This is a genomic window from Nakamurella lactea DSM 19367, from assembly GCF_000426645.1.
Taxonomy (GTDB): Bacteria; Actinomycetota; Actinomycetes; order Mycobacteriales; family Nakamurellaceae; genus Nakamurella; species Nakamurella lactea.
In genome coordinates this window covers 1-57671 of sequence record NZ_AUFT01000007.1, presented here as the reverse complement: position 1 = coordinate 57671, position 57671 = coordinate 1, and the positions used below count along the sequence as shown (strand labels likewise).

General features: G+C 68.0%; 54 protein-coding genes (1 of these 54 running past the window's edge). 34 read left to right on the top strand and 20 right to left on the bottom strand.

The features are described from left to right. The 4 genes from K340_RS0108195 to K340_RS0108175 form a co-directional block, all read left to right on the top strand. On the top strand, positions 1 to 272 hold the 3' portion of the coding sequence (locus K340_RS0108195) for a VWA domain-containing protein (RefSeq protein ID WP_029136363.1). The gene continues 820 nt to the left of window position 1, outside the view; only the last 272 of its 1092 coding nucleotides appear in the window; the start codon falls outside the window, past its left edge; its stop codon occupies positions 270 to 272. A gap of 82 nt (positions 273 to 354) precedes the next feature. Continuing rightward, entirely contained in the window at positions 355 to 2454 is a 2100-nt protein-coding gene (locus K340_RS0108190) for an MDR family MFS transporter (protein WP_051265685.1), read from the top strand. 66 nt (positions 2455 to 2520) lie between these two features. Next, the gene (locus K340_RS0108185; protein ID WP_029136361.1) at positions 2521 to 3717 is read left to right on the top strand and encodes a winged helix DNA-binding domain-containing protein; all 1197 of its coding nucleotides are present in this window, start codon (positions 2521 to 2523) and stop codon (positions 3715 to 3717) included. Between the two features lie 486 nt (positions 3718 to 4203). Continuing rightward, positions 4204 to 4932, top strand: a complete 729-nt coding sequence (locus K340_RS0108175; RefSeq protein ID WP_029136360.1) for a DUF1028 domain-containing protein — start codon at positions 4204 to 4206, stop codon at positions 4930 to 4932. A 41-nt stretch (positions 4933 to 4973) separates the two neighbouring features. Here the strand turns inward: K340_RS0108175 and K340_RS28360 are convergent, their stop codons facing one another. Together K340_RS28360 and K340_RS0108165 are read right to left on the bottom strand one after the other, a co-directional pair. Next, entirely contained in the window at positions 4974 to 6125 is a 1152-nt protein-coding gene (locus K340_RS28360; protein WP_051265470.1) for an alpha/beta hydrolase, read from the bottom strand. Then, positions 6122 to 7357, bottom strand: coding sequence for an amidohydrolase family protein (locus K340_RS0108165; protein WP_029136359.1), 1236 nt, complete (start codon positions 7355 to 7357; stop codon positions 6122 to 6124). The genes K340_RS28360 and K340_RS0108165 overlap by 4 nt, the downstream gene beginning before the upstream one ends. A gap of 80 nt (positions 7358 to 7437) precedes the next feature. Between K340_RS0108165 and K340_RS0108160 the strand changes: the two genes are divergently transcribed. The 12 genes from K340_RS0108160 (at position 7438) to K340_RS0108105 (ending at position 19579) form a co-directional block, all read left to right on the top strand. Continuing rightward, positions 7438 to 8208 (top strand): maleylpyruvate isomerase N-terminal domain-containing protein, encoded by a 771-nt coding sequence (locus K340_RS0108160; RefSeq protein WP_161632075.1) that lies wholly within the window; start codon positions 7438 to 7440, stop codon positions 8206 to 8208. Then, positions 8208 to 9848, top strand: coding sequence for a DUF885 domain-containing protein (locus K340_RS0108155; RefSeq protein ID WP_029136357.1), 1641 nt, complete (start codon positions 8208 to 8210; stop codon positions 9846 to 9848). Before K340_RS0108160 ends, K340_RS0108155 begins: the two co-directional genes overlap by 1 nt. 86 nt (positions 9849 to 9934) lie before the next feature. Next, positions 9935 to 11566, top strand: a complete 1632-nt coding sequence (locus K340_RS28355; protein WP_051265468.1) for an ABC transporter substrate-binding protein — start codon at positions 9935 to 9937, stop codon at positions 11564 to 11566. After that, positions 11563 to 12681, top strand: coding sequence for an ABC transporter permease (locus K340_RS0108145; RefSeq protein WP_211229328.1), 1119 nt, complete (start codon positions 11563 to 11565; stop codon positions 12679 to 12681). Before K340_RS28355 ends, K340_RS0108145 begins: the two co-directional genes overlap by 4 nt. Next, positions 12678 to 13604, top strand: a complete 927-nt coding sequence (locus K340_RS28350) for an ABC transporter permease (RefSeq protein ID WP_084614179.1) — start codon at positions 12678 to 12680, stop codon at positions 13602 to 13604. Before K340_RS0108145 ends, K340_RS28350 begins: the two co-directional genes overlap by 4 nt. Next, positions 13601 to 14599, top strand: a complete 999-nt coding sequence (locus K340_RS0108135) for an ABC transporter ATP-binding protein (protein WP_029136355.1) — start codon at positions 13601 to 13603, stop codon at positions 14597 to 14599. The genes K340_RS28350 and K340_RS0108135 overlap by 4 nt, the downstream gene beginning before the upstream one ends. Continuing rightward, on the top strand, positions 14596 to 15624 hold the full coding sequence (locus K340_RS28345) for an ABC transporter ATP-binding protein (RefSeq protein WP_084614178.1): 1029 nt from the start codon (positions 14596 to 14598) through the stop codon (positions 15622 to 15624). The genes K340_RS0108135 and K340_RS28345 overlap by 4 nt, the downstream gene beginning before the upstream one ends. Further along, positions 15621 to 16019: a hypothetical protein gene (locus K340_RS0108125; RefSeq protein ID WP_029136354.1), complete on the top strand. Its 399-nt coding sequence runs from the start codon at positions 15621 to 15623 to the stop codon at positions 16017 to 16019. The genes K340_RS28345 and K340_RS0108125 overlap by 4 nt, the downstream gene beginning before the upstream one ends. Positions 16020 to 16037: 18 nt before the next feature. Continuing rightward, positions 16038 to 16574 (top strand): helix-turn-helix domain-containing protein, encoded by a 537-nt coding sequence (locus tag K340_RS0108120; protein ID WP_029136353.1) that lies wholly within the window; start codon positions 16038 to 16040, stop codon positions 16572 to 16574. Continuing rightward, positions 16571 to 17614: an LLM class flavin-dependent oxidoreductase gene (locus K340_RS0108115; RefSeq protein WP_029136352.1), complete on the top strand. Its 1044-nt coding sequence runs from the start codon at positions 16571 to 16573 to the stop codon at positions 17612 to 17614. Before K340_RS0108120 ends, K340_RS0108115 begins: the two co-directional genes overlap by 4 nt. Then, positions 17611 to 19251 (top strand): DUF885 domain-containing protein, encoded by a 1641-nt coding sequence (locus K340_RS0108110; protein ID WP_029136351.1) that lies wholly within the window; start codon positions 17611 to 17613, stop codon positions 19249 to 19251. The genes K340_RS0108115 and K340_RS0108110 overlap by 4 nt, the downstream gene beginning before the upstream one ends. Continuing rightward, complete coding sequence (locus K340_RS0108105; protein ID WP_029136350.1) at positions 19244 to 19579, top strand: TIGR04076 family protein; 336 nt, start codon at positions 19244 to 19246, stop codon at positions 19577 to 19579. Before K340_RS0108110 ends, K340_RS0108105 begins: the two co-directional genes overlap by 8 nt. Before the next feature lie 45 nt (positions 19580 to 19624). Here K340_RS0108105 and K340_RS0108100 read toward each other — a convergent pair whose 3' ends face one another. Beyond that, entirely contained in the window at positions 19625 to 20305 is a 681-nt protein-coding gene (locus K340_RS0108100) for a hypothetical protein (RefSeq protein WP_029136349.1), read from the bottom strand. A gap of 180 nt (positions 20306 to 20485) precedes the next feature. Between K340_RS0108100 and K340_RS0108095 the strand changes: the two genes are divergently transcribed. Together K340_RS0108095 and K340_RS28340 are read left to right on the top strand one after the other, a co-directional pair. Beyond that, positions 20486 to 21709, top strand: coding sequence for a HupE/UreJ family protein (locus tag K340_RS0108095; protein WP_051265466.1), 1224 nt, complete (start codon positions 20486 to 20488; stop codon positions 21707 to 21709). A 136-nt stretch (positions 21710 to 21845) separates the two neighbouring features. Beyond that, on the top strand, positions 21846 to 23390 hold the full coding sequence (locus K340_RS28340) for a purple acid phosphatase family protein (protein WP_084614177.1): 1545 nt from the start codon (positions 21846 to 21848) through the stop codon (positions 23388 to 23390). 186 nt (positions 23391 to 23576) lie between these two features. On the opposite strand, the gene K340_RS37485 is transcribed toward K340_RS28340, so the two are convergent. After that, positions 23577 to 23681, bottom strand: coding sequence for a neutral zinc metallopeptidase (locus tag K340_RS37485; RefSeq protein WP_154674142.1), 105 nt, complete (start codon positions 23679 to 23681; stop codon positions 23577 to 23579). Positions 23682 to 23708: 27 nt separating this feature from the next. On the opposite strand from K340_RS37485, the gene K340_RS0108085 reads away from it, so the two are divergent. Then, positions 23709 to 24473 carry a nucleotidyltransferase domain-containing protein gene (locus tag K340_RS0108085; protein ID WP_029136347.1) on the top strand — a complete coding sequence of 255 codons (765 nt, stop codon included), beginning with the start codon at positions 23709 to 23711 and terminating at the stop codon, positions 24471 to 24473. A gap of 158 nt (positions 24474 to 24631) precedes the next feature. On the opposite strand, the gene K340_RS0108075 is transcribed toward K340_RS0108085, so the two are convergent. Together K340_RS0108075 and K340_RS0108070 are read right to left on the bottom strand one after the other, a co-directional pair. Then, positions 24632 to 25504 carry an SDR family oxidoreductase gene (locus tag K340_RS0108075; protein WP_029136346.1) on the bottom strand — a complete coding sequence of 291 codons (873 nt, stop codon included), beginning with the start codon at positions 25502 to 25504 and terminating at the stop codon, positions 24632 to 24634. Further along, entirely contained in the window at positions 25501 to 25899 is a 399-nt protein-coding gene (locus K340_RS0108070; protein ID WP_211229327.1) for a nuclear transport factor 2 family protein, read from the bottom strand. Before K340_RS0108070 ends, K340_RS0108075 begins: the two co-directional genes overlap by 4 nt. A 150-nt stretch (positions 25900 to 26049) precedes the next feature. Between K340_RS0108070 and K340_RS28335 the strand changes: the two genes are divergently transcribed. From K340_RS28335 to K340_RS0108050, 4 genes are read left to right on the top strand one after another with little or no spacing between them, the layout of a single operon-like run. Next, on the top strand, positions 26050 to 26721 hold the full coding sequence (locus K340_RS28335; protein WP_051265461.1) for a TetR/AcrR family transcriptional regulator: 672 nt from the start codon (positions 26050 to 26052) through the stop codon (positions 26719 to 26721). A 26-nt stretch (positions 26722 to 26747) separates the two neighbouring features. Continuing rightward, on the top strand, positions 26748 to 27443 hold the full coding sequence (locus K340_RS28330; RefSeq protein WP_211229326.1) for a histidine phosphatase family protein: 696 nt from the start codon (positions 26748 to 26750) through the stop codon (positions 27441 to 27443). 27 nt (positions 27444 to 27470) lie between these two features. Further along, positions 27471 to 29657, top strand: a complete 2187-nt coding sequence (locus K340_RS28325; RefSeq protein WP_051265457.1) for an alpha-galactosidase — start codon at positions 27471 to 27473, stop codon at positions 29655 to 29657. Next, on the top strand, positions 29654 to 30436 hold the full coding sequence (locus tag K340_RS0108050) for an SDR family NAD(P)-dependent oxidoreductase (protein ID WP_029136344.1): 783 nt from the start codon (positions 29654 to 29656) through the stop codon (positions 30434 to 30436). The genes K340_RS28325 and K340_RS0108050 overlap by 4 nt, the downstream gene beginning before the upstream one ends. A 29-nt stretch (positions 30437 to 30465) precedes the next feature. On the opposite strand, the gene K340_RS0108045 is transcribed toward K340_RS0108050, so the two are convergent. Further along, the gene (locus tag K340_RS0108045) at positions 30466 to 31272 is read right to left on the bottom strand and encodes an LLM class flavin-dependent oxidoreductase (protein WP_029136343.1); all 807 of its coding nucleotides are present in this window, start codon (positions 31270 to 31272) and stop codon (positions 30466 to 30468) included. Positions 31273 to 31637: 365 nt separating this feature from the next. Between K340_RS0108045 and K340_RS0108040 the strand changes: the two genes are divergently transcribed. Then, positions 31638 to 32570: a patatin-like phospholipase family protein gene (locus K340_RS0108040; RefSeq protein WP_029136342.1), complete on the top strand. Its 933-nt coding sequence runs from the start codon at positions 31638 to 31640 to the stop codon at positions 32568 to 32570. Positions 32571 to 32602: 32 nt separating this feature from the next. Here the strand turns inward: K340_RS0108040 and K340_RS0108035 are convergent, their stop codons facing one another. From K340_RS0108035 to K340_RS28320, 5 genes are all read right to left on the bottom strand, one after another. Next, positions 32603 to 33139, bottom strand: a complete 537-nt coding sequence (locus K340_RS0108035; RefSeq protein WP_051265455.1) for a flavodoxin — start codon at positions 33137 to 33139, stop codon at positions 32603 to 32605. A gap of 146 nt (positions 33140 to 33285) precedes the next feature. Next, positions 33286 to 34308, bottom strand: coding sequence for an aldo/keto reductase (locus tag K340_RS0108030; protein ID WP_029136340.1), 1023 nt, complete (start codon positions 34306 to 34308; stop codon positions 33286 to 33288). Positions 34309 to 34382: 74 nt separating this feature from the next. Continuing rightward, positions 34383 to 35432, bottom strand: a complete 1050-nt coding sequence (locus K340_RS0108025; RefSeq protein WP_029136339.1) for an alcohol dehydrogenase catalytic domain-containing protein — start codon at positions 35430 to 35432, stop codon at positions 34383 to 34385. Between the two features lie 40 nt (positions 35433 to 35472). Continuing rightward, entirely contained in the window at positions 35473 to 36243 is a 771-nt protein-coding gene (locus K340_RS0108020) for a carboxymuconolactone decarboxylase family protein (protein ID WP_029136338.1), read from the bottom strand. 3 nt (positions 36244 to 36246) lie between these two features. Continuing rightward, entirely contained in the window at positions 36247 to 36660 is a 414-nt protein-coding gene (locus tag K340_RS28320; RefSeq protein ID WP_037363528.1) for a (R)-mandelonitrile lyase, read from the bottom strand. A gap of 146 nt (positions 36661 to 36806) precedes the next feature. Between K340_RS28320 and K340_RS28315 the strand changes: the two genes are divergently transcribed. From K340_RS28315 to K340_RS0107995, 3 genes are all read left to right on the top strand, one after another. Next, positions 36807 to 37724 carry a helix-turn-helix transcriptional regulator gene (locus K340_RS28315; RefSeq protein ID WP_051265453.1) on the top strand — a complete coding sequence of 306 codons (918 nt, stop codon included), beginning with the start codon at positions 36807 to 36809 and terminating at the stop codon, positions 37722 to 37724. Continuing rightward, positions 37721 to 38092 carry a DUF2255 family protein gene (locus K340_RS0108000; protein WP_029136337.1) on the top strand — a complete coding sequence of 124 codons (372 nt, stop codon included), beginning with the start codon at positions 37721 to 37723 and terminating at the stop codon, positions 38090 to 38092. The genes K340_RS28315 and K340_RS0108000 overlap by 4 nt, the downstream gene beginning before the upstream one ends. Before the next feature lie 74 nt (positions 38093 to 38166). Next, entirely contained in the window at positions 38167 to 39054 is an 888-nt protein-coding gene (locus K340_RS0107995; RefSeq protein WP_029136336.1) for an aldo/keto reductase, read from the top strand. Positions 39055 to 39107: 53 nt separating this feature from the next. Here K340_RS0107995 and K340_RS28310 read toward each other — a convergent pair whose 3' ends face one another. Then, complete coding sequence (locus K340_RS28310) at positions 39108 to 39671, bottom strand: TetR/AcrR family transcriptional regulator (RefSeq protein ID WP_161632073.1); 564 nt, start codon at positions 39669 to 39671, stop codon at positions 39108 to 39110. A 32-nt stretch (positions 39672 to 39703) separates the two neighbouring features. On the opposite strand from K340_RS28310, the gene K340_RS0107985 reads away from it, so the two are divergent. The 3 genes from K340_RS0107985 to K340_RS0107975 all read left to right on the top strand — a co-directional run bounded on the left by K340_RS0107985 (position 39704) and on the right by K340_RS0107975 (position 44143). Beyond that, on the top strand, positions 39704 to 40183 hold the full coding sequence (locus tag K340_RS0107985; protein WP_211229325.1) for a DoxX family protein: 480 nt from the start codon (positions 39704 to 39706) through the stop codon (positions 40181 to 40183). A 379-nt stretch (positions 40184 to 40562) separates the two neighbouring features. After that, positions 40563 to 40865 (top strand): MGMT family protein, encoded by a 303-nt coding sequence (locus tag K340_RS0107980; RefSeq protein ID WP_029136334.1) that lies wholly within the window; start codon positions 40563 to 40565, stop codon positions 40863 to 40865. Between the two features lie 233 nt (positions 40866 to 41098). Then, positions 41099 to 44143: a right-handed parallel beta-helix repeat-containing protein gene (locus tag K340_RS0107975; RefSeq protein ID WP_029136333.1), complete on the top strand. Its 3045-nt coding sequence runs from the start codon at positions 41099 to 41101 to the stop codon at positions 44141 to 44143. Here the strand turns inward: K340_RS0107975 and K340_RS28305 are convergent. From K340_RS28305 to K340_RS35025, 3 genes are all read right to left on the bottom strand, one after another. After that, positions 44078 to 45283, bottom strand: coding sequence for a DmpA family aminopeptidase (locus K340_RS28305; RefSeq protein ID WP_084614171.1), 1206 nt, complete (start codon positions 45281 to 45283; stop codon positions 44078 to 44080). The two genes, K340_RS0107975 and K340_RS28305, sit on opposite strands and share 66 nt — an antisense overlap. 76 nt (positions 45284 to 45359) lie before the next feature. Continuing rightward, on the bottom strand, positions 45360 to 46256 hold the full coding sequence (ppk2, locus tag K340_RS0107965) for a polyphosphate kinase 2 (RefSeq protein ID WP_029136332.1): 897 nt from the start codon (positions 46254 to 46256) through the stop codon (positions 45360 to 45362). Positions 46257 to 46342: 86 nt separating this feature from the next. Further along, the gene (locus tag K340_RS35025) at positions 46343 to 47173 is read right to left on the bottom strand and encodes a neutral zinc metallopeptidase (protein ID WP_161632072.1); all 831 of its coding nucleotides are present in this window, start codon (positions 47171 to 47173) and stop codon (positions 46343 to 46345) included. A gap of 588 nt (positions 47174 to 47761) precedes the next feature. On the opposite strand from K340_RS35025, the gene K340_RS35765 reads away from it, so the two are divergent. After that, positions 47762 to 47938 (top strand): hypothetical protein, encoded by a 177-nt coding sequence (locus K340_RS35765; RefSeq protein ID WP_154674141.1) that lies wholly within the window; start codon positions 47762 to 47764, stop codon positions 47936 to 47938. Between the two features lie 88 nt (positions 47939 to 48026). Here the strand turns inward: K340_RS35765 and K340_RS0107950 are convergent, their stop codons facing one another. The 3 genes from K340_RS0107950 to K340_RS0107935 all read right to left on the bottom strand — a co-directional run bounded on the left by K340_RS0107950 (position 48027) and on the right by K340_RS0107935 (position 54994). Then, entirely contained in the window at positions 48027 to 48440 is a 414-nt protein-coding gene (locus tag K340_RS0107950) for a DUF2695 domain-containing protein (RefSeq protein WP_029136331.1), read from the bottom strand. 112 nt (positions 48441 to 48552) lie between these two features. Beyond that, positions 48553 to 52365, bottom strand: coding sequence for a hypothetical protein (locus K340_RS0107945; protein ID WP_029136330.1), 3813 nt, complete (start codon positions 52363 to 52365; stop codon positions 48553 to 48555). Between the two features lie 628 nt (positions 52366 to 52993). Continuing rightward, positions 52994 to 54994, bottom strand: coding sequence for a peptide-N4-asparagine amidase (locus tag K340_RS0107935; RefSeq protein ID WP_281170710.1), 2001 nt, complete (start codon positions 54992 to 54994; stop codon positions 52994 to 52996). Between K340_RS0107935 and K340_RS36210 the strand changes: the two genes are divergently transcribed. Then, positions 54972 to 55175, top strand: a complete 204-nt coding sequence (locus K340_RS36210; protein WP_161632070.1) for a hypothetical protein — start codon at positions 54972 to 54974, stop codon at positions 55173 to 55175. The two genes, K340_RS0107935 and K340_RS36210, sit on opposite strands and share 23 nt — an antisense overlap. 191 nt (positions 55176 to 55366) lie before the next feature. Continuing rightward, entirely contained in the window at positions 55367 to 56560 is a 1194-nt protein-coding gene (locus tag K340_RS0107930; RefSeq protein WP_211229324.1) for an ROK family transcriptional regulator, read from the top strand. A gap of 553 nt (positions 56561 to 57113) precedes the next feature. Here the strand turns inward: K340_RS0107930 and K340_RS0107925 are convergent. Continuing rightward, the gene (locus tag K340_RS0107925) at positions 57114 to 57437 is read right to left on the bottom strand and encodes a hypothetical protein (protein WP_211229323.1); all 324 of its coding nucleotides are present in this window, start codon (positions 57435 to 57437) and stop codon (positions 57114 to 57116) included. On the opposite strand from K340_RS0107925, the gene K340_RS36585 reads away from it, so the two are divergent. After that, positions 57436 to 57671: transposase (locus K340_RS36585; protein ID WP_029136326.1), on the top strand; the 236-nt coding region annotated here is incomplete at its 3' end. The two genes, K340_RS0107925 and K340_RS36585, sit on opposite strands and share 2 nt — an antisense overlap.

The window sequence follows — 57671 nt, the reverse complement described above, 5'->3', positions numbered from 1 at the left end:
GCGGCGGCCGCGGCAACCCGTTGGTGATCGACGAGCCCGCGCTGCAGCAGATCGCCGAAACCACCGGCGGTCAGTACTACCGGGCCGAGAACGCCGACCAGCTGCAGACCGCGCTGGCCGACCTGCCCAACCACGTCACCCTGATCACCGAGAAGGCCGACCTGGCGGCCTGGTTCGCCGCCGCCGGCGGCCTGCTGATCGCACTCGCGGTCGGACTGTCGTTGTGGTGGAACCGGATCAGGGTGCCGCGCCGCGAGCCGTCGATCCGCTGAACCCCGCCCGCTCGGCGCGCGGATCGACGATCCCGGGCTTACGCTCCGTTGGCCCGTCGCCAGACGGGTGCGGGAGATGCCGATGACTCACGAACTGGCCGTGCGGCCCGAGGCGGCCGGACCGGAGACGACCCCGGCACTGTCGCGTGCCCAGATGAACATCATCTTCGCCACGATCATGCTCGGCATGCTGCTGTCCGCCCTGGACCAGACCATCGTCTCGACCGCCCTGCCGACCATCGTCGGCGACCTCGGCGGCGCCGGCCACATGAGCTGGGTGGTCACCTCATACATGCTGGCGGAGACCATTTCCACCGTGCTGGCGGGCAAGTTCGGCGACCTGTACGGCCGGAAGATGCTCTTCCAGATCAGTGTTGTGGTCTTCATCGTCGGCTCACTGTTCTGCGGGCTGTCGCAGAACATGTCGATGATGATCGCCTTCCGGGCGATCCAGGGCATCGGCGCCGGCGGGCTGATGGTCACCGCGACCGCGCTGATCGGCGAGGTCATCCCGCTGCGGGAGCGGGGCAAGTACCAGGGCGCGTTGGGCGCGGTGTTCGGCGTCACCACGGTCCTCGGGCCGCTGCTGGGCGGCCTGTTCACCGATCATCTTTCCTGGCGGTGGGCGTTCTACGTCAACGTGCCGATCGCGATCATCGTCATTCTGATGGCCGCCCGGACGATCCCGGGCATTCGGACCGGCAGCAAGCCGAAGATCGACTATCTCGGCGTGCTGTTCGTCGCCCTGGGATCGACCGGCCTGATCCTGGCCACCTCCTGGGGCGGGACGCAGTACGCCTGGGGATCGGCCACCATCATCGGGCTGTTCGCCGGGTCGCTGATCGCGCTGGCGATCTTCGTGCAGGTCGAGCTCCGCGCGGAGGAACCGATCCTGCCGATGCGATTGTTCCGGGGCCGGGTGTTCACCATGGCCTCGCTGCTGAGCTTCATCGTCGGATTCGGGATGATGGGCTCAATCACCTTCCTGCCCACCTTCATGCAGTTCGTCGGCGGGGCCACGGCAACCAGCTCGGGATTGCGGATGCTGCCGATGGTGATCGGGCTGCTGCTGACCGCCATCGCCAGTGGCGCGTACGTCGGCCGGACCGGGAAGTACCGAGTGTTCCCCATCGTCGGATCAGCCGTGATGGCCGTCGGGTTGTTCCTGCTGTCCCGGCTGAACCAGGACACCAGCGTCATCGTCGAGACGCTGTACCTGTTCATCCTCGGCGCCGGCATCGGCCTGATGATGCAGATCCTGACGATCATCGTGCAGAACACCGCCGACTACGCCGATCTCGGCACCGCAACGTCCGGCGTCACTTTCTTCCGCACCCTCGGCGGTGCGTTCGGCGCCGCCGTGCTCGGCACCATCTATTCCAACGGAATCGCCGACTCGCTGCCGGCTGCGATCGTCGCCTCCGGGATGTCGCCGGAGGTCGCCACCAACCCGATCGCGCTGAATGCCCTGCCGGACACGGTTGCCGCGCCGGTGGTTGCGGCCTACGCGGACGCCCTGCACAACGTCTTCCTGTGGGCCATTCCCGTTGCGCTGCTTGCTTTCGTCGCGGCGCTCTTCCTGCCGCAGGTCGCCTTGCGGGACGGCATCCGGCCGGCCGCCACCGGGGAGGGCTTCGCCGTTCCGGAACCCCCGGACGCCGAGGCCCAGCTGGAGAAGATCGTCGGCGAAGTGTTGCGGCGTCATGGCCGGGCGGCCGCAGCCTCGGTACTCGCCGCGTCCGGCACCGCCATGGACATCCCGACGATCTGGGGAGTCCTCGGCGTCTACCTGCGGGAAGAGATCACCAGTGCGCCAAGAGTTGTCGACATCGAGCGGCGGGTCGGCATCCCTGCCGGCGTGCTGGATTCCTTCTACCGGGACATCGTGGCGGCAGGCTATCTGCGTCGCGACGGTGAGGTGCTCCGGCTCACCGATACCGGTAGGGCCGAAGTGGACCTGATCATTCAGGCGGTCCGGACCTGGGTACGGGAGCAGTTGGCGGATTGGTTGCCCGCCAAGGCCGGCGACGTCGGTGGGGCCGGCGACGTCGGTGGGGCCGGCGACGTCGGTGACGTCGGTGGGGTGAAGGACGCGCAGATCGACGCCGCCCTCGACCGCATCGTGGTGCGCATCGTCCGGGAGGACGCCCTGCGCGACCTGACGGCCCTGGTCTCGGCATAGCGCCCGTCGAGCTCTCGGGTCATCGATCGCGGTCGGAGTGTCCGTGCCCACCCGCACAATGGTCGGATGCGGCAGATCAGCGACGAGCAACGAAGGATCCGGCTGGCCCGACGGCAGGCACTGGCCACCGACTGCCGGGTCGACTCGGTGGAGGCCGCCGCCAGGGCGACGGTCTGCCTGCATGCAACCGAACCGTCGAGCGTGCATCTGGCGGCCTGGGCGCGCAGCGGAGCCAGTCGGGCGGACGTCGACCGATCGCTGTACGCCGATCGGTCGATCGTCAAGCAACTCGCCATGCGCCGCACCGTGTTCGCCTTCCCCCGCGACCTGCTGCCGGCGGTCTGGGGCAGCGCGTCCGCCCGGGTCGCCAGCACCGAACGGGAGCGGCTGGCCCGTGACGTGGAGAAGTCCGGGATCGCCCGCGACGGCCGGCGCTGGGTGACCAGGACCACCATGGCGGTGCACGAGCTGATCGCCGAACGCGGTCCGCTGACCACCACCGAACTACGGGCGGCGATACCCGCCCTGGACAAGCGATTCCGGACCGGCCGGACGGACAGCAAATGGGGTGGCGAGTTCCCGATCGCGCCGCGGGTGCTGACCGCCCTGGCGGCGTCCGGCCGGATCGTTCGCGGCGACAACGCCGGCGGTTGGAAGGCGTCGCGGCCTCGCTGGACCCTGACCGGCGACTGGCTGCCGGACGGGCCGAGCCCGAGCACCGGGCCAGGACCGGTCACGCCGGACCTGGGATACACCGAGCTGGTGCGGCGCTGGCTGGAGCGCTTCGGACCGGGCACCGAGGCCGACATCGTCTGGTGGCTCGGCGCCACCAAAACCGCGGTCCGCCGGGCTCTTACCGACCTCGACGCCGTCGAGGTGGCGTTGGCGGACGGGGTCGGCTGGGTGCTGCCCGACGACCTCGACCCGGAGCCCGAAGTGTCGGACTGGGCAGCGTTGCTGCCGGCCCTCGACCCGACCACCATGGGTTGGAAGCACCGCGAGTTCTATCTCGGACCTCACCGGGACAAACTGTTCGACTCCGCGGGCAACGGTGGCCCCAGCGCCTGGTGGAACGGCCGGATCGTCGGTGGCTGGACCCAACATCCGGACAGCGGCGACGTGATCGTGGTGCCGGCCGAACCGCTCGACCCGGCGGCACGTCGCGCTCTGGACGACCGAGCGGCGCGGCTCACCGAATGGTTGGACGGCGAGCGGGTCAACTCGATCTATCTGTCACCGTTGGGCAGATCCTTCGCACCCTGAAAGGTGCGGGAGCGCGAGGTCGCACTCGGACAGCCCATCCAATTTCCAGACCAGCGCTTCGCGCACCCGGCGCAGATGGTCGTGCAGGTGAGCTTCGCGAAGTCATCGATCAGGGTTGAGCTGGCTGCCGCGGCAGCTGAGGAGTCGGCGGAAACGTCTTGATTGACGATCGGCCCGGGATACATATTGCTCTCACGGCGCTGGCCAGGCTGAATGGGCTTCGTGGCTGGCACAGTGTTCCTTGGCCGCGGAGGCACACCCGACGATGAACGGGACGTGTGGCATGAGGCCTACTCGGGGGTCGAGCGCGTTCTGTACCGGCCCTTCGCCCTTACGGGGTAAGCATCGTTGTGCGATCAGGGATGGTTGCGGTTAAACGTGTTCAGGGCGGCGAACGCTCTGGCGGCGACAGTCATCTCGATGAGGTTAATCCGGGACCCCTGGCTATCTACCGCGCAACAGGTTGCCCGCGGATAGGATCCGGCGATGACATGGTCCATCGTCGCCCGCGATCCGGAGACCGGGTCGTTCGGCGCCGCCGTCGCCACCAGGTTCGTCGCCGCCGCCGGCCTATGTCTGAATGTGACGCCAGGGACCGGCGCCGTCTGCACCCAGGCGATGATCAATCCAACCTACGGTCCCAACGGCCTGCAGCTGCTCGGCGGCGGCGCCGCCGCGTCGGACGCCATCGCGCAACTGCTCGCCGCTGACGCGGGGCGCGATCATCGTCAGGTACATGCGGTGGACCGCAACGGCACCGTCGGTGCCGCCACCGGGTCGGCGTGCCACGACTGGTCGGGACACCGCACCGGGGTCGGGGTGAGCGTTGCCGGCAACCTGCTGGCCGGACCAGCGGTCGTGCGGGAAACGTTGGCACGCTACGAATCCGCCGCCGACCTGCCGTTCGCGGAACGCCTACTGGCGGCGATGGAGGCGGGGCAGCAGGCCGGTGGCGACCAGCGTGGTCAGCAGTCCGCCGGGATCCTCATCCACGGCGCCGAGGCCTACCCCGACCTGTCCCTCCGAGTCGACGAGCACCCGACGCCGCTGGCCGAACTGCGCCGCATCTATCAACTCTGGCTGCTCGACTTCGCCGCCGCCCGCAAGTACATGGCGACCCACGACGATCCCGCCGGTGTCTACGACGAAGCGGTGATCGAGGCAGAACTACAGCGGCGCCTCGCAGACCCGGCGGCGCGGACCTTCCCGGTCTGAGCACCGCCGGCCAGGTCCGGCCGGGCCCAGCCGTCAGCAGCTCAGTTGGCCAGGGCCACCGCGATCGTGTCGGCGGTCTGCTTCCAGATCGGACTGGCCGGATCGATCACGGTGAAGTGATTACCCTTGTCCTCCAGCAATTCCACCTGGTCGCCGGCGGACCGTCCGGCGCGGACGTAGCGCCGACTCATCTCCCGCAGGTCGGCACCGTCATCCCTACCGACCACCACCAGCTGACGAACCCCGATCGGCGCCCGCGACAGCGGCGAGGCCGCTGCGTAGGCCGCGGGTAGGTCCTGCGGCGTACCGCCGAGAGCGGTCGGCACCGCACCGTTGCCCAGGTCGCGCCGGTGTGTCTCGACCAGGTCGACCAGACCGGCCAGCTGCACCACCAACCTCGGACGCACGGGCACGGGCGCATCGAGTGCCGCCGAGCGCGCTTCGTCGTTCAGGTCGGCGGCCAGTTGCACCGCCAGCTGCCCGCCCGCCGAGTGCCCGACCAACGCCAGCCTGCCAGGATCGATCGGCAGCTCGGCGGCCAGCCGGTTCAGGTGGGCGACGCCGGCCCGGACGTCGGCGACGGTGGCGTCCCAGCCGTGCCGATCCGGCGATCGGTATTCGACGTTCCAGCTGGCGATGCCGCGCTCGGCGAGGTCGACGGCCAGAGCGTCCATCAGGTCCAGTTGCCAGCGGGCCCGCCAGAAACCACCGTGCAACAGGGCGACGACCGGCTGCCGCTCGCCGCTACCGCCCGGTGCCGCCAGGCGCAGCGCGCCGTACTGCGCTGGATCATTCCCGTAGGCGGACAACCGCTCCGGCCACCGGCTGCCGTGGTGGAGAGTGCGGAGCGCCCAGAGCACCCCCTCGATGCCGCGACCCTGGATGTGCCGGTGCAGGCCAGGACTCGGATCGGTGTCCCGCAGGTGCAGATCCACCCGGACGATCTTCGAGCCGCCGAGCCGGAGGTCGACCAGGTCGGGCGCGTCCGGCGCGGGGACCAGCACTACCGGTCGGTCGGAGTCCGCCGCCGCGTCCAGCCCATCGAGAGCCGTTGCCAGGTCATCGATCCAGCACAGCTGCGCCGAACTGCCCAGCTCGACGCACTCCTGCTCGATGAGCTCGGTGAACAGCTCCTCGTCGACCGGTTGCCGCTGCACCACGAGGCGGACCGCTACCGGCGACGGGCCGCTCACGCGTGCAATCCGATGCTGTCGTCGCGGACCACGTCGCCGCCCTTCATCACCCAGCGCAGCGAACGCAGCGCCGACACGTCCTGGGTCGGGTCGCCGTCCATCGCGATCAGGTCCGCATACTTGCCCGGTTCGACGGTGCCGATATCGGCGTCAGCACCGAGCCATCGGGCCGGCCCGATGGTGGCCGCCCGGAGGGCGGCGGGGGGCGTCAGCCCGAAGGCGGCCATGTGCTCGAGTTCCCGCACGGTTGCCGTGGTCCCGCCGGTCTCCTGGTAGGGCGGCATGTCGCTGCCGAGCAGCATCTCGACCCCGGCCGCCAGCGCCAGCTGGTAGCTCTCGACATGCCGCGGCCCGGCGTCCAGCGACCGCCGTTGCATCCACTGCGGAACACCGAGGGTGTCGAAGAAATCGCCGCATCGGGTGACGATCAGGGTGGGCACCAGGCTGGTGCCGCGCTCGGCCATCAGCGCGGCCACCGGCTCGGTGAGCTGGTAGCCGTGTTCGACGCAGTCCAGACCGAGACGGACTGCCTGCTCGATGATCGGCGCCGGTCCGGCATGCGCGGTCACCCGTCGACCCCAGGCATGGGCCGTCTCGATCACGGCGGCCATCTCGTCGACGGTCAGCTGCGGGGTGTCGATCGCCTCGTGCTCACCGGCGATGCCACCGGAGATCATCACCTTGATCAGGTCCGCGCCGGCGCTGATCTGCGCCCTGGCTCCGCGCCGGAAGTCGTCGGCGCCATCACACTCGAGGGTGTCGGTGCCCTCGTACCCGTGGCCGCCGGTGCAGACCAGGGCGCGCCCGGCGCTGAAAATCCTTGGACCGACGGCGGTTCCGGCATCGATGGCGGCCCGGATGGCAAATTCGGCATGGTCCTTCTCGGCGACGCACCGCACCGTCGTCACCCCGGAGTTCAGGGTGCGCCGCGCCCCGTCCGCCATGTAGAGCGCCAGTGCGTGCGGGGAGAGCGCGCTGACCGCACCGCCGCCCGGTCCCGGCAGCGACAACGAGAAGTGGGTATGCATGTTCAGCAGGCCGGGCATCACGAACGCCCCGCCCAGATCCAGCCGCTTGGCCTCGGGCGCAGCAGCGGCCAGCAGCTCGCCCTCCGGCCCGATCGCACTGATCCGGTCGCCCTGGATCAGCACCGCTTCGCCGGCCCGCGGCTTGTCGTGCACCCCGTCGACAACGGAGCAGTGATGCAGCACTATCTGTTGGTCGGCGTGCATGCTCGCCCTTCTGCGGTCGGGATCCCAGCAACGCGTGTTTACCATAGACGAACTAAGTTCATCGTGGCTATATTGCCGGGGTGTCGTCATCCGAGCCCGCCCCCGTGCGAGAGGCCGACGCATTCCTGCAGACCCTCGCCTCGGTTCCACCCGATGCGGTCACCGCCTGCCGCGGCTGGACCGCCCACGAACTGATCGCCCACCTGGCCTCCGGCGCCGACGCACTCGCGGATCAGGTGGAAGCCCATCTGCAGGGCCGCCCGGTTCCGGAGTTCGGTGCCTGGCAGGTACGGGAACCCCCGTACCGCGCGATGGACGACGGCGCACTGCGCCGTCGCCTCGAGGCGGCCGAGGCGCGGATGACGACGGCCTTCCGGGCCGCGCTGACCATCGACCCGGACCTGACCGTGCCGGCCGTCGGCTGGGGGCTCCCGATCGTCGAGTTGGACACGCACCTGCGCCAGGAGTTCGCGATCCACCGGTGGGATCTGACGGGTGACGACGAGATCGGCGTCGAACTGCTCGGTCGTCCGGCGCTGTTGAGCCACTCGGTGCGACTTCTCAGTGATTCGCTGCTGCGGGTCGGTCTCGAGCGGGACCCGGAACCCGGCGAACCGCTGACGGTGCGGCTGCGCTGCGCGGGCGCGCCGGACCTGCTGCTGGCGGTGCGCGACGGCGTCGGCGCCCTGTCGCTGGAGACACCCGCTGACTGCGCGGATGTGGTGGAGAGCGACCCGGCGGCGCGGCTGCTGCTGCTCTGGGGCCGGCGCCCCGCCGACTCGCGCCGGGTGCGCAGCAACCTGTCCCCGCAGCGGCTGGCCCGCGTGCAGACGATCCTGGCCGGGTACTGATGGCATCGGCGACGGACCTGCATCCGTATGTCGAGTTCCTGTTCGACGCCGATCCGATCCTGGCTTCCGAACAGGGCGACGACCGCGGCAGCGATCGGCTCGGCGACATCGAACCCGAGGCCATCGCCGACCAGGACGCCCGGCGTCGCGAGTTCCTCGCGCAGGCGGAGGCACCGGCACGGGCGGAACCGGCGACCGGGAGCCGCGAGTGCCTCGAGCACGCTCTGCTGCTGACGGAGCTACGGACGGCGGTGCGACGCGCCGAGACCGAACAGGTCTGGCGGCGCGCGCCCTACTGGTACGCCGAGCGTCTCGGTCAGGCGCTGTCGGTCCTGATGACGCCGGACGGATCGGCCGCCGAGGCACTGCTCGGCAGACTACGGGCGCTGCCCGGCTACCTGCGGCAGGCGCAGCGCAACCTCACGACGGACACGCCCCAGCTTTGGGCCGAGATGGGCGTCACCGCATCCATTGGCCTGCAACGGTTTCTCACCGGCGCGGTGCCCGGCTACGCGGCCGAGCTGCCGGCCGCCCTGGGCGCGGACATCCGGCGCAGTGCCGAGGCGGCCGCAGCGGCGGCCGGCGGCTACACCGGCTTCGTCGAAGAGCTGGCCGGTCGCGCCAACGGCACCTGGGCGGCCGGCACCGAACACTTCGATTTCCTGTTGGCGACCTACCACCATCTCGACCTGGACGCCGCCGGCCTGGCCGAGCACGGCCGCGACCTGGTCGAGCGCGATCGTCGCGAGCTCGTCTCGTTCGCCGCCAGCCTCGACCCGGAATCCGGTTGGCAGCAACAACTCGACCGGATCAAGGACCATCACCCGGAGCCGTCCGACTTCCTGCGGACCTACGAGACCGCGATGGGCAACGCGCAGCAGCACACCCGCGAACACGATCTGGTGGGGTTGCCGGACGGGGCCGTCTGCGAGATGGACTGGGTCCCCGAGTACCAACGGGCCGGCCTGCCGCTGGGGGTGATGTCGCCGAGCCCGCCGTATGCTCCCGGGCTCCGCAGCGGGTTCCTGATCACCCCGGCCGACCCGGCGGCCAGCCCGCAGCAGCGCCGGGAACACATGCGCGACAACTGTTTCGTCTTCGCCACCTCGATTGCCGGGCACGAGACCTACCCCGGCCACCACGTGCAGTACGTGCACCACAAGCTCGGCACCGCCCGGGACTCGATCGGACGTTATTTCAGCACTCCGCAGTTCGTCGAGGGCTGGGGCCTGTACGTCGAAGACCTGTTGGAGGAGACCGGGTTCATGGCCGACGAGCGGGTGCGGCTGTTCAAACGCCGGAACAGCCTGTGGCGCGCGCTGCGAGTAGTGATCGACGTCGGCCTGCACACCTCGGCGCTGACCATCGATTCCGCGACCGAGCTGATGCAGCAGCAGGCGGGCATGGACCGGCACATGGCCGCCGGCGAGGTGCAGCGGTACGCCCGGCACGACAATCCCACCTACCCGTCGTCGTACGTGCTGGGCCGGGACCTGCTGCACCGGATCCGCGAGCAGTACCGGCGACGGGCCGGTTCCCGATTCACCTTGCGCGAGTTCCACGATCGACTGCTGTCGTTCGGGTCGCCGCCGCTGGCGTTGCTGCCCCCGGACCTCGACCTGCCGGATTCGGGGCATTGACGCGACCCGCCGGGCAGTGTTTAGTGTCACCAAAGCTCGTTTGGTCACGCTTTACAGCGCAGCGATCTCGCTATGGAGGAAACGGCATGCCCGGTTCGGCTCGACGAGGAACGCACACCACTCTTGCGCTGCTGGCGGCAGCCACGCTCGCCCTGGCCGGCTGCGGCAGCAACGCCGAGGACAACGCCGCCGCCGCCGGCACCGCCGCCACCGCGGACGGCAGCGCGGCGGCGACGCTCACCGTCGATGCCTCGTTGGTGGTGAAGACGCTCGACCCCGGCCAGGTCTACGAACCGACCGGCAATGTGCTGGTGCACGCGCTGTACGACACGCTGGTCACCTTCGACGGCGCGGACATCAGCAAGCCCGTCCCGAGTCTGGCGAAGTCGTACACCGCTGCCGACGACGGCAAGAAGTTCACCTTCGAGCTGAACCCGGATGCGGTCTTCGCCGACGGCACCCCGGTGACCTCCGCAGACGTGGTGTTCAGCCTGAACAGGTTGAAGAACCTCAAGGGCAGCGCCTCACCCATCGTCAAGGACCTCAGCGTCGATGCACCCGACCCGCACACCGTCGTGGTCACCAGCAGCACCCTGAACCCCAACGTGCCAACGATTCTCGCCGAGCCCTACGCCGGGATCCTGAACTCCAAGCTGGCCAAGGAGAACGGCGGCACCGACGCTGCCGACGCCTCGTCCACCGACAAGCTCACCAACTACCTCAATACCAACGCCGCCGGCAGCGGCCCCTACCTCATCGAGTCGTTCGATGCGGCGTCCCGGATCGTGCTGAAGGCCAACCCGAAGTACTGGGGCACGGCCCCGAAGTTCGGCCGGGTGGTCTTCCAGAACATGGACGTGCAGAACCAGAAGCTGACGATGTCCAAGCTGCCACAGAACGAGCTGGCGCTGGACCTGGCGGGCGATGCGCTGACCGGACTGCCGAAGGAACTGCAGCAGTCCGGCAGCGCCGACAGCTACTACCAACTCCGACTGCAGAACGACCCGGCCGTCAGCAAGGTGACCTCCAACGCCGACTGGGTGGCGGCGCTGCAGGCGGCGATCGATTACCAGGGAGTGGCCGCGTTGTTCGGTCCGGCGGGTAAGCCCGCCGCCGGTATCGTGCCGACCGCCTACGCCGGATCACTGCCCGAGTCCGAGGCCCAGAAGCAGGATCTGCCCAAGGCGAAAGAACTGCTGGCCAAGTCCGGCGTCGGCGACCAGTCGGTCAAGCTGCTGTACCCGGCCATCACCTTCGGCGGGGTGGACCTGGGCACCATTGCGGCGAAGGTCCAGAGCGACGCAGAGAAGGCCGGGATCAAGATCGAGTTGGACCCGGCGCCGATCGCCTCCTTCCTGGACCAGCGCAAGGGTGGAAAGGTGCCGTTCAGTTTCAGCCCGCAGCTGCTGGACTACCCGGTCGCCGCCTCCATCGTGGCCGACCTGATGCCGGGCGGGCACACCGCCGAGGCCGCGGGCTGGACCGCCGAGCGGGCGGACAAGGAGACCGTCGCCGCCGCCGAGAAGGTGCTCAGCGCAAGGGATTCCGCCGACCAGGTGGAAGCGCTGCACGACTGGCAGCGACTGATGATCAACAACTCGCCGTACATCACCCTGGTCTACAACTCGACGACCGTGGTGGCCGGTCCCAACTTGAAGGACGCCGTCTTCTCGGCCGCCGGCTGGACCGTCGACGTCGCGGACATCGGCACGAATTGAGTGAGACCGCCACGCCCGCAGCGAGTCTGCCGGACGATCCGGGTACCCTGATCGATCCGGATGGCGACCGCCCGGCCGCCCGATCCGGGCGTTCGAGGTCCCTACTGCGGTTCATCGTCAAGAAGCTGCTCACCACGATCGGGCTGCTGTTCGGCGTCACCGTGTTGACCTTCCTGCTGGTGCAGGCGGTTCCGGGCGACCCGTCGACCACGAACCTGACCGAGGCGGCCCAGCAGGACCCGGAGATCGTTGCCGCCTACAAGGCGAAGTGGGGCCTGGACAAGCCGCTACCGGTGCAGTACCTGACCTACCTGAACAACCTGCTGCACGGCGACCTCGGCACCTCGCAGAGCACCGGGAACTCGATCCTGTCCGATCTGGCCAAGTACGTGCCGGCGACCATCGAGCTCGCCATCCCGGCGATGGTGCTGTCCCTGCTGATCAGCATCGGGCTGGGCATGTGGGCCGCCGTCCGCAAGGATCGGGCGGCCGACCACACCATCAGGGCCGGTGCCCTGATCGGCCTGTCCACTCCGTCGTTCTGGCTGGCCATCGTGGCGCTGTACATCTTCTTCTACGTGCTGGGCATCGCACCGAACGGTGGCCGGCTCAGCACCAAATTCCGTCCGCCACAGGACATCACCGGGATGTACACCGTTGACGCATTGCTCACCGGTCGCCCGCTGGTCTTCTGGGACGCCCTGTGGCACCTGGCGCTACCGGTACTGGTGCTCACCAGCCTCACGGTGTCGATCCTGATCAGGTTCGTCCGGTCGGCGATGCTCGAGGTCCTCGACCAGGACTACGTGAAAGCCGCCTACGCCAAGGGACTTCCGCGGTTCACTGTGCTGCGCCGGCACGTGCTGCGGGCCGGTCTGGTGCAGGTGGTGACCGTCGGCGGCCTGGCGTTCGCCTCGCTGCTGTCCGGGACGGTGCTGATCGAGCAGATCTACAGCTGGCCGGGGATCGGGCAGTACGCCTACCTGGCCGCGCTCAACCTCGACCTGCCGGCGATCATGGGTGTCGGCCTGTTCGTCGCACTGGTCTACATCCTGGTCAACCTGTTGATCGACGTGCTGTACGGCATCATCGACCCACGGATCAGGGTGTCATGAACGAGCTCGCGAGCCAGCGGCCGACGAAACCCGTTGCCGGTGAGGTGATCCTGCCGGCCCGTCGCTGGTTCGGTATCCGCCCGGGCCGGCCCCGTCCGGAACGGCCGGCGCGGCCGCCGGCCAGGGCGCTGACGGCGGTGGCGATCGTCATCCTCGTCGGTTGGTTGATCGTCGCGATCGCGGCGCCGCTGATCGCGCCGTACGACCCGCTGGCGCAGTCCGGGCCCTACTATTCGGCGCCGTCGGCGGCGCACTGGTTCGGCACCGACCAGCTCGGTCGGGACATCCTGAGCCGGATCGTCTACGGCTCGCGGCTGTCGCTGCCGCTCGCCGTGGCCATCGTCGCGCTCGCTCTGGCGATCGGCGGCACGCTCGGACTGCTGGCCGGCTACATCGGCCGGTGGGTCGACGAGTCGCTGATGCGGCTGACCGACCTGGTGTTCGCCTTCCCACCGATCATCCTGGCGATGGTGGTGTCGGCCGCCTTCGGGCCGAGCGCCCGCAATGCGGTGCTGGCCCTCGTCCTGGTGTCCTGGCCGACCTATGCCAGGGTGGTGCGCAGCGCTGTGCTGTCGATCCGCGGCTCCGATTTCCTGCACGCCTCCCGGCTGCTCGGCGTCGGCCCCTGGCAGGCGTTGCGTCGTGACGTACTGCCGAACAGCGTCGGCCCATCGGTGGTGCTGGCCAGCCTGGAATTGGGCAATGCGGTGCTGATGCTGGCGTCGCTGTCGTTCCTGGGCCTCGGGCCCCGGCCGCCGGCGCCGGAGTGGGGCGCGATGATCGCGGCCGGCGCCACCGACCTGTCGAAGTGGTGGGTGAGCATCATTCCCGGCATCGCCATCCTCACCGCGGTGCTGGCGTTCAACCTGCTCGGCGACGCGGTCCGGGACTGGCTGGACCCGCGCAGCCGGAGGCGCGGATGAGTACCGGCGAACCGCTGCTGACGATCGACGGGCTTTCGGTGTCGCTGCCGGGACCGGCCGGGCCGGTGCCGGTGATCAAACAACTCGATCTGCGGGTGGACGCCGGCGAGATCGTCGGCATCGCAGGGGAAAGCGGATCGGGCAAGAGCCTGACAGCACTCACGCTGTTGAACCTGCTGCCACCGGGAGCCGTGGTCGGAGGGTCGATCCGGTTCGACGGCCAGGACCTGCTGTCCCTGGACCGGCGGGGCTGGCAGGGCGTCAGGGGCTCGGGGATCTCGATGGTCTTCCAGGACTCGACCGCCGCCCTGCACCCGATGCTCACCATCGGCCGTCAGCTCACCGAGCACATCCGGGCGGGGCTGGGTCTGGGCCGGGCAGCGGCCCGGACCCGAGCCACCGAGTTGCTCGACCAGATGCGCATCCCGCATCCGGATCGCGCCCTGCGGGCCTATCCGCACCAGTTCTCCGGCGGCATGCGACAGCGGGTGGCGATCGCCATCGCGCTGGCCTGCCGGCCCCGGCTGTTGATCGCCGACGAACCGACCACCGCGCTGGACGTGACCGTGCAGGCCGGCATCCTGGCGCTGCTGGAGGAGCAGCGGCGGGAGAGCGGGCTGGCGGTGCTGTTCATCACCCACGATCTCGGCGTGCTGTCGGCGCTGACCCGGCGCGCGTACATCTTCTACGCGGGGCGGGTGATGGAAAGCGGCGGCACCGCCGACCTGCTGACCGCACCCGCCCACCCCTACACGGCAGCATTGCTCGGTGCCCGGCCGCACGGCCTGTCGGCGCAGCGCACGCTTCGGGCGATTCCCGGTGCGCCGGTGCTGCCGGACCAACTGCTCCCCGGCTGCCCGTTCGAGCCGCGCTGCACCTTCGCCGAGGACAGCTGCCGCTCCGGGCCGCCGCCGCAGGTGCCGACCACGTCCGGCCGAACGCTCGCCTGCGTGGTGGCGCCGGACCTGACCGGTGAGCCGGTGGTGAACAGATGACCGCGCTGACGATCGAACAGGTCGAGGTCAGCTACCGGGCACGCGGGCGCGGCTCGGTGCGGGCGGTGGCCGGGGTCGACCTGCAGGTGGCTGCCGGCGAGGTGGTGGGCCTGGTCGGCGAGTCCGGTTGCGGCAAGTCGTCGCTGGCCAGGGTGGCGGCCGGGCTGACGGCGCCCACCGCGGGCCGGATCCTGATCGGCGACACCCCGGTTGCCCCGGTCGGCTGGCGCCGGCGGCCGGCCGCACTGACCCGGCTGCAGATGATCTTCCAGGATCCGGGCGGCTCGCTGAACCCGCGCCGGACCATCGAATCGCAACTGCTGGACGGCATTCCGGCCGACCTGACCGGCAGCGCGCGGACCGAACGGTTGGTGCAGCTGCTCGAACGGGTGGGCATGTCCGATGACGCCCGCCGGCACTATCCGCACCAGTTCTCCGGCGGCCAGCGACAGCGGCTGGCGATCGCCAGGGCGCTCGCCACCGAACCGGAGATCATCATCGCGGACGAACCGGTGACGGCCCTCGACGCCTCCGCGCAGGCGCAGGTGGTGTCGCTGCTGCTGTCGCTGGTCCGCGAGCTGGACGTCGGGCTGCTGTTCATCTCGCACGATCTGGCGCTGGTGCACGAGATCGCCGATCGCACCGCCGTGATGTACCTCGGCAAGATCGTCGAACAGGCGCCCACCCGCGCGCTGATGGCCGCTCCGCGGCACCCGTACACCCGGGCGCTGGTCGAGGCGATCCCGCAGATCTCCGCGCACCCGAACCTGCCGAACGTGCTGCGCGGCGAGGTTCCCGACCCCGCTCAGGTACCGTCCGGCTGCAGGTTCCGGCCCCGTTGCGCCCACGCCCGCGCCATCTGTCTGACCGAACCGCAGCTACGAGAGGTTCCCGGGGGCCTGGTCTCCTGCCATCGGGTGGAGGAGATTGCTGCGGAAAATGGTGTCACCGAATTGAGTGTCGCCAAGAGGAGTGTCACCGAATCGAGTGTCACAGGGGAGATAGCGATGGAGGCATCCGAATGACCGAGCGAGTGCGCGAGAGCGATGGCGAGATCGCCGACGCCGTCCGCGCCATGTATGCCGCCTACCCGGAACCGGCACGGTTCGACCTGCACCTGCATCCGGCGATCACCATCTGGGAGACCGATCAGCCAGGGGACCGGATCGGGCTGCCCGAGTTGACCGAGCTTCGTCGAAGGCGCCGGGCGGTCGAGCCGGAACCCGGCGGGTCGTCCAACGCGGTTCCGGTGCTCTCGGTCGAGGATCTACTCATCGACCGCTGGGGCGACACCGCCGCGGTGGCGCGGTATGTGTTGCGGGCGACCGGCACGGGCGAGGAAAGTGCGTTCCGGGTGACGGATGTCTGGGACCGCGCGGAGACCTGGCGGATCGTCCACCACCATGCCGAAGCGCTCTGACGGGGAGGGATCACGCACATGTTGGGCGAAAGATTGCGCGAACTGCGGCTGCGTCATCAACTGACTCTCCGCGAACTGGCCACCGAGGCCGAGTTGTCGCCCGCGCTGTTGAGCCAGTTGGAGAACGGCGTCACCGATCCCAGCCTGTCGACGCTGCGGAAGCTGGCCTCCGTCTTCCATGCCGAGGTCTCCACGCTGTTCAGCGAACCGAACGCGCCGATGGTGCATCTGTCCCGCCCCGGCGAACGGATGCAGCTCACCGCACCGCTCGGCGAGATCAGCTACGAGCGGCTGACGCCGGGCCGCGGCGACCTGGAAGTGTTGCAGGCCCGGATGCGACCCGGTGACGTCAGCTCGTCGGAGCGCCGCGGACACGAGTCGACGGAGTGCATCGTGGTCCTGGAGGGTGAGGTGGTGGTGGAGATCGGGGACGACCGCCACCTGCTGCACTCCGGCGAGGCGCTGACGTTCGATTCCCGGCTGCTGCACCGCTTCTGCAATGAAAGCCTCGAACCGGCGGTGTACCTGCTGGCCGTCACCCCGCCGGTGCCGTGAGTAGCCTTCCGGCCGAGCCGGTGCGCAACGTCACCCTCGGCCTGCAGACCGACAAGAAGGCGGCCGACTACGTGCGGCTGGGCGTGCTGGCCGAGGCGCTCGGGTTCGACGGGATTTCGGTGTTCCACGATCTCGGCTTCCAGCCGGCGCTGTTCCCGCTGCTGGAAATCGCCCGCGCCACCAGCCGGCTCCGACTGGGCCCGGCATGTCTGAATCCCTTCCTGCTGCACCCGATCGAGATCGCCGGCCAGGCGGCAGCGCTGGATCTGGCTTCGGGGGGCCGGGCCTACGTCGGCCTGGTCCGCGGCGCCTGGCTGGAGCGGGTCGGTGTCGTTGCCGACCGCCCGCTGCTCCGGTTGACCGAGGCGGTCGAGGTGGTGCAGCGGCTGCTGCGCGGCGACGACAGTGCCTACCAGGGCGAGATCTTCTCGCTGACCGAGGGCACCCGGCTGCTCTACCCGCGGGAACGCGATCGGGTGGACATCCTGCTCGGCACCTGGGGTCCGCGCGGGTTGGCGCTGGCCGGCCGGTGTGCCGACGAGGTCAAACTCGGCGGCTGCGCCAACCCGGAGATGGTCGCGCACGTCAGGTCGGTGCTCGACGCCGCCTGCGATGCCGCCGGACGCCCGCGATCATCGGTCGGGATCGTCGCCGGCGCCGTCACCGTGGTGGACGAGGACGGCGCCGCCGCGCGCCGCCGGGCCCGCACCGAAGTGGCCATGTACCTGGATGTGGTGGCCCGGTTGGACGTCACGGTCACCGTGCCCGAGTCGGTGCTCGGCCCACTGCGGCAAGCCCTTTCCAGGGGCGACGCCGAGGCCGCCGGGCGACTCATCCCGGACGCAGTGATGGACCGCTTCAGCTTCGCCGGCGACCCGGCGACCGTCGCCGAGCACGCGGCCCAACTGTTCGCCGCCGGCGCCACCCGGGTGGAGTTCGGCACCCCGCATGGCCGCACCGACGAGTACGGCGTTGAGTTGATCGGCAAGCAGGTACTGCCGGCACTGCGCGGAACGACGGGAGACCAGGAATCCGGATGAGCGTCAGAACCATTGCCGACACGCTGCTGCGCGAGCTCGCCGGCGTCGATCCGACCGCGGCGCAGGCGCTGGGCGACGACTCGGCCGGGCCGATGCCGGCGCTGTCGCCGGCCGCCTTCGACACCCGGAGGGCGGCCCAGCAACGAGCGCTGCGCTCGCTCGCCGCGGCCGGCCCCCCAGCGCCGGCCGATGCGGTCCTGGCGGCCGCGCTCACCGAGCGGCTCAGCAGCGACATCGCCCTCGACGAAACGGGTTTCACCCGATCACTGCTGGCGCCGCTGGCAACGCCGGTGCACCAGGTGCGCGAGGTCTTCGACAATCTGCCGCACGAGAACCGGCAGCAGTGGGAGCGGGTGGCATCCTGTCTCGGGCAGGTGCCGCAGGCACTCGCCGACTACACCGAGACCCTGCGATCGGCCGCGGCCGCCGGCCACCGTGTTGCGGCCCGCCAGGTGTCCGGCGCCGCCGCCCAGTGCGCGCAATGGGTTTCACCGACCGGCGACGACTTCTACCGCCGGCTGATCGCGGATGCCCCCGACGTGCCCGGACTGGCCGGCGGGGCGAGCGCCGCCACCGACGCCACCGGCCGGTTCGTCGACTTCTTGCGCACCGAGCTGTTGCCGGCCGCGCCGCAGCACGACGCGGTGGGCCAGCAGCGGTACTCGGTGACGGCCAGGGCGTTCCTCGGCGACGTGGTCGACCTGGCCGACACCTACGAGTTCGGCTGGCATGAGCTAGCTCGGCTGACGGACGAGATGACAGCGGTAGCAAAGGATCTACGGTTCTCCTCGATCGAGGAGGCCGCGGCGGCGCTGGACGCTGATCCGGATCAGCAGCTGGCCGACCCCGACCAGCTGCTCGGCTGGCTGCAGGGCAGGGTCGACGAGGTGACCGATGCGATCGACGGCACCCACTTCGATCTTCCGCCGGCCGCCCGCCGCGCCGAGTGCCGCCTGTCGGCCGCCGCGTCCGGCGTCATGTACTACGCCCAGCCGGACGCCGCCTTCACCCGACCGGGCCGGATCTGGTGGGCGCCGCGGGCCGGCGGCGAACCGTCGTTCGCCTGGCGCGAGGTGACAACCGTTCACCACGAAGGGGCGCCGGGGCACCACCTGCAGATCGCGGTGGCAATGGCCGAACCCGATCTGCATCCGTGGCAGCGGTCGATGGCCCACGTGCACGGATACGTCGAGGGCTGGGCGCACTACGCCGAGCGACTGTGCGACGAGCTCGGACTACTGCGGACCCCTGGCGAGCGGTTGGGCATGCTGTACGGCCAGCGCTGGCGGGCGGCCAGGATCGTCATCGACATGGGGCTGCATCTGGGACTGCCGATCCCGGCGGGCAACGGTTTCACCGAGGCGACCGAGTGGACCCCCGAGCTCGGTGTGGCCGTGCTGCGGGCGGCGTCCGGGTGCGACGAGGCCTCGGCCCGGTTCGAGGTCGACCGCTACTTCGGCTGGCCGGCGCAGGCGTTGGCCTTCCGGGTCGGCGCCCGACTGTGGCGCCAGGTGCGCGAGACTGCCGAGAGCCGACCAGGTTTCGATCTGCGGGCGTTCCACATGGATGCCCTGCGGCTCGGACCGCTGGGCCTCGGACCGCTGCGACAGGCGCTGATCGGAGACTCCCGTGGCTGACGGCACACCGAGCGATGGCGACATGGAGCTCTTCGATCTGCGGGTGACGGTGGAGCGGATCGAAGGCCGCTCGGTGTGTGGCCTGGCCGTCGGCGACTGGTTCGAGCTGGTGAACAGCGCCGAACTGCGCCTGCCGGACGGCAAGCACTTCTGCATCTTCGCGTTGCAATCGGTGCTGCCGCTGCTGCCCGCCAAACAGCGGCAACTCCCCGAGAGCGATTGGCTGGAAAGGGATTCGCTGGTCTGCTGTCCGGACCCGGAGGAGCGCGTGGTGATGCGCATCGAGCGGATCGGCAAGCGCCGGATGAACTCCTCGGACCTCACTTGACGTTCCTGGCGCCGACCCTGCTGGCCACCTCCGGATCGGTGGCGGTCAGTCCAGCCAGACGACGATGCCGGTGTGATTGCTGAGCACCGCTGCCGCGCCGGCGCGAACCGCGCGGGCCGCCCGCTCCGGGGTGAACGAAGTCGGGTCGTAGGTCGATGAGGCGCCGAGGCCCTCGCCACGAAATGACGCGCCGGTCCAGTCGGCTGCGGTGACGTTGTGCGTCGGTTCGGCGAGTTCCGCGCCCACCACCAGGAAGTTCTGCTGCAGATGCGCCGCGGTGATCAGGGCCATCGGGTCGATCAGGTCGTTGCCGGCCACGATGACGAGATCGAGCCGGAGATCGATGGCCTGGGTGGCCTTGTCGATGATCTGGTGGTGGTCGGGGACAGTGATGTGCTGCAGGTCGACGCCCTCCTGGCCGGCCCACTCGTCGATGGCGGTGACCAGGGTGGTTGTCGGCCCGTCGGTGCCCATCGACAGCAACACGGCCCGGTAACCCTTCGGCGGGTGGACCCTGTCCCAGGAGCCCGCCGACGGGGTGATCGTGCCTTCCGGGGGTGGGGGGTTCTGGGCGTCGTAGAAGTCCTGCCCCACCGTTGCATGGGGCAACGGGGACGTCGAGGCGTTGGCACCGGTCCGGGCGTTGCCGGCGCAGCCGGTGAGCAGCAGCAGGCAGCAGGCGGCGACTGCGGAGAGGACACCACCGGGGCGGGAACGCAGGTGCAACGGGATTCCTTTGTGCGGGTGACGAGTGCGGGCGCCGAGTGCGTACTTCCTATCGGAGGAGCGTGAACAGCAGAAGTCGGCCGACCTTCCTGCGGCCCGTGTTGTCCGGCTGTTCGTCATCCGGACATCTGCCCGACATCGGGGTGCGGGACCTTGCGACGGCCCACGATAAGGAGATTCATGCCCGTCCGTCGATTCCGGTTCGCCGCGTTCAGCGTGCTGTTCTGTGCTGCTGTCAGCGTTCTCTCGGGCCTCGCCGGCGCGACACCCGCTCTCGCACACGGCTTCTCCACGGCTGTGTACGTCGACATCACCGATGGCAGCCAACCCGGCCACGTTCGGACCCAACTCGACGTCGAGTACGACCTGTACCTCGTGTCGGTGGCCCAGGCCGAGAAGGACGACCCGCTGTACCGGGCCGGTATGCCGGCCTGGGAGAACAGCGACCTGCCCGGGCAGCAGCTGGCCCTGAACACGCACCGGACGAACGCGCTCAAATACCTGACCGACCGGTTCGTGCTCTCCGCCGGAAGCACCGCCTGCACGCCGGCGCAGGTCGGTGACTTCGTCGTTCACCTGCGGGATGTGCCCTATGCCACCGTGGTTCTCGACTGGAGCTGCCCCGAGCAGGAGCACGACCCGAAGCACGGCGTGACGAGTTCGTTGTTCGCCGATGACGAGGGCTTCGTGAAGGGCGCCGAGACGATCGTCACCTATCACCTCGACGGCCGCTCGGGCAGCGCCGTCCTCGACCGGAACAACCCGACGCTCTCGATCCAGCAGAGCGTCGGCAAACGGTTCTGGGAGTTCTTCCGGCTCGGCGCCGAACACCTCTATACCGGACTCGATCACCTGCTGTTCCTGCTGGCGTTGATCGCCGGCTCTCGACGGCTCCGGGAGATCGTTCTCGCCGCAACGGCTTTCACTCTTGCCCATTCGGTGACTTTCATCCTGGCGGCACTCGGCGCGGTGAAGGTGTCGGCATCGGTCGTCGAGCCCTTGATCGCGTTGTCGATCGCGGTGGTCGCCGGCTGGCACCTGTGGCGATTGGTGGTGCGCCGCGGTCACGCCTCCGACATCGAGACCGACCAGCACGGCCACTTCGCCCTGGATCGGGCCGGCTGGACCCGGCTCGCCGTGGTGTTCGCCTTCGGACTGATCCACGGCCTCGGGTTCGCCGGCGCGCTCGGCATCGACGAGGCGTTCTCCTGGTCGCTGCTGTGGTCGTTGCTGGTCTTCAATCTCGGCATCGAGTTCGTTCAGCTGGCGATCATCGCGCTGCTGTTCCCTGCGCTTGCGCTGCTCCGCCGGCACCGACCCGTCGTCGCCAGGTGGGTGACCGGGTTGATCGCCGCCGGCGTGACGGTGCTGGGGTTGGTCTGGTTCGTCCAGCGGCTGCTCTGACGCAGCTCGGCGGACGTGACGCCTGTTCACCGGGGAACCGTCATTCATTGCTCCCCAACGGTTCACAGTGCATTCATCCGACCCGACTGAACTGGTCGATGTCCACAGACGTCCCCTACCCGACAGGACGACATCAATGAATTCCCGCATGATCACGGCGACCAGGTTCCGCCACCGCGGCATCGCGGCAGCGATCGGCCTCGCCACCCTCGTCTCCGGTGGCGTAGTCGCCGCCTCAGCCTCCGCCTACGCGGCGACCGGCGCGCCTTACGACATCCTGCTCGGCGTCGGCTCCGACGAGTCGTCCCGCAACCTCGCGTGGTACGTCCCCGGCGACGCCGACCAGCAGGTCGTTCTGCAGCAGACCAAGTCGCTCTCCGCGGGCGCGTTCACCCAGAAGGCAACGGTGATCGACGCCGTCGAGCAGCAGAACTGGGTCGGCACCACCACGGCCTACAACGCCAGGGCCACCCTCCCGAATCTGGCTCCGAACACCGAGTACAGCTACAAGGTCGGCTCCGCGGGTGCGTGGTCGCCGACCTACGCCTTCAAGACCGGTAACCGGGGGAAGGGTCAGCCGTTCTCGTTCCTGTTCTTCGGCGACCCGCAGATCGGTTCGTCGGGTGACGCCGTTGCCGACGGCAAGGGCTGGGCGGCGACCCTCGCCTACACGCAGCAGAACGATGCCGACGCCGAGATTCTGGTGTCCGGCGGAGACCAGGTGGAGAGCGCCAACAACGAGGACCACTGGAACAACTTCGCCGACAGCAGCGACGTGCTCAAGCGCGTCCCGTGGGCCTCGACCATCGGCAACCACGAGTCGGGTGGCCAGGCCATTCTGCAGCACAACTTCACCCCGAACACGTCGAACGACGCCGCTTTCTACCCCGGTGGCAACACGGCGACCGCTGCCGGCGGCGACTACTGGTACACGTACAAGGGTGTGCTGTTCGTGGACATCAACTCCAATGCCTACAACAGTGGTTCGGATCCGGCGCACGTGGCGTACATCAAGGATGTGATCGCCAACCACGGCGCCGGTACCAAGTGGACCGTGTTGGTCTACCACCACTCGATCTACTCGCCGGCGGCCCATGCGAACGACGGCGACAACAAGGTGCGCCGCCAGGACTTCACCACCGCGTTCTCCGAGATGGGCGTCGACCTGGTGCTGCAGGGCCACGACCACTCGTACTCGCGGAGCTACGAGATCAAGAACGGCACCAAGGCCAACGCTGCCGAGACCCCCGACCAGAACAAGGTCGACCTCGGTCCCGGTGGTGTGGTCTACGTGACCGCCAACTCGGCGTCCGGCTCGAAGTACTACGACCTGACCGCGCCGACCGACCCGACCTTCGGGCCGGATCCGCTCGACGACAGCACGGGCCGCAAGCGCCACTGGGCCAACGCTTCCGAGAACCAGGAGCACGTTCGCTCCTACGTTCGCGTCGACGTCAAGGCCAACAAGCTCGAGGTCAGCGGGATCCGTGCGGGCGATTGCGCGGACCTGGCCACCAACCCGGCCGTCGCCCGCAACAACGTGAAGTGGTGTGGCAGCCCGGAGAACACCACGATCGTCGATCCGGTCACCAGCAAGGTCACCGGTGTCGCGAACAACGTGCCGGTCTCGCCGATGGGTTCGCTGATCGATCGTCAGACCTACACGCAGCACGGCAAGTGACGGCCGCGCCCCCGCGGTGCTGATCGCCTGAACAACCGACGGGCCCGGAGTCGTTCGACTCCGGGCCCGTCGACGTGTCCACGCAGCTTGGCGCAGAACCGCCGCTGAACCCGTCCTTGCTGGTCACGAGGGTGCGGTCCGAGTGCCGGCCTTGCGCCAACGGTTCCCAGGTCCCGGTAACAACGATTAGCGGTTTCCGAGGCATGATTCGATATCGCCGTTGAAGCCCTTGGTGAACCAGGCGACCCGCTGATCCGACGATCCGTGGTCGGCCGATTTGGGCTGGCACACAGAGTGTCGCCCCGGTCGCGAGGCGCGATGGCTGCGTTCGTGTCAGACTTCCCGACGATGCACGAAAGTCGGCGCTCTCTGTCATCGAGGCTGCTTCGCGAACTGCGGGACTCGTGGCTCGGCGAAGTTCTCGATCTCTTGCGTGACGACGACACCGTCGTCGCAGCCGGGTTGGTCGGATCGCTGGGGCGCGGTGACGACGACGACTGGAGCGACATCGATCTGCTGATCGTGGTGCCCGATACTCAGGTCGCGAGGTTCGTCGATGCCCGTGAACTGCCTCGGGCTGACGATCTTCGGCTGAGTTTCGATGCCCGCCACAACGCACCCCGACATGCCGGCGCGGTCAGTGGGGAATACGTCATCGACGGTCTGCCGTTGTGGGTCGACTGGTACATCTACCCGGCATCCGAGGCAGGGTGGGCCACTGACGCTACGGTCGTTTTTGACCGACAGGGCCTGCCAGACTTGGCAGTAAGTTTCGCCGATCACCTGGCCGGCCGGGACATCCAGCCCGCGACAGTGAAGGCCCCCGATGAGCATGAGCGGCTGCGCGCTGCGCTCATTCCCATTGCCGCCAAACACGTTGTCCGGCGGTCGCCCCAGGCGGCGAAGCTGATGGAGTTCGTCGGCGGCCCGCCTGCACCGGAAGCCGCGGCAGCCGAACAGTTGGACGTGTTGCGGCAACTCCTCTTCCACTACAGCCATCGGCTGCCCGACGACCGTCGAACCGCGATAGCCAACTACCTCGATCTGGTCGGCCACGCACTGTCAGCCGGCGAACCGCAGTGAGTGCAGTCCGACCGCTGTGCCGCATGCTCACGTGGCCGGTGTTCTATTCCTGTCTGGTGGTGCTGATGGTCATCGCCGTCATCCACCTGGCGATACATCGTCAGGCCGTACAGAACCACCAAGGGCGACGGGGTGGCGCACCTGAGATCGACAAGGCGTCATAGCAGGTCTCCGGCGGAGGTGCAGGGCAGGTCAGGGAACCGGATACGGACAGCATCGCCAACGTAGGTCATGTCGTTGCGGTCCATGGCGATTGCCGCCCGCGCTTGGCGACCGAGTTCCGGGCGGATCCGTCCGACGGTGGCGGCCATGATGTGTAGCGCCGCGCGAGGAACGTGCCTGGGGGAGGTGCGATGCGCGCGGTTGCCCGCGACCATCCAGGCGAGCTGGTCGAGGGTGAGGTTGTCGGGTCCGCCGATCTCCAGCGTTTGACCCCGGGTCGTCTGGTCGGTGACGACGCGTTCGACGAGTGCGGCGACGTCACGCACGGAGACGAAGTTGATCGGGTTCTGTCCGCGCCCGAAGACCAGCGGTCTATGTGCCCGGCCCGCGGTTCGGCGCAGCAGGTCGATCCACAGCTCAAGGAAGGCGGTCGCCCGCACCACGGTGGCCGGCACCGCACTGGCGGTGAGCGCTACCTCCGCGGCATGTTTCATGCGGAACAACTCCATCGGGCTGTCCGATGCGGGGACGACGCCGGACATGAGCACGACATCGGCACCGGCAGCGCGGGCCACCTGGGTGAGGGTGATGTTGCCGTCCCGATCCACCGAGGCGGGGGAAATATGGCCGGGACCGGCGAACCCGTGCACTGCGGAGACCGCTGTCTGGACACCCGCAACTGCCGCCGCTGTGGTCGTTGGATCACGCACATCGCCGAGGACGATCTCGATGTTGTTGCCGGACAAGTGGGCAGCCCGGGCCGGGTCGCGGGTCATCACCCGGACCTGCACGCCACGAGAAGCGAGGTAGGTGACCACCAGCGTGCCCAGCCGGCCGGTGCCGCCGGCGACGAGCACCCGACTGCTCACGACGCTTCCGGCCTGATCTGTCGCCGGACTGCAGCGTCGATCCCATCGGTGGCCTCGTCGACCGGCTCCAGAAAGAAGCGTGCCGCGACGATGCGCCCTTCGCGCACCGTGAAGATGATGACGCCGCGCATCAGGTGCACCGAACCGTCCGGACGAGTGCCCTGGTGTTCCCACTCGGACCAGACCGTGTCGCCGTCAGCAAGGCAGCTGACGATCTTGGTCGACACGTCGGGAATCGCCGCCAGGATTTGCGTCCAGTTGCGGCGCACCCGATCGTTGCCGACGAAACCACGCGCGGGATGCGCCGGCGTCTCGTTGCGGTAGCCGCTCGCGAAACAGCTGACGATGCCGTCGATGTCGTGCGCGTTCGTGGAATCGCGCAGCCGCTGAATCACCCGGATCGGTGCTGCTGGTCGAACGGGCTCCGGCATGACGCCTCCGATCGAACTGGCCCGCGACGACAGGCCAGGTGCTTGCGTCTGGCCGCGGCGTCCCTCTAATCTGATCCAGTCAACTGGATTCGTTCTATGACTATGGAGTCAATTGTGGAGTCTGTCAAGCCCCGTCGATATGACGCCAGCCGTCGGCGCGAGCAAGCCGCACGGACCCGGGAAGCGATCATCGATGCCGCTCGGCGGCGATTCCTGCACGAGGGTTACGCCGCAACCACTATCGCATCGGTCGCCTCTGACGCCAGCGCGTCGACCGACACGATTTACAAGTCCTTCGGGGGCAAGGCCGGACTCTTGCGTGCGATGTGCCAAGACGCGCTGACCGGTGCCGGCCCGGTTCCGGCCGAGCAGCGCTCGGACGCGATGCAAGCTGCCGAAAGCGATCCTCGCCGAATCCTGCGCGGGCTCGGCTCGCTCACGACCGAGGTCGCACCGCGTATCGCCCCGCTGCTCCTGCTGCTGACCGCGGCCGCCGACACCGACCCCGCGCTGGCTCAGCTGGGCGCCGAGCTCGATGCCGCCCGGCTGGCCCGGATGATCCAGGTCGCCCAAACGGTCGCCGGCAAAACCCGTTTCCGGCCCGGTCTTTCGGTCCAGGAAGCCGGCGAGATCATGTGGGCCTACAGCTCACCCGAGCTCTACCGGCTACTCGTGGTCAATCGCGGTTGGCCACCGGAACGCTATGGGCAGTTCGTCGGCGATTCCCTCGTCGACGCGCTCCTCGGCCATGGGACCGTCGGAAACGGCGACCAGAAGCCAGCCTGACCGAGACTGCGAGTCAATATCCACGTGTGCGCCGTCGCAAGCCCACCCTGCCCGTCTCGCACTGCCATTGCGTGGCCATTCCCCGCAGGCTGGACACCAGCAAGTTCGTGAAGCTGCGCGCGCGTAGAGGAACCCCCGGACGTATGGTACTGCGAATGAATTCGGAAGTCGTTCTCGTCCGTCATGCGCGCTCAGTGCCGTCGAAGCCAGACGGCCCGAGCGAGTTCCAGCGGCCGTTGACGGCAGAGGGCAACCTGCAGGCACACGGGCTTGTTCGTGAGCTGTCCGCTCGGATTCCGACCACGGTCGTCTCGAGTCCGTACCTACGGGCGGTCCAGACTGTGCGGCCGCTGGCCCTGGCCCTCGGCCTCACCGTTGGAGTCGAACACGAACTGCGGGAATGGGATTCCGGAATCACACCCCACCCCGGATACGCCCAGGATTACGCCGAAAGCTGGGCAAGTCCGACGACGGCCCGATCCGGCGCAGAGAGTCTGCAGGACCTCACCGTTCGGGCCGTCGCCGTGCTGACCTTGTTGGCCGACGATCACCACGATCAGGTCGTAGTCGTCGGTAGTCATGGCACGTTCGTCGCCAGGGCCCTCGTCGGGTTCGGGGTTCCCGGTATTGATTGGGCGTTCTGCACGGCGATGCCCATGCCGGCGATCTTCCGAGTGCGGTTCGCCGAGGATCAGGTCACAGTGACCGGTGCGGGCCTTTAGGGATCGAAATGTGATTTCATCTCCCACATGGCCATTCGAGCGCTGGCGGACGACTCCACCTACCTGCTCAGCACCGCCCGATCAAGCTATGCGTTGGCCTTGGGTGGGCCAGGCACTCCGGTCCGTCACTTGCACTGGGGCGGACCGATCGACGAGGGTGATCTGGCAGTGCTGATCGCCGAGCCGCCGGTGACGACAGTTCCGTCGAGTACCTACCCGTCGCCACGGGCCGGTGCCGAAGAACTGGCCGTGCACGGCGGTGCCCGGCACGACGAAATCGCCGTGATGCTCCAGCTGCCTGACGGTGCGGTGGACCTGGAACTGGAGGTCAGTGACGTACAGGTCTCGGCGGACGAGCTGGAGATTGTCCTCGCGGACAGCAGCTACCCGGTCCGGCTGCACCTGCGGTACCGGGTCTACGCCGAGTACGACGTCATCGTCCGCGGGCTGACGATCGTCAACGACGGTGACGGGCCGGTACGACTGTTGCGCGGGGCGAGCGCCGGCTGGACGCCACCGCACCGGCCCCACTGGTTCCAGTCCGATCTCAGCGGAGCCTACGGCGCAGAGACCCAGCACAGCCGGCATCGCCTACCGCTCGGCAAACACGTCATCGAGTCGCGCGCCGGGATCCCCGGACACACTGCGCTGCCATGGCTCTCGCTCGATGCAGGGGCGTCGGAGGACAAGGGTGAGGTGTGGAGTCTGGCGATCGCCTGGAGCGGCTCCTGGAAGGCGACCACCCAGTTGGATCACGACCACAGCTTGACGGTGACCGCCGGCCTCAACGATCACGACCTGCGCACCGACATCCCCGCCGGAGGCCGCATCGAGCTGCCCGACATCGCCGGCCTCTACAGCCCCGACGGACACGATGCGACCAGCCGGAGCTGGCATCACTTCCAGCGCAACGTGGTGCTGCGTGATGCCGACCAGCCGCGGCCTGTTCTGTACAACTCCTGGGAAGCCACCTACTTCGACGTGACCGAGCAGCACCAGATCCGCCTGGCCGAACGGGCCGCCGAGGTCGGGGTCGAGCTGTTCGTCATCGACGACGGCTGGTTCCGGCCGGGATCCGAACACAACAACGGGCTGGGTGACTGGCACACCGACACCACCAAGTTCCCGAACGGCCTCCGCGGCCTGTCCGACGCTGTCCACGCGCTCGGGATGCGATTCGGGGTGTGGTTCGAACCCGAGATGGTCAATCCGGACGCCACCCTGTACCGCGAGCATCCGGACTGGATCTACCGATGGCCGAACCGGCCACCCTTGTTGGTGGGCAACAAGTTCGTCCTCGATTTCACCAGTGACGAGGTGCGGGACTGGGCGGTCGAGACCATCGGCCGGCACGTCGAGGAGGCCGGGATCGACTATCTCAAATGGGATATGAACCGGCCGCTGTATCAGGCGGCAACCGCGACCGGTGCCGGCTCGTGGATCGAGCACGCCCGCGGCGTCCACGAGGTGTGGCGCAGGCTCTCCGAGCGATTCCCCGATCTGCAACTGGAGTCCTGCGCCTCCGGCGGCGGCCGCGCCGACCTGGCGACCCTCGGCGCGGTGCACTGGGTCTGGCCCAGCGACAACACCGACGCCGTTGATCGGATCGGCATCCAGGACGGTTACACCCGGGCGAACCCGGCGTCGACGATGGCCTGCTGGGTGACCGACAGTCCGGGCGGGCTCAGCGATCGCAGCATTCCGCTGGAATTTCGCTTCCACGTGGCGATGACCGGTGTCCTTGGTCTGGGTGGCGACCTGGCGGCGTGGGACGGTCCGCAGCTGACGGCGGCACGCGCATTCGTCGAGCAGTACAAGGACATCCGTGATCTGGTCCAGCTCGGCCACCGATATCGGCTGCCGACCTCCGAGGACGAGACGTCAGCCGTGGGCTACGTATCTGCCGACGGCGACCGAGCAGCCGTCTTCGTCCTCGCGCCGACGGTGCATGCCCTGCGCCGCACGCAGTTCGTCCGCATCAACGGCCTGGAAGATGCTGGCCAGTACCGGATCGTCAGCGATCCCGATGCCGAACAACCGGCTCTACTGGCGTCCGGCGCACTTCTGCGCACCCGAGGGCTACGCGTGCAGTTGGCCGGCGACTACGCCAGCCGCCTGGTCGTCTTGGAACGCACGACGGACGCCGAGCGGCCCTGCACACCGGAGCCGTCCATCAGTCCGCGGGGCGTCGACGGATCGGGGGTGGACAAGTGAGCGGACATTCGGTCGACAGTCGTCCGGTGGCGGTGGTGACCGGAGCCGGCAACGGGATCGGCGCGGCCGTATGCCGGACACTGGCGTCAACGGGATGGGACCTGGTCGCCCTCGACCGCGACGGCGACGCACTTGACGCTCTTGCCGATCGGCTTCCGCCATCCGCGTCGATGCTGACCGCACGGGTCGACGTGACCGACGGCGGGCAGCTCGACGGCGCGATAGGTCGGGCTGTCGAACGGTTCGGCCGGATCGACGGTCTGGTGACATCTGCCGGGGTCAACGCCTATTTCGACGTGCTGGAGATGTCTGAAGACGAATGGGACTCGTTTTTCGCCGTCGACCTGAAGGCGATATGGCAGTGCTGCCGGGCAGTCCTGCCGCAGCTGCGACAAAGTACTGCCGGCTCGATCGTGACGATCTCCTCGCTCCATTCCCGGCTCACCATTCCCGGGATGTTTCCGTATGCCGCCGCCAAGGCCGGGGTGGAGGGACTGACTCGCAGTCTCGCTGTCGAGCTCGGGCCTGCTGGCATCCGGGTCAATGCCGTCGCGCCGGGGTGGACCCGCACCCAGTTGGTCGACGACTGGCTGGCCGGCCAACCGCATCCGGCCGCTGCGCTGGCCGAGGTGGCCTCGTCGATCCCGCTGGGGCGGATTGCTGAGCCCGACGAGGTGGCCGAGGTGGTGACTTTCCTGCTGGACCGGCGGTCCAGCGCGATCACCGGCGCGACGGTGGCGGTCGACTGCGGTTTGTCGGTGCAGTTCCACAGTCCCTGATCCCTGGGTCCACCGATCGGGCGGTGGGATCATCGTCCAGCCAACTCCGCGACGACGGGAGCGAGGGTCTCGGCGAACCTTGCGCCGAAAACGAAGTAGGAGAACCCGAGTTCGTCCCGTCGGCGCAGGATCTCCTCGGTGGCTGCCGACGGGTCGTCGGGCAGCGTCAGCAGCGAGCCCGCGGCCTGCAGGGCGGCCGTGTCGATGGTCGGGAGCGCCATGAACGGCGCGACTCCGTCGCCGACGACCGAGACGTGCAGCGCGAGTTCGACGTCTCGGTCGGCCCGGAACCCCCGGGCCAGCCCCTCGATGTCGCCGCGGGTGTCGTCGGGTGTCCCGACGAAGGTGACGGTGTCGGCGAACTCGGCGGCCAGCGCCTGCGCCTTCGGCCCGCGAACGGCCATCGCCACCGGCGTGTGCCGGTCGTCGCCGTCGAGCTCGCGCAGCGCGATCACGGTGTCCCGTATCCGGTCCAGCCGCTCGCCAGGTGAGAGTGCGGGCATCCCGAACTCGCGGGCCAGGTCGTTGATCCCGGGGCGCCCGGCGCCGATGCCCAGTTCGAAGCGACCCTCGGTGAGCACCGACAGCGAGTGTGCCTCCCACGCGGCGATCTTGGCGGTACGCAACGGCGAGGCGCACACCCAGGTGCCGACCCGCAGATCGGTGTCCGCGGCGGCCAGCGCCAGCGTCGGGGCGAATGCGGGCTGCATGTCGGGGACGTCGGGCATCAGCAGTGTGGAGAAGCCGCTGTCGGCGATGCGCCGCACCTGATCTCGCCAGCTGGGCAGGTCGGTCAGTACGGGGGTGACGACCCCGAATCGGATCGGACGTGTCATCTTCGGCTCCTCATGTCTGGCGGCGCAGCGAGCGCCGGGTCGGTGGTGGCGCCCGCTGGGCGGCCGCTCGCTCTGTCTACGAACGGCCCGGCCGCGATCCGACACTCTCACCGGTGGGGTTCCGGCGCCATCGCTGGCCGGAGGTCAACTCCCCGGTCGCAGATCGTCCCGCAACATCGCGCTTCACGGGTGAGATGGAGCGGATGGCGCCGTGTTAGCGTTGTCGCGATCGTGACCCATCGGCAGGAGGTGAGCCCCCCATGAACGCAGTATCCACAGTGGGCGGTCCCCCGCAGTCCACGATCGCGCGACTGAGTTAGTCGCCACCGGGAGCGCCACCACCGCATCCGCGAAAGGCGACTCCGATGAACACTTCACCTTCCTCAACTCCGCAATTCCCCCCTGCTCAATCCACCACCGGTGAACGCGCACTCGTCCTGGGCGGCGGCGGATCCACCGGCAACGCCTGGCTGATCGGCGTCGTCGCCGGCCTGTTCGATGCCGGGTTGGACGTCACCACAGCCGACTTGACCATCGGGACGTCGGCCGGCTCGACCACGGCCGCCCAACTGGCCGGCGCGACCCCGACCGAACTGCTTGCCGCGATCCTTGCCGCTACTCCCCGGCAACGGACTCCTACGGTGGGATCCGACCCCGGGCGTGCGCCGAGAAGCGCTGCGGTGAACCACTTGGAGCGAACGAACAAGATCATCGCCTCCGCGAAGGACGCACCCGACATGCGGCGCAGAATGGCCACGGCGGCACTCGAGTTGGATGCCGCGTCGGACGGCTCCTGGCACGCCCAGTGGCGCGCTACCGTCGCGGCCCGGCTGCCCAGCCGGCGCTGGCCGGAGCGATCGGTGCTCATCACCGCGGTCGATGCCGAAACCGGTGAACCGGTGGTCTTCGACCGGCAGAGCGGAGTCGAGCTGGCGGATGCCGTCGCCGCCAGCTGTTCCAGCGGCCTGCCCTACCGGATCGGCGATCACCGATACATCGACGGCGGCTACCGGCGCAACGAGAATGCCGATCTGGCAACCGGTTACGGTCGGGTGCTGGTGGTCTCGCCGTTCGGCGGCCGATCACGGCATCCGCCGGAATGGGGCATGGCCCTCGCGACTCAGCTCGACGAACTGCGCGCGGGCGGCAGCAGGGCGGAGACGATCTTCCCGGACAGCAACTCCGAGCACATGTTCGGCGCCAATTCGATGAACCCGTCGCTGCGTCCGCCCGCTGCCCGAGCCGGTTACGAGCAGGGCACCGCCGTCGCCGAGCAGCTCATCGAGTTCTGGCGCTGACGCCGGCGGACCCGGAGGGCAGTGGCCGAGACTCACCGGGCGGCGACCGACCGGACCCAGGCGGTGATTTCGTCGTCAGCCTGGTTGACCCGTTCACCCTGGACGGCAAGACCCGGGCCGAGTACTGCGGTGGGTGCGGCGGCCGCGTAGATCGCCGGCGCTCGACCGAGCCCGCTCATGGCGTGCGTTGTCACCGGGTGGATGGTCTTACCGGCGAGGTCGACCGCTTCGACGAAGGTGGTCATGATCATCGGCGGCCGCACGTTCCAGATCGGCGAGGCCAGGATCACGACGCGGTACCCGATCAGGTCGGGCAGCGGGTTGGCGATCTCTGGCCTGGCACCAGCGTCCTGTTCCCGGACGTTGCGGGCGACGGTGTCGTCGTACCCGTTCGGGTACGGATCCGCGGCCTCGATTCGGTGGGTGTCGCATCCGATGCGCGCGGCGATCAGCTGGGCGAGAACTTCCGTGTTGCCCGTCTTGAGAGTGCGACGCTTGCCATACCAGTAGTTCTCGCCGGCCCGGGAGAAGTAGGCAAGCAAGACTCGACTCGCTGGCGCATCGCTCACCGCAGTGTCGCTCTCTGTCGATCCGGTCGTATCGGGCCGGCTGGGCGGACTGCTGGTGCAGGCGGCCAGGGTTGCCAGACCTGCCGCTCCGACGATGCGGAGCAGTGCACGCCGACTGGGTTCCTTTGGGTTCGGGGACGCGGGCGTCATTGGCTTCGGCGCCGGGCGGCCGGGGCAAGTTCGGCCTCGCCGTAGCTGTTGTCGTCCGGGTTGATGGTGACGCCAGGCGGTACGAGTTCGTCGATTCGGTCCAGGATGTCGGCGCTCAGGGTCACCTCGGCGCCGGAGAGTTGCGATTCGAGTTGCTCCATCGTGCGGGGTCCGATGATGGCGGAGGTGACGGCCGGATGGTTGATGACGAACGCGATGGCCAGGTCGATGAGCGTCATGCCCGCCTGCTCGGCCAACTCTGCCAGGCTTTCGACGATGTCGAGTTTGCGTTGGTTGGCTTCGGTGGTCATGTCGAAGCGCGCCTTCGGTCGGGCCGCCGAGGTCGGTGTTGCCGCATTGCCTTTGCGCCACCGGCCGGAGAGCCAGCCGCCGCCGAGTGGGCTGTAGGTGAGAGTGCCCATGCCGTGCCGGTGGGCGGTGGGCAGCACGTCTGCTTCGATGCCGCGCACCAGGATGGAGTACGGCGGCTGCTCGGTGACGAACCGCTCCGAGCGGCGGTCGCGGGCCGCCCATTGCGCTTCGACGATCTGGCTGGCGGCATAGGACGAGGACCCGAGGTAGCGGACCTTGCCCTGTCGCACGAGATCGGTAAGGGCGCCAAGGGTTTCTTCGACGTCGGTGTCCTGGCTGGGCCGGTGGACCTGGTAGAGGTCGATGTAGTCCGTTCCCAACCGCCGCAGCGAATTCTCGACCGACTGCATGATCCAGCGGCGCGAGCCGCCGCGGTGGTTCGGCTCGTCACCCATCGGCATGAAGAATTTGGTGGCCAGGACGACGTCGTCACGGCGCCCGGCGAGAGCCTTGCCGACGATCCGCTCGGATTCCCCGGCGGAGTAGACGTCCGCGGTGTCGACGAAGTTGACGCCGGCATCCAGCGCCCGGTGGATGATCCGGATCGAGTCGTCCTCGTCGGCGTTGCCCCACGGGCCGAACATCATGGTGCCCAGGCACAATGGGCTGACGGAGACGCCCGTACGTCCGAGGATTCGGTTCTGCATGGTCAATCCAACCTTTCGACTTTGTCAGTGAGCGGCTCGGCGTGGCCGGCCTCGGGACGGCTCCGCGAGCTTCGCTACGGCCTGATCATCACCTTGAGGGCCTCGCGGGCGTCCATCGCGGCATAGCCCTGCGGAGTGTCCTCCAGCGAGATGGTGCGATCGAAGACCTTGCCGGGGTTGACGGTGCCGTCGAGGACGGCCGGCAATAGTTGTTCGAGGTAGGCCCGCGCCGGTGCCGGGCCGCCGGTGAGGGTGGTGTTCTTGCTGAAGAACGACCAACCGATCGGACCGTTGTCGTACTGCGGGACCCCGACCCGGGCAATGGCACCGCCTGGTCGGACGATGCCGACGGCCTGTTCGTAGGCGGGCAGAAGGCCGACGGCCTCCAGCACCTTGCCGGCGCCGCCCTTGGTGAGCTCCAGGACGGTGTCGATGCCGTCCCGACCACGTTCGGCGACCACATCGGTAGCCCCGAACTCGCGGCCGAGATCGGTGCGGCTCTCGTGTCGGCCCATCAGAATGATGCGTTCGGCGCCGAGTTGCTTGGCCGACAGTACTGCCAGCAATCCGACCGCGCCGTCGCCGATGACCGCCACCGTGTCGCCGGCGACGACGCCCGCAGTGTGGGCGGCGTGCCATCCGGTGCCGTAGACGTCGGACAGGGTCAGCAGCGAGGCGAGCAGACTTTCGTCGGCGCTCGCCGGGTCGATGCCGGGCACCTTGACCAGGGTGCCGTCCGCCAGTGGCACCCGGGCGGCTTCCGCCTGGCAGCCGGCGGTGCCCAGTCGGGCGTCATTCCAGAAGCCGCCGTTGGCGCAGGCGGTCTGCAGTCCGGCGCGGCAGAATTCGCACACGCCACAGGAAATGGCGAACGGGGCGATGACGAAGTCCCCCTTCGTCAGGGTCGTCACCTCCGCACCGACCTCGGTGACGACACCGATGAGCTCGTGGCCGATGGACCTACCACCGGGTGTTTCGAGCGGGGAGTGGTACTGATGGAGGTCGCTGCCGCAGACGCAGGCGCGGGTGACCTGGACCAGGGCGTCCGTAGGTTCGACGATCTCGGGGTCGGGTGCGTCGGTGACTCGGATGTCGCCGGCGGCATAGATGAAGGTGGCGCGCATGGGAATTCCTTCTGTTGACGGTTCTGTCGGGCGTTGGCCGTCAGTTGGTGAGGTCGTTGACGGCGGCGAGGGCGTTGAGGGTGCGGGGATAGCCGATGAAGGGCACGAGCAGCGTCAGCACCGCCAGCAGCCGGTTGCGACCGTTGCCGACGTTCAGGTTTCCGTTGACGTGTCCGCGTAGTTGGGCGTCGGCTCCGCCGAGAGCGGCGAGCATCGCGAAAGTGAGCAGCTCCCGGGTGGCAAGCTCGAGCCCGTCGCGGGCGACCGTGTCGCCGAAGCAGTTGCCGGTCAGGTAGCGCTGGAAGTGTTTGCAGTCCTGCGGGGCGTCGGCGTGCATCTGCTCGACGCGACCGGCGCCCACGATGCGTCCCTGGACCTGTTTGCCGCGCTCCTGCCGGGTTCCGGGAGTACTGGTGGCCTGCCCGGGAAGCGGTAACCGGACGCCGGCGGGACCCAGGACGTCGTTCGCGGCGTGCAGGTAATCGAACACCCGCGCCAGGCCGACATAGGGCACAGCCTGGTAGACGAGCTCCTTGAGCTCGACCGGGCTGACTCCGGCGTTCGCGAGTCCGGCGGCGGCCAGCACCCGGAACTCGGCCAGCCCGCCGGCCGCGAGGACAGCGGCCAGCTGGACCAGCACACGGGTGCGCAGATCGACCGTGTCGTCCAGGTCCGCGGCGTCGGCGAGGACCTCGTCGAAGGCGAAGTTGTCGAAGTAGTCGATGAACTCAGGATCCGTCTCGGACAGCGTCGAATCCCGTTCGCCGAACAGTTGGTCGTGGTGCGCCTTCGCGGCATCGCTGCTCGTCATGGGTCAGACCTGCGCAGCTGTGTGGGCCGCGGTGTACTGCTGGTCGGTGACCGGTTCGAGCCAGGTGGTGGCTTCGCCCTCGCCGGCGGCGTCCAGGATCGCGAAGTGGCACATCATGTTGTCGGCGGTACCGCCGTGGAAGTGCTCCTCACCGGCCGGAGTCCATACGCTCTCTCCGGCGCGCAGCACTACGGTGTGCCCGTCCCGGGTGCCGACCAGCCCGACGCCGTCGGTGCACACGAGCAGCTGCCCGTTGGCGTGACGGTGCCAGTTGGTACGAGCGCCCGGGGTGAAGCGGACCAGCCCGACGGTCAGCCGGGAGGCACCGTCGCCGCCGAAGACCGGGTTCATCCAGACGTCGCCGGTGAAGTTCTTCGCCGGAGTCTTCACCGTCGGAGCGGTGGCGTTCTTGTTCATGTCTCTCCTAGAACGAAGTGGCCAGGCGGAGTCGAGTCGCTTACCTGAACCAGTCAAGCCTTCGCGACCCGCCCCGGGGAGGGTCTGCTCTTCCAGGTAACGCCAGTACGCCCTACGACGGCGCCGGAGTGCATAACGTGGAGCACATGGACAACCGGGAGCAGGTTCAGGAGTTCCTCAGCACTCGCCGTGCCCGGATCACCCCGGAGCAGGCGGGACTGCCGGCCTACGGCGGTCACCGGCGGGTGAAGGGGCTGCGCCGCGAGGAGGTGGCGCTGCTCGCCGGGGTCAGCGTGGACTACTACGTCCGGATGGAACGCGGCACGCTGGCCGGCGCCTCCGAGAGCGTGCTCGAGGGGGTCGCGCGGGCACTGCAGCTGGACGACGCCGAGCGCGAGCACCTGTACGACCTGGCGCGGGCGGCCGGCCCGGGGACGGTGCGCCGCCGCCGCAGCGCCCCGGTCGGCGTCACGGACAGCGTCCAGCAGGTGCTGGACGCGATGGTCGGGGTGCCCGCCTGGGTGCGCAACGCGCGGCACGACATGCTGGCCTCGAACCGGATGGCCCGGGCGCTCTATGCGCCGCTGCTGGCCGATCCGCGCAGGCCGGCGAACACCGCCAGGTTCATCTATCTGGATCCCGCGTCGCACGAGTTCTTCGTCGACTGGGAGCGTGCGGCCGACGACATCGCCGCGATGCTGCGGTCTGAGGCCGGTCGGCATCCGCACGATCCGCAGCTGGTCGAGCTGATCGGGGAACTGTCCACCCGCAGCGATGACTTCCGGGCCCGCTGGGCAGCCCACGACGTCCGTTTCCATCGCACCGGGCGCAAGAAGTTGCACCATCCGGTGGTCGGAGCCCTCGACCTGCAGTTCGAGGCGATGGAACTGCCCTCGCACCCCGATCTGACGATGCTCGTCTACACCGCGGCGCAGGGCACAACGACCGCCGATGCGCTGTCGATGCTCGGCAGCTGGGCTGCCACCGATCAGGCCGAGAGCCGTTCTCCGGTAGGCATTTCCGGGTCTGACGCTGGCGCCGACTCCGAAAGGGAGCAAGCATGACCGCGTGGAATCCCGCCCTGGCCCGGGCGGTCACGTCGCCGGACGAGGTGCAGATCGTCACCCGCCGCCGGGACGGAAGCCTTCGCCGGCCACGGATCATCTGGATCGTCGGTGACGACGACCGGGTCTACGTCCGGTCCACCAATGGTCCCACCGCGGGATGGTTCCGGAGCGCGCTCGGCACCGGGACCGGTCAGCTGATCGCCGGCGGCGTCACCCACGAGATCAGGTTCACCTCGGCGGACGAGGACGACCGGGAACGGGCGGACGCGTTGTACCGCAGCAAGTACGGCAGGTACGCCTCGATCGTCGAACACCTGCTTGAGGACGGCCCGCGGGCCGCGACCCTCACCGTCGAACCCGCCTGACGGAGGACGTCACCCGGCCGACCCGCGCACCACCAGCACTACCCACGCAGACTCATCCAGATGCGGAGAACCCCATGACTACACCAACGATCACCCTGAACAACGGCGTCGAGATCCCGGCGATCGGCCTCGGCGTCTTTCAGACCCCACCGCAGGAGACGGCAGATGCCGTCGGTGCTGCGATCGCCACCGGCTACCGGCACGTCGACACTGCGGCGGCCTACGGGAACGAGCGCGAGGTCGGTGAGGCGATCCGGCGTTCCGGCATCGACCGGTCGGAGATGTTCATCGAAACGAAGGTGTGGATCTCCGACTATGGGTACGAACAGACGCTGCATGCGTTCGACAAGAGCGCCGGCAAACTCGGCGTCGAGCAGATCGATCTGCTCATCCTGCATCAGCCGCTACCCACTGCCTTCGACCGCACGATCAACGCCTATCGAGCCCTGGAGAAGCTGCTCGACGACGGCCGGGTCCGCGCGATCGGCGTCAGCAACTTCATGACCGAACACCTACAGCGCCTGCTCGAGGCCACCTCGATCGTGCCCGCGGTCAACCAGATCGAACTGCACCCCTACTTCACCCAACCCGAGGTGCAGGCCGCCGACGCGGAACATCGGATCCTCACCCAGGCATGGTCCCCGATCGGCGGGATCACCAGTTACCGCGGCGACGCAAATGCCGGCAGTACGTTCGACGACGAGACCATCACCGCGATCGGCGCCGGGTACGGCAAGACGGCGGCACAGGTCATGCTGCGCTGGCACCTTCAGCGCGGCCGCTCGGTGATTCCCAAATCGACGAAGCCCGCTCGGATCGCCGAGAACTTCGACGTCTTCGACTTCAACCTCACCGACGCCCAACTCGACGCACTGGACGCGCTGGACAAAGGCGTCCGCGGCGGCCCCGAACCTGGGGCCATCACGCTCGAAGCCTTCGGACGCGAGATCCCCGAGGCCTGACCAGCGGTAGGCGGCGGACGAGGACGTTCACTTCGGCGGGACAGCCTGTTGCGTCACGCCTCCGGGCGATTCGGGGTCCTCGCAGCTGCCGCGACCGCCGGGATCTGGTCGACCAGCATCCGGTAGACCCGGTCCAGTGCGGCGAGGTCCAGCGGCGGCACCGCGGCGGCGGCGCCGATCGCCACCAGATGTGGGATGAGCGCTGCGGTCCCAGCGGTCTCGGGGTCATCCACAATGTCGGTCCACGCCATGGTCAGGGCACTCAGCCGGGCCGCATCCACCCGGGCGATGATCGTCCGCGCGTCTTCGTCATGCAGTGCCCAGGCGCGCATCGCGGTCTCGATCCGTGGGTTGTACAGGTCGGCCAACTGATCGGCCAGCCGACGCAGCGTCTGCTCACCGGCGGTTTCGGAGGTGTCGGTCAACGGCTGGGTGACCTGCTGCTCATAGCGGGCCAACAGCGCCCGGCGGTAGTCGGCAATGCCCTGGAAGTGATGGTGGAACGAACCTTTGCTCACGCCCAGCCGGCCGGCAATTCGGTCGATGCGCACTCCTGGCAAGCCATGAGAGCCGAGCACTTCCAAGCCTTCGTCGACCCACTCGTCCCTGGTCGTCACACCCACTCACTCCTCACCGCTGCAGGACTCACGTGTCCATCCTGACGAGTGTCCTGCCCGGCGGCGGATTCCGGCCCAGGACGCGCGCTCACGGTTTCCGTCATCGCCATACCATACCGTATGGTACGGTGGCCGACATGATTGCAGTCGCTTCGTTGCCCGCGCCGATCTGGCCCGTGGTCGTGCTGGCCGTCATCAGCATCGGTGACGGGATCTTGTGCCTGCGCCCGGTCCCGTTCATCGCTGCGTGTTTCCGGGACGTCGGCTGGCCGCGCGAGTTCTGGTGGGTGGTTTCGCCGGTCAAGTTCCTCGCGGGTGCGGCGCTGATCGCCGGCATCTGGATTTCCTACCTGGGCACGGCGGCAACGTTCGCCCTGATCGCCTACTTCCTCATCGCGATCGCGATGCACATCCGGGCAAAGGACTTCGGACGCAACCTGTTCGTCAACGCCATCGGCATGCTCGTCATCTGCATCGCCGTAGCGGTGATCAGCTTCGTCGGCCTGCCGTAGTCGGTCAGCGCATCTTCATGTCGATGGTTCCAGCGGGCCAGTTCCGGGACTGACGGTTCTGGCTGCTGCGCCACAGCGAACGATCGGCGATGCGAGAGCGCCTCCCATGGACTGCACTACGGGCCGCACGACGGGGATACCCGGCTAGCGTCTGGATGATGACGACCCTGGAAGCTCTCGCCGAGCGAGGGATCTGGTCGATGGCACAGCGCCGGGCGGAACGTGCCTTCGACTTGGCGCCGCCGGCTCCGAGGGCTGGTCCCCGAGCGGGCCGACCAGTGACCGAGGACGGCTCGATACACGGGCCCAGTGACTTCCATGCGCACCCGTCGGCCCTGGTCTCGGCGAGGTCGAAGACTCGGACCCCCGCGGCCGTCGAATGAGCGATCGCCCCGAGGAACTGAGCGACCTGGTGATCGAGGTCGTCGACAGCATTCCGGCCGGGCGGGTGATGACGTTCGGCGCGATCGCCGACTATCTGGGCCGGGGTGGTCCGCGCGGAGTGGCCGGCGTGATGGCCAGGCACGGTCCGGAGGTTGCCTGGTGGCGGGTCGTGCGTGCCGACGGAACGTTGCCGCCCTACCTGATGTTCGACGCCCAACCGCACTGGCTGATCGAAGGCACCCCGATTCGACACGGAATCGTCGACGTCCGGCGGGCCCTTTGGCAGCCGGATGAGTAGCAGCGGTCGGCGCTGCGGCTTCGTCACCATCGATGCCGGCTCCAGTTCGCGATGGCCTGCAACATTCGCCCGATTGATACTCCCGTGCGCGGATGTCTGGTTGGTCGCGTAACGTCCCTCATGATCATTTTCTGTCGGGCGCGAGGGGCACATCGATGCATCAGGCCGGGGTACAACTGACGTCGTCGCGCCACCAGACGTTGAGACGTCAGCCCAGATGGGCTCGGCGCATCGTGTCGGCCGTACTGGCCGTTGTCACGGCGGCCGCCCTGACCTTGCTGGGACTCGCCCTGCCGGCCGCCGCGGCCGGCAATACCTGGTACGTCGATCAGGCCACCGGAATCGGCGGCTCCGGCTGCGGGCAGGCGCCGCCCACCGCCTGCACAACGGTCTCTGAAGCGCTGCAGCAGGCCGCAGACGGCGACACCATTCTCATCGCACCCGGCGACTACATCGAGACCCTGGTCGTCAGCAAATCAGTTGCGCTGCAGGGCACCTCGCGGACGGGTGTCGTCATTCAAGCCGAAGAAACAGACGACACCTCGACCGTGACGATCGGGGACGCGAGCCCGGTGACCGTCACTGTGTCGACGATGACGATCCACTCCGACCTGTTCGGCCACCCGGCAGTCCTGGCCAAGTCCGCCAGCGACGTCACGCTGTCCGACGTCACGGTGACCCAGCGCCCGGACGACCGCGCCGACCCGGCGCAGGGCGTCCTGGTCGACGGCGGCAGCACTGCGACGATCACCGACAGCACGATCACCGGCAACGCCGGCGGCTATGGCGTCGGGGCCAGTAACGGCAGCACCGCGACCCTCGACAACACCACCGTGAAGGGCAACGCCGGCTCGGGCGTGCAGGTCGGCGCGCTGGCCGGCGATCCCGGACAGCCGAGCACCGTCACGATCACCAACAGCGACATCACCGAAAACGCCATCGGGGTATCCGTGATCGCCGGCACAGCGACCATCACTGGTGGCACTCTGGCCGACAACAAGGGGCCGGGCCTGACGGTCGCCGGCGACGGCACCGCCGACGTCACCGGCACCTCGATCACCGGTAACTATCTGGGGTTGGGCGGCACCTTCAACGGCGGCATCGTCGTCCAGGACGGAGTGGTCACCGCGACTGGGGTGACGATCTCCGGGAATTCGTCCGGCGCGATGATTGGGAGCGGCAGCCTGTCGCTGACCGACAGCGTTGTGAAGGACAACGGGAATCCGGATCGTGACCCCGACACAACAAACGGGGTGGGGATTGGCGGCCTTGCCGGTGTCAGTATCGGCAGCGACGGCCCGACGCCGGTCGAGGTCACCCTGAAGAACACCGAGGTGTCCGGCAACAAAGCAGCGGGTGTCATGCTGTTGGACGCTCAGGCGCAGATCAGTGCCAGCACGATCAACGGTAATTCGATAGCCGGGATCTTGGCCCAAGGCCGCGGCGGAGACACCGGCCTCCCGCCGGCAACCTTGGCGCTCAGCGGCAGCACCATCGCCGACAACGGGCATGACGCTGCCCCGGGCAGCAGTGCCGGCGGGATGGGGCTGACGATCGACCATTCGTCGGCCGTGGTGACCGACACCGACGTCACCGGCAATGCTCTCGGGATCAGCATGGGTGAGGCGGGCACGGCGACCATCACCGGTGGATCGGTGTCCGGCAACTCGAACGGCGGGATCTCTTTGCCAGGGCCCGGCCGGACCGTCGACCTCACCGGCACCTCGATCACCGGAAACGGTTTGAGCCCGGCCGCCGGCACCCCCTTCGCCGCTGCAATCACCCTCGGGGGTGGCTCGATCACCGGCAAGGGACTGACGATTGCGGGCAACGCCAACGGGGTGTTCTCGTTGGGTGGGAACGTGTCGCTGGCCGACAGCGTGGTGCGGGACAACATCGCGGGTGCCTTCTCGCCATTTGCCGGCATCGGAATTCTGGTCGGGATCTTCAGTGGTCCTCTCGATACTCCGGCCACCGTGCTCAAGGTCGTCCGCAGTGAGATCTCCGGCAACACCAGCGGTGTGATGCTGCTGCCCGGCAGTGAAACGCAGATCAGCGACAGCACTATCGCGAACAACTCCGCTGTCGGCATCGCCGCCGGCGTAGCGAGTGGGCAGGACTTCTCGCCGGCCTCCATCGTGCTGACCGGCAGCACCGTTGCCGACAACGACGACGGCACCTCGACGAATCCGGAAGCCCCGTCCGGCGGTCTGTCCATCGACAACGGAGCGACGGTGCTGCTCGGCGGGTCGATCATCAAGAACGCGGACGGCTCGACCGCCTGTACGTTCCCGGACTCAACCGGTGTGTTGAACGACGGTGGCTACAACATCGTCTCCGACGACAGCTGCAAGCTGGATGCGAGCACCAGCCAGTCGAGCACCGATCCGGTTCTTGAAGGGTTGGGCAACAACGGCGGTTCTTCCCGGACCATGCTGCCGGCCACCGCCGGCCCGGCGGCAGGTTTCATCCCGGTCGGAACCATGCCTGCCGGCACCGGCGCAGCGAGCCAGTCCCTGTGCGCCGATGGGTCGACCGATCAGCGTGGCATCCCCCGCCCGCAGGGCGAGGAATGCTCGGCCGGTGCCGCCGAAGTAACGCAGGTGCCGCCGTTGGTGATCGTCACCGATTCGCTGCCCGACGGAACGGTGGGTGTCGACTATGCCGGGACGCTGAAGGCGACCGGCGGCAACGGTCCGCCGTACAGCTGGGGAATCAAAGCGGGAGACAGCCTGCCGGCCGGGCTTACGCTCGATCCGGCGACCGGGGAGATCTCCGGCACCCCAACGGCTTCCGACGACATCACCTTCACCGTGCGGGTGAGCGATGAAGCACCGGCGGCGGGCTTGCGCGGGCGGACGGCCTTCGCCGCGGCCGCGGCGGCAGCTCCGGCGACCAAGCAGTTCACGATCACCATCGACGCAGCGCCGGTGACCACGTCGACGACAACGACCACTTCGGCTACGACCCCGACGGGAACGACGACTCCGACGGCAACGACATCGGCGGCAACACCCCCGATGACAACGACCGCTACGACGGCAACCACGCCGAGCACCGCCACCTCTACCCCAACGGATCCGACTGCCGCGACGCCGACCAACTCCTCGTCCTCGAACGAGGCCGGGCCGGTCGCGAGCGACCCAGGCACCGATCTGGCCAACACCGGCGTCGACGTCCTACCTGGTCTGACGGCCGGATCCCTCGCCGTGCTACTCGGTATCGGCCTGATGCTGATCGCGCGCACCCGGAGAGTCCGGGGTACGCACCGAGTCTGAGAACCCGCTGACCAGCGGCGGGCGGGCTGCCGCCAGCCGCTCGGCCACGGCCTGCTGCGGGATGGCGTTGACCCGCTGTCCCCGGAATCCGGTCATGTCCTCCGCGCCGAACAGGGCGTTGATCACGGCCTCCTCGGTCGCTTCGATCACTGCCCCGTACAAGGGTGTGACCAAACCGGGTGGCAATACCTGCGCGGTGCGCAGTTCCAGCGCGGACTCCTCGGACCCCGTCCAGCTGTCCAGAACACCGGCGTTGGCCGTGGAGAAGGCCAGGAAGATATCGCCGGAGAAGTGACCGGCGTTGGCCCCGGTGCGCGCCAAACCCATCGGCACCCGCCGGGCAAGCGCCTGGCACTGGTGCGGTAGCAGCGGCGCATCGGTGACAACGATGGCGATGATCGACCCGGCGCCCGGCTCCGGTTCCGGGGCCTCCACGGTCGCCGGCGGATCGCCGAGGTCGCCCAGCCGCACACCGTTGATCATGAACTCCTGCCGCCGGCCGAAGTTCGACTGCACATACACACCAACGGTGTACTCGGCGTCACGCACCCCCACCCGGCGCGACGACGTCCCGGCGCCACCCTTGTATTGGTAGGTCGTCATCCCGGTGCTGCCGCCGACGTTGCCCTCGGCCACCGGACCGGACGATGCTGCCTCGATCGCCTGCACCGCGTGTTCCGGGCGAACGTGCAGACCGTCGATGTCGTTGAGCCCGGCGTCACAGGTCTCGCCGACGACCGGGAGCCGGAATCTCGCCCGGCTGCCGTCGTGGAAGCGGCGAAGCCACCGGATGGCGCCCTCGTGGACCGCGCCCACCGAATGCGTGTTGGTGAGCAGGATCGGAGTCGACAGGCAGCCGGATTCGCTGATCCAGGTGGTGCCGGTCAATTCACCGTTGCCGTTGAGCGAGAACCAGCCTGCCGGCAATGCGAGGTCGCCGCTGCCAGCCTGACCGGCGGGAAGGATGGCGGTGACTCCGGTCCGGACGTTGTCACCCTCGATCAGGGTCACGTGCCCGACCTCGACACCCGCGACGTCGGTGATCGCGTTGAACGGACCCGGTCGCCCGGGCAGCCAGACGCCCCAGTCCCTGGCACGCCGCGCCGTTCGCTCGTGGGTGGAAACGTCGCTTGTGTTCATCGTGATCCGTCTCTGCTCGTTGGCGGCCGGCGATCAGTTTCGCCGGCCTGCGGTGATCGGTCGTCGTCGGACGGGATCAGTCGCCGGACGTGTGCTTGGCACGTCGGACGATGGCCGGATCGGGCCGGAACACCACGGCCGGGTCTTTCCCTTCGTAGTCGAACTGGTTCAGAAAGGCGCGTAACGCGTTGACCCGCGCGCGTTTCTTGTCGTTCGACTTCACCGTGGTCCACGGCGCGTGCCTCTTGTCGGTGCCGGCCAGCATCGCTTCCTTCGCGGCGGTGTAGTCGTCCCAGCGGTCCATCGATTCCAAATCCATCGGGGAGAGCTTCCACCGCCGCACCGGGTCGATCTGTCGCAGGGCGAACCTGGTCCGCTGTTCGTCCTGGGTCACCGAGAACCAGAACTTGGTCACCGTGATGCCCGAATCCACCAACATGCGCTCGAACACCGGCGCCTGCGTCATGAACGTCTGGTACTCGTCGTCCGTGCAGAAACCCATCACCCGTTCGACCCCGGCCCGGTTGTACCAGGATCGGTCGAACATGACGATCTCGCCGGCGGTGGGCAGATTCTGGACGTAGCGCTGGAAGTACCACTGGCCCTGTTCGGAGCTCGACGGTTTCGACAGCGCGACCACCCGGGCCGCCCGCGGATTCAGATGTTCGGTGAACCGCTTGATCGTCCCGCCCTTGCCGGCTGCGTCCCGTCCTTCGAACACGATGACGTGCTTGGCGCCGGTGTCCTCGGTCCAGTACTGGAATTTGAGCAGCTCGATCTGCAGCCGATATTTCTCGTCCTCGTACTCGTCCCGCGACATCAACTCGTCGTACGGGTAGTCGACCCGCCAGGTGTCGATGGCCTGACCGTCCGGCGCGATCAGCACCGGATCGTCGCCCTCTGCGCCCTCGATCCGGTATCCGGTCGTGCGCAGGTGGTCGATGTATTCCCGCAAGGACATCCGCTGCACCATGGCTTGTTCCTACCCGATTTCGATGTCCGGTGGGTGAACAACGCAGCCCGGGACAGGCTGACGCCGACTGGGTGGCCCGGCAACCGTCAGCGGTTTCCCAGGCACGATTCGATATCGCCGTTGAAGCCCTTGGTGAACCAGGCGACCCGCTGGGCCGATGATCCGTGGTCGGTTGATTGGGTCCAGGTGTGGGAGTCGCCCATTGCGTTGAGCGAGTCGATCAATTCGTCGGTGTCGCCGGGTTCGATGTTGAGGTAGCCGAGCTCGGCGGCCTTGGTGAGCGTCGCCCCGGCCAGACAGTCGGCCTGCAGTTCCTGCTGCATCAGGACCGCAGGTTCCTGACCGTCCGCCACAAACCGTTCCTGCGCAACGTGGCCCCATTCGTGGGCAACGACGAGGTAGACGAAGCTGTCTCCGAATGCTTGGTATCCGGTGCGCATCAACTGAAGGTCCCAGGAGACGACGCCTTGCCCGACGACGCCGTCGCCGCAGAAGCTGCCGTTCATCGGCTCTGCTGGTTGTCCGTTGCACAGCGGGCCGGGCACGTTGGAGGCGGAGTCGTAGAAGCCATCTCCGGACCACACCACGGGACCATGCCAGGTGACGTCCCAGCCCTTGAAGATGTACTTCCAGTAATTCTCGACGGCCGACACAGCGGCGTCGGTGTCGGCATAGAGCGCAGCATCACCGGAAAGTTGAATCGTCGGCCTGTCGGTTGTTGGCTGGGTCGTCGTTTCTGCGGGCCGTGTTTCAGCGGAATGCGTTGCGGCAGTGGGCTTGACAGTGACGGTGACCGTAGCCGGAACCTGGGGACGGGCCGGTGCTGCGTTCGTCTTTGCCTTGGTCGGACTTCGGGGGGCTGCGGATTGCTTGGCCGGCGTCGCAGCAGTGGACGGCTGGGCGGGACTGGTTGCCACCGACCCGCGGGTTGATGGCGCAGCCGCGGGTGCCGGCGGACCGGCCACCGCTACGGCCGTACCGCTGACTTCTGACGCCGGTTGGGTGACCGCGTAGGTGCCGGTAGCCGCAGCAACAGCAACGGCGAGGGCAGTCAATCCAGCTGCCCACAGCGATTGGCGCTTCCTCATGATGTCCTGTTGCCCCTCCCCGCGAGCCGAATGAGCGGAGCGTACGAACTCTGTGCCACCAGGGTCAATGACCGTTCGAGTGAACGACTACTTATTTCGGGTGGCGGCGTCAAGAGCCAGCCCGCAGCCTGCATCGCAGCCGTGTCGATGATCGGGAGCGCTTTGAACGGCGACGCCCCAACAAGAGCAGACTCGCGTTCGACGGGAAGCGTCTCGGGACAGCGACCATCCGCCGGAGCCCTCACAGAGTCACGTTCGGTCGACGTCTGCCGCACCCCGGCTGGCCCGCTGTGAAAGCTGCGCAACCATCAGCTGGGCGACTTGGCCGAGCTCGACCGGTCGGAGGTCCCACGCGTCGAGCCCGACATGAATTTCGAGCGCGGGCCGATATGCCGGTGCGTTGGTACCTTCACGACTATGACGAAGCCGCCGGCGGCAGAACCGGGGATCCTGCGGAAGGTGCTGCGAAAGATCAAATCGCTCTTCAGTTCGCAGGGCGATCTCATCGAGCGACGACGAGCCGTCCAGGACGGGGCCGCGAAGTACGGGACCTACGGAACCGGCGACACCGGCAGGCACGGCGGTGGCCTCTGACCGTCAGAAGCCGCCGAGAAGTGCGCACTAGCCGGTATTGCCGTGCAACTCAACGGCGAGATCGAGCAGCTCCGCCCGCACTGCACGGTCACCGTCGTCGCAGCCGGACCCAGTTGTCGCATGGCCGCGCCGAGCCGGCGCGCACCCCGCTGCACTCCGGCAGCGGCTCCGGCCAGTGCGGATCCTCCTGCTCGATGCTCCCGTACTCGTCGACCACCACCTCCGGCGGCACGATGTAGAGACGCTCGTGCAGGTCGTACCCGTTGAGGAACAGCTCGCAGTCGCAGAATCCACCGATGTCGCCCAGTCGCCGTTCCAGCGCGACGGCAGTCGGCACCCGCAGATTGCGGTAGCGCTTCGCCCACCGCAGGGTGTTGTCGCATCCTCCGAGCTCGAGCATCCGATTCACGTAGCAGCACAGGCACTCTCGCGGCTTCGGGTCCGTCACGGCGTCCTGATAGTCGCGGAGCTCCTGCTCAAGGTTCTCGATCAAGTCGTTCATGGCGCCATCAGACACCGCCCCACCGACAGTCGGCCGAACGTCGGGGCGAACTGAACTGGCCCGGGCCCCCATGGGGTCCGGGCCAGGTCGGCGTCAGAAGGGTTGCATCAGGTCAGATCGGGAGGCTGGGCAGCACCTCCTTGGCCAGTGCCTTGGCGCCAGTGGCCAGGTCGTGGAAGTCGTAGGCCACGACGATCTGTTGCGCCACGCCCTGGAACACCACATCGGCAGCAAGGCTGACCGAGCCACCAGAGGTGGCATCGAGGGTTCCGTCGAAGGACGCCGACCGTACGTCCAGCAGTGCACCCAGGCCGTTGGCTGCGACATAGGCTCCGACCGCCGCGACGTCCCCGATGGTCGAGTTGAGCTGATCGAGGGCGGCACCGGCCGATTTCAGCACCGCCGTCGCAACGTTGAGCTGTTGCTGGAAGCCGCTCACTACCTGATCGGCAGCGCTGATGCCGAGTGCTGTCGATTGCTGGGCTGCCGACAGGACTCCCTGAGCGGCTTGCAGGGCAGTAACGGCCGTGGCGCGGCCGGCCTGCAGCCCGAGGATCCGGGGGTCCTGGTCGATCGGGTAGGTGACCGTTGCGGCATTGGCCGCGTTGACCGTCTGCTGGGCCGCGTAGAGGACGCCATCCGCTACCGCGATCGATCCGCGGAGTCCCTGGATCGACACCGTGAGGGCCGCGACCTGGGTGCCACGCCAGCCGACCTCGGCACCGAGTTCGGTCCACCCCCACGCCTTGTCGTACCAGGCCAGATTGCTGTACCAGTTGTTCCACCAACTGATATCGCTGTTGAGCTGGTTGATCTGGCTCTGCTGCGCGTTGATCTGCGCGTTCAACGAGTCGACCGGAGCCTGTGCCGCGGCCAGCTTCTGCTGCGCGTCGCGCAGGTTGGCGGCTGCGGCGTCGCGCTGGGCCTGGATCTGGGCCCGGGTGGAGGCGATCTGGACGTCGATCGCGCCCAGGCTCTGCTGCGCCCGGGTGACCTGGTCGGAGGCACCCTGAATCTGGGCCTGGGCGTCCGCCTGCTTGGCCGCCAGATCGGCCTTCGCCTGGTCGACCGAGGCACCGAACCTGGTCACGTCCGCCTGCGCGCCGTCGACGGCGTGCTGGGCGGCCGCGATCTGCGCCTGGGCGTCGGCCGCGGCCTGCTGGAGTACGGCCGCGGCCCTGCGGGCCGCGTCGTCCAGGAACGACTGGTGCATCCCTGCGTGCACCATGAATCCGGCTCCGGACTGCAGTGACCCGCCCCTGGCGTGCACGTCGGCGTCGAAGACACCGAAGACCCGACCCGAGCAGTCGAAGTCGAAACCCTTGTCCGACAACGATACCGAGGCCGATGTGGAGATCCCGAGCAGGTCCACCTGTCCGGTGAACTCGACGCTGGGAATTGCGGTCGTCTTCACCTCGACGGCCAGGTCCGGTCCCTTGGTGGTGTCCGTTCCGGTGAGCGAAAACACGTCGCCGATGACGATCGGGCTCAGTGAGCCGCTGGCCTCGATACCGTCCTGCGGGTCGATCTCGACCCTGGCCTTGGCAGTGAACCCGGAGACGTTGAGGGTGCCACCGACGCGCAGGCCCTGGCGGTAGTTGAGTGCGCCGATGGTGGTGTCCTGCGGGACGACATAGAGATCCACGTCGTCCAGCGAGATCCCGGCCAGCGTGCCGCTGACGTCGGCCGGGATGCCGGCGGTGACGGCCGGCGGGCAGAAGGTGTCCACCAGGTCGAGCAGCGACAGGTGGTTGAAGGCCACGATCAGGACGCTCTGACTCGGCAGCTGGGAGTTGAACGAGACGGCGGCGTTTCCCTGGAAGGCGCCGATGGTGAGTCCGCCGGCGATGCCGATCGATGGCACGCCCTCGAAGTCGGAACCGATCTCCAGGGAGACGTCGGTGAGCGCGATGCCTTTGGCGCCCAACGGGTCCTGCCAGGTGCCCTTCATGGTGGCGAAGAACGAGATCCCGTTGGGGACGACCTTGACGCCGCCGATGAACTCCAGCGGGCTGCTGTCGATGGTGACGTCGACAGCACCGGAGACGACGACCGAGATGTTCTCCGGGTCGGGCACCAGTGCGAACTCGGCGTTCTTGACGACGACACCGTCGGTGATCCGCACGTCGCCGAGACCGGCCTCCAGCCGCAGGTCGGCCAGCGAGGTGCCTACGTGAGCCTTGACGTCCAGGTGCGCCTCGCCGAGCAGCTTGTCGGCGCCCAGACCCGACAGGTCGAGCTGTCCGTCGACGAGCAGGCCCTTGGCGACCCCCTTGCCGGCGATGGGCTGGAGCTCGTCGAAGGTGAAGGTGGTGTCGTCGAACGAGGAGATGACGATCAGCGCGTCGGGCAGGTGGACGGAGTCGAGTCCGCCGAGCGAGGGCGACAACGAGGAGAACTTGTAGTTGTCGTCGAGCTCGATGCCGACCGCGAAGCCCCACTCGGTGCCCTTGCGGACGACGGCCTGGACGCGCTTGAAGCCAGGCCCGCTCGCCGCGAACGACAGCTCGGCCTGCTCGACGTCGATGGCCAGGACGATGTCGGTCATGGTCAGTGCGACCAGCTCGGGCGGAAGCGCCACGGCGCCGAGCGTCGCAGCGCCGACGACGTCCTGGATCAGGGCGAACGGCGCCAGTTCCGGCACCGACGCGTGCAGGGTCAACCCACCGGGCACGGCATACGCGACCGGCACGTCGATGCCCGCGAGGTGCACCAGCCCGGAGATCGAACCGGTGACGGTTCGGCCCTGCTCATCGGCGGCGTGGCGGCTGAACATCACCGCCAGGTGGCCGACGCCGATGCCTTCCGGACCCACCGGCACCGTCCAGTCGGTCGGCGAGGCGGCGGCGAAGGTGACCATGGAGCCATCGAGCGCGGCGTCGAGGGCGCAGCCGGAGAGCTCCAACTCCGGCAGGTCGGTCGGGATGCTCTGCCCGTAGGCCTGGGCGACGGCAGAGGCGGTGAGCGAAGCGCCGTCGGCAAGGCCGGCGTGCAGTGACCAGGCAGCCGCGCCCTCCGCCGCCGGGTCCCGCTCGATCCGGACGACGATGGCGGCGCCGGCGAAGGTCGCCGTGCCCTCGACCGTGGCGGCGACGGTGCGGTTGGCGGCGTCGGTGGGGTGCTCGACCGCGACGTGCACCGAGACCTCATCGACGGTGACACCCACTGGATCGGGTAGCACGATGGGGTGGCCGGTCGACAGGGTCGCTTGCACGGACTCGATGCCCTCGGGGCTGACGACGACCGAGGCTTCGGCCAGGCCGGCGTCGGCCAGGCCGGTCAGCTGCGGCGGCAGCTGTGCCGGTAGGTCGTCGCCGACGAAGGCGGCGATGGTGGAGATGCCCAGGCGGGTTCCGTCCTCCGCGGTGACCGTGACGGCGTAGGTCTGCGGGTCGTCGTGGGTGACTGCGACGCTGACCTTGTTGCCGGCGATGGTGGCGCTGATGGTGACCGCGATCGTCGTCGAATCCGCTGCGTGGCTGACAGCGATGGTGACCTCGAGGTCATCGAGTTCGACGTGCCCAGGTACCAGTGGCCACGGGGCGTCGGCCGTGACGGTCAGGCCGATGGCCGTCAGCCGGCGGGCGGTGGTGTCCACGTCGACGCTGACATGGGCGATGGCGACCGACGACACGACGGCGGATAGGGAGGTCGGCAGGGCAGCCAGCGGGTCGGATGATCCGGCGACCACCGCGGCGGCCGACAGGGCGGCCAGGGTGACCTGGCTCAGGTCGGCCTCGACCCGCACCGGTGCCCCGTCGACGGACGGCGTTACCTGCACGTCGACGGTGGTCGGGCCGACGGTGAGCGAGCCTTCGTTCCCGGTGACGTCCAGCGCCAACCAGGAGATGCCTGGCAACGCATAGCTTGTCGTGGTCGGAGTCGTGGTTGGGGCGGTGGCGATCGGTGCTGCGGTGACGGTCATGACGAGTCCTCTCGAGGCTGCCGGACCCTGGTGGTCCGGCGGGTGAGGACAACGGTCCGCGGATGCGAGGCCCATTTCGAGGGTGCCCACACGCCTCTGCGAAAGGGGGTGCACGCACCCCCTTTGCGAGTCGACTGTCGTCTGCCACCGCGGCCGGCGCAGCGGCATCAATCCCCTTCCTGCGGACGACCGTCGTTGAGGATGAAAAGCCCCGCGGGATAGCGATTTTCGCTTCCGGCGGTTGGCGCCGACCTCCCACGGCCGCAAACGGTGCCGCGCAGCTACTTGAGCCTGAGGATGGGCTCATCGCTGCCAGCGGAATGCTTCCCGTCAGCGACAGCCGACGCGACGCCCTGGCCCTGTGGTCCGCGCTCGCTCCCCTCGTCGTCATCCTCGTGCAGGCAGGCGTGCATCGAACTTGCCAGCGGTGTCGAACGGCTTGCGTTCATGGAGGGTGATCTGGAGGAGATGCTTGGTTCCACCAACACGACGATCGCGGTCTGGCTTCCGCTGCGTCACTTCCATGACGCGGGTCGCGGATCACTCCTGACCTACTCCCCGAGTCTCGTGGGGGCCGTCAGCGTGCTGACGGCCCCCACGAGGAACCGCTATCGAAGGATGGCGTGCCTCACGACGCTCGCGGGGGCAGCGTGTTCACCGTGGTGATGATCCTGTAGGCCGCGTCGACCAGTCGCCCGGCTTGGTCGGCGGTCAGTTTGCCCGCCTGCTCCAGGCCCCGAACCTGGGTCATGAAGCCGGTCAGGACGGCCACCGCCGCGCCGGACTTATCACCCTTCGTGCTCTGCAGCAGCTTGAGCGCCTGATCGAGCTTGACCGTGAGCGCGTTCGTGTTGCCATGATTCAGCCCGCTGCTCTTGACGTCCTCGACGAGGTTCGCAAACTCATCGAGCAGCAACGCCTCACACGCCACGCCATCGGACACTTTCGTGATGGAGGCCTGCTTGGCGGGTGGCGGTGTCGTCCGGCTCGAGACGTCGGCCTCGAGTGTCCGGTCGTAGCATTTGCCCGATGCGTCGGATGCCACGTACCGCTGCTGTGCGAGATCCGAGCCCGGCACGGTGGTGTAAAGATCGGAGATCTCGACCCAGTTGCCGGCAACGCCATTGCGCTGCGCCTGGGCCGCATACGTCCAGCCGAACGTGTTCAACCCGTCTGCACGGTTGACTCCGTTCTGATCGAGGTAATTCAGGTTCACCGTCGTCGACGACGTGTCGGCACCGTTGCTGACGGTCGTCTTGACCACATATTCGGTGAGCTGATTGACCGGAGTGTTGGCCGCGTTCGTGATATTCGTGTCGAGCTTGATCTTCTGATCCAGCGTGGTGACGACCTTGCCGTGCGAGGTATTCACATAGCCACTAATCACATGATCATGCGTCACCACCGCCCGCCGCGGGGTCGCCGTGTTCACCTCCAACGTCGGCACCGCCGACAGCGTGTTCACGGTGACCTCACCGCTGGTCGTCGTCGCCCCGTGATCGCGATACAGCACAAGGTTGCCCATGAGGTACCAGAACGAACCACCCGTCAACACGTAACCCGGACCGGGTTGCGGAGTACAGAGGCCGGCAGCAGTCGTAGAACATGAGCCGAACACCGGTGTGCGCGTGGGCGCGGCGTCCGGCAGGTTGTAGCCGTTGATCGAGACGGTATGGGGTTGACCATCGGACAGCACTCCGGCAAACGGACTCAGATCGACCCGGTACGAGACGAAATTGAACGCCGACACCGCCGGGACCGGAGCCCAGTTACGATTCCGGTAACCACCGCCGTTGGAGTACGTGTACTTGTACGGATAGGCCGGAACGACACCCGCGGGCTGACCATCGACCTTCACCTCGAACTCGCGGACACCCCGCCCGCCGGCAGCGCTATTGGTCGAGGTGTTGTAGAACTCGTCCCCGCGCTGACCCTCGCGCTGCACATCCAGATACACCCGCTCAAGATTGCGCGGCAAGTCATTGAACGTGTACGTCAGCGCCTGCGAATCGTTCCAGACCACCTTGCCCTCGTCCGTATTCGGATCCAGGGAACGCACCTCGTCCGCTACGGCCGGGGCCGGATTGCCCGACGCCACCGGATAGAACACCAGCTTCGCGGTCCAGTACACGCCGTGGTCAACCGTCGCCGGCGTGAAGTAGCTGCCCTGCCAGGCATCGTTGTCCAGATGCACCTTGCCGTCTTGCGGCTTGGCGAACAATGCCGAGTACTCCGTCAGGTCGTTCTCCTCATGCCACTGAGGGATCACCTTCGGGTTCGGGCCCGTATACGTCGGATAATCCTCCTGATAGTTTCCGGGGCCCGCCGTCGTCCCGTAGTAGAGGGTGACGCCGCCGAGGAACAACTGCGCGGTCTTGTCGTACAACGCGGCATCGGGATCGGCACGGAAGTCCGACTCCAGGACCACCTTTGACCACGGCCCGGCACACTTCGCCGACGGGCTGTAGCTGTAGTCCTGCGGCGGCGCCCCGTCCCTGGGGACGAACTTGCGATCGGTGAACAACTGCACCGTGCACGGCGCCGTCCCCGGCCGATCGACGGTCGGCTCTGCCGTGACGGGCTGACGCGACCCGACCTCGGGTCGGTTGCCGTACGTCCACTGCGGCACGATCGACGCCGCGCCGGTCACCACCGGTGCCGAACCGTCATCCCCCGGCGGCGGCCCGGCGCTCGCCTGCGCGTTCGGGACCACCACCAATGCGCCGGCCACCAGGGCGGCCGCCACGGCCCGGCACGCCTTGGTCATCGTCTTCGTCACCATGTATCTCTCCCTTGAGACATCTGGCTGAGCTTCCGCTGAGGCCTTCGCTCCGAGGCCGCAGTGCCGTCAAACGTCACCGAATCGTGGTCCGGCTGACGCAGCGAAGCGTACTAATAGCCGACACATAGGTGCAAGAGTGCATATACTTGGTCCAGTTTTGGATGAATCGCCGGCCGATGCCCCTTGTCGTCCCTGCGAGCTCAAAGGCGGAGCGTCACGATGGAGAAGGGCTTCGGGCAGATGAACGGCTCAAGCGGCCGACGTCGACAACAGGCCGCGGCCGGCACCGTGCTCAGTCTCATCCGCAGCGGGCAGGCACGGTCGCGCGCCGAGATCGCACGGGTCACCGGACTGTCGCCCACAACGGTGGCGCAGCGCGTCGACCAGCTCATCGATGCGGGCTATGTCCGCGAGGCCGGCATGGGCGCCTCGCAGGGTGGTCGGCGTCCGCGGGCGCTCGAGGTCGACCCAACGATGGGCGTGGTGTGCGCCATCGATCTCGACTCGGAGAATGCGGCTTTCGGGCTCCTCGACCTTGCCGGCCGGCTCGTTGCCATGCGCCGCGAGCACATCGACATCACCGAGGGCGTCGACCCGATCCTCACCCGGATGGTCCGCACGGCCGACGCCCTTGTCGCCGAGCATGCCGAGCCGGGACAGCGACTGCGCGGGTATGGCATCGGCGTACCGGGTCCGGTCGATTCCCGCACCGGGGCCCTGGTCTCGCCGTCACGCATGCCGGGATGGAACGGCATCGATGTTGCCGCCACGGTATCCGAGCTGACCGGCCTCCCCACCGTCGTCGACAACGATGCGAACCTGATGGCGCTGGGCGAGCACGAACTCGATCGAGGCATCGCCGACATGGTCTTCGTGAAGGTCGGGTCGAGCATCGGCTGCGGCGTCATCGCGTCGGGCGTTCTGCACCACGGCCACCACGGCATGGCGGGCGACATCAGCCACGTCACCGTGCCCGACGCGCCGCCCGTGCTGTGCTCCTGCGGGCGAACCGGATGCCTCGACGCCGTCGCGGGGGGCCGGGCGATCGTCCGTGCTCTCACCGACGACGGGGTGCAGGTCGAAACAGTCGACGATGTCCTCGCGCTCGCGAAAGATGGGCATCCCCTCGCAACCCGGATGCTCCGCGAGGCCGGTACCCGAGTCGGGCATGTTCTCACCACGATCATGAACTTCTTCAACCCTCAGCGTCTCGTCCTCGGCGGCGTTCTCGGTGAGGCCAAGGCTTTCGTCGCGGGCGTGCGGTCGGCGATCTATCTCGAATGCCTCCCGATGATCACTGATGAGCTCGACATCGCCGTGAGTAAGGCGAAGGACAAAGCAGGAATCCTCGGCGCCGGGGCAGTCGTGCTCGACCGGGTTTTCGAACTCCACGAGTTCGGGTCGGGGCAATGACCGCGCTGGGCCGCGAACGTCGTGTGACATGACCTCGCACCTCACCGCGCGTGGGGGATCTTCAGGTCAGTTGATTGGCAATGGAAGAGGCCTTCGCTCCAGGAAACGGCCTGGGAAATGAGGAGCCTGGGGATTCGAACCCCCTCTGACTCCCCGAAACGGGCCCACCCAAGGTCGTCCGATGCCCCGCCCGATAACGTCAGCAGGGCCGGACGGTGAAGCTGTCCGGCCCTGCTGACGTTGTGGAGACGAGGAGAATCGAACTCCCAACCCCCGCCTTGCAAAGTCTGCCTGCGAGGGCCGGCGGCGTTCGTTGGTGTTCAGATCCGGCACGAACGATCCGTCAACATTCTGCTTCGCCCGCCCACATCCGGGGTCTCGGCTACATCCATGGCTACACCAGACGAGGCTGGCTCGGGCGTCTCGATAGCCAAGGGTATGCGGCTGCGTCGCCCCTCATTTAAGGCTGCGATGGCCACGACGAGAACAGGCTCAGGTCGGCGAACAACGCCAGGTCGGTCGAATCGGTGCTCCTGCTGTGGCTGCTGGCCTCCTAGCCGAGCTGGCCCACCAGTCGTTGGTAGCGAGTCTTGATAGCTTCTTCGCCGCCCTCAAGAATCTCGCACACGTTGTTCTTCACTTCGACCCTCTGGAGCGTTCCTTCGGCCTCGATTCTCGGCAGCGAGTCTCCATGCTCCAGTACGACAATGTTCTCGGACCCAGAAGTCACCACGACGTTCGAGTTGTGGGTCGATACGATGAGCTGTCGCTTCCGCTTGATGCCCTTGAGTGTCTCGACCGCCAGGGGGAGTGCCCCGGGTCTGGTTGACCACTGATCCTGTGAGGATGAGGTCCTTGCTGGAAGGATGGTCACCATGCCGAAGCCCTACCCCGAAGAGTTCCGCAACGACGTGGTCGCGTTGGCCCGCAAACGCGAAGTCCCCTGGACCCAGATCGCGAAGGACTTCGGGATCTCCGAGGCCTGCGTGCACAACTGGGTAAAGAAGGCCGACATCGCCGACGGGCTGGCTGCGGCGGCGCCGGCCTCGGGCGAGTCCGGCGAGCTGCGGGAGGCCCGCAAGCGGATCCGGCTGCTGGAGCAGGAGGCGGA

What these genes read in the sequence shown, in the direction of transcription:
- K340_RS0108175 (WP_029136360.1), top strand. Translation starts at nt 4,204, where the DNA reads ATGACATGGTCCATCGTCGCCCGCGATCCGGAGACCGGGTCGTTCGGC.
- K340_RS0108165 (WP_029136359.1), bottom strand. Translation starts at nt 7,357, where the DNA reads ATGCACGCCGACCAACAGATAGTGCTGCATCACTGCTCCGTTGTCGAC.
- K340_RS0108085 (WP_029136347.1), top strand. Translation starts at nt 23,709, where the DNA reads ATGGCTGCGTTCGTGTCAGACTTCCCGACGATGCACGAAAGTCGGCGC.
- K340_RS0108185 (WP_029136361.1), top strand. Translation starts at nt 2,521, where the DNA reads ATGCGGCAGATCAGCGACGAGCAACGAAGGATCCGGCTGGCCCGACGG.
- K340_RS0108125 (WP_029136354.1), top strand. Translation starts at nt 15,621, where the DNA reads ATGACCGAGCGAGTGCGCGAGAGCGATGGCGAGATCGCCGACGCCGTC.
- K340_RS0108020 (WP_029136338.1), bottom strand. Translation starts at nt 36,243, where the DNA reads ATGACGAGCAGCGATGCCGCGAAGGCGCACCACGACCAACTGTTCGGC.
- K340_RS0107930 (WP_211229324.1), top strand. Translation starts at nt 55,367, where the DNA reads ATGGAGAAGGGCTTCGGGCAGATGAACGGCTCAAGCGGCCGACGTCGA.
- K340_RS0108190 (WP_051265685.1), top strand. Translation starts at nt 355, where the DNA reads ATGACTCACGAACTGGCCGTGCGGCCCGAGGCGGCCGGACCGGAGACG.
- K340_RS28315 (WP_051265453.1), top strand. Translation starts at nt 36,807, where the DNA reads ATGGACAACCGGGAGCAGGTTCAGGAGTTCCTCAGCACTCGCCGTGCC.
- K340_RS0108110 (WP_029136351.1), top strand. Translation starts at nt 17,611, where the DNA reads ATGAGCGTCAGAACCATTGCCGACACGCTGCTGCGCGAGCTCGCCGGC.
- K340_RS0108040 (WP_029136342.1), top strand. Translation starts at nt 31,638, where the DNA reads ATGAACACTTCACCTTCCTCAACTCCGCAATTCCCCCCTGCTCAATCC.
- K340_RS0107945 (WP_029136330.1), bottom strand. Translation starts at nt 52,365, where the DNA reads ATGACCGTCACCGCAGCACCGATCGCCACCGCCCCAACCACGACTCCG.
- K340_RS0107925 (WP_211229323.1), bottom strand. Translation starts at nt 57,437, where the DNA reads ATGGTGACCATCCTTCCAGCAAGGACCTCATCCTCACAGGATCAGTGG.
- K340_RS0107980 (WP_029136334.1), top strand. Translation starts at nt 40,563, where the DNA reads ATGAGCGATCGCCCCGAGGAACTGAGCGACCTGGTGATCGAGGTCGTC.
- K340_RS0107950 (WP_029136331.1), bottom strand. Translation starts at nt 48,440, where the DNA reads ATGAACGACTTGATCGAGAACCTTGAGCAGGAGCTCCGCGACTATCAG.
- K340_RS0108120 (WP_029136353.1), top strand. Translation starts at nt 16,038, where the DNA reads ATGTTGGGCGAAAGATTGCGCGAACTGCGGCTGCGTCATCAACTGACT.
- K340_RS0108135 (WP_029136355.1), top strand. Translation starts at nt 13,601, where the DNA reads ATGAGTACCGGCGAACCGCTGCTGACGATCGACGGGCTTTCGGTGTCG.
- K340_RS28325 (WP_051265457.1), top strand. Translation starts at nt 27,471, where the DNA reads ATGGCCATTCGAGCGCTGGCGGACGACTCCACCTACCTGCTCAGCACC.
- ppk2 (WP_029136332.1), bottom strand. Translation starts at nt 46,256, where the DNA reads ATGGTGCAGCGGATGTCCTTGCGGGAATACATCGACCACCTGCGCACG.
- K340_RS0107995 (WP_029136336.1), top strand. Translation starts at nt 38,167, where the DNA reads ATGACTACACCAACGATCACCCTGAACAACGGCGTCGAGATCCCGGCG.
- K340_RS28320 (WP_037363528.1), bottom strand. Translation starts at nt 36,660, where the DNA reads ATGAACAAGAACGCCACCGCTCCGACGGTGAAGACTCCGGCGAAGAAC.
- K340_RS28305 (WP_084614171.1), bottom strand. Translation starts at nt 45,283, where the DNA reads ATGAACACAAGCGACGTTTCCACCCACGAGCGAACGGCGCGGCGTGCC.
- K340_RS28350 (WP_084614179.1), top strand. Translation starts at nt 12,678, where the DNA reads ATGAACGAGCTCGCGAGCCAGCGGCCGACGAAACCCGTTGCCGGTGAG.
- K340_RS0108045 (WP_029136343.1), bottom strand. Translation starts at nt 31,272, where the DNA reads ATGACACGTCCGATCCGATTCGGGGTCGTCACCCCCGTACTGACCGAC.
- K340_RS0108155 (WP_029136357.1), top strand. Translation starts at nt 8,208, where the DNA reads ATGGCATCGGCGACGGACCTGCATCCGTATGTCGAGTTCCTGTTCGAC.
- K340_RS0108025 (WP_029136339.1), bottom strand. Translation starts at nt 35,432, where the DNA reads ATGCGCGCCACCTTCATCTATGCCGCCGGCGACATCCGAGTCACCGAC.
- K340_RS0108030 (WP_029136340.1), bottom strand. Translation starts at nt 34,308, where the DNA reads ATGCAGAACCGAATCCTCGGACGTACGGGCGTCTCCGTCAGCCCATTG.
- K340_RS0108095 (WP_051265466.1), top strand. Translation starts at nt 20,486, where the DNA reads ATGCCCGTCCGTCGATTCCGGTTCGCCGCGTTCAGCGTGCTGTTCTGT.
- K340_RS0108000 (WP_029136337.1), top strand. Translation starts at nt 37,721, where the DNA reads ATGACCGCGTGGAATCCCGCCCTGGCCCGGGCGGTCACGTCGCCGGAC.
- K340_RS28355 (WP_051265468.1), top strand. Translation starts at nt 9,935, where the DNA reads ATGCCCGGTTCGGCTCGACGAGGAACGCACACCACTCTTGCGCTGCTG.
- K340_RS35765 (WP_154674141.1), top strand. Translation starts at nt 47,762, where the DNA reads ATGACGAAGCCGCCGGCGGCAGAACCGGGGATCCTGCGGAAGGTGCTG.
- K340_RS28345 (WP_084614178.1), top strand. Translation starts at nt 14,596, where the DNA reads ATGACCGCGCTGACGATCGAACAGGTCGAGGTCAGCTACCGGGCACGC.
- K340_RS28340 (WP_084614177.1), top strand. Translation starts at nt 21,846, where the DNA reads ATGAATTCCCGCATGATCACGGCGACCAGGTTCCGCCACCGCGGCATC.